The 55,318-nt window shown below is 69.7% G+C and carries 53 protein-coding genes (2 of these 53 cut by a window edge); 29 read left to right on the forward strand and 24 right to left on the reverse strand.

Annotated features, from left to right (window positions below):
- Positions 1-1,557, forward strand: the 3' portion of a protein-coding gene (locus GXW79_RS12385) for a malate synthase G (protein WP_211874705.1). Its footprint begins 588 nt before the window's first position; 1,557 of the gene's 2,145 nt are visible here — the last part of the coding sequence; the start codon falls outside the window, past its left edge; its stop codon occupies positions 1,555-1,557.
- Here GXW79_RS12385 and GXW79_RS12390 read toward each other — a convergent pair.
- Positions 1,554-1,946, reverse strand: a complete 393-nt coding sequence (locus GXW79_RS12390; protein WP_211874706.1) for a RidA family protein — start codon at positions 1,944-1,946, stop codon at positions 1,554-1,556. The two genes, GXW79_RS12385 and GXW79_RS12390, sit on opposite strands and share 4 nt — an antisense overlap.
- Before the next feature lie 222 nt (positions 1,947-2,168).
- Here GXW79_RS12390 and GXW79_RS12395 point away from each other — a divergent pair, with 222 nt between their 5' ends.
- Complete coding sequence (locus GXW79_RS12395) at positions 2,169-3,395, forward strand: MFS transporter (RefSeq protein ID WP_211874707.1); 1,227 nt, start codon at positions 2,169-2,171, stop codon at positions 3,393-3,395.
- 189 nt (positions 3,396-3,584) lie between these two features.
- Here GXW79_RS12395 and GXW79_RS12400 read toward each other — a convergent pair whose 3' ends face one another.
- The 9 genes from GXW79_RS12400 to GXW79_RS12440 form a co-directional block, all read right to left on the reverse strand.
- On the reverse strand, positions 3,585-4,925 hold the full coding sequence (locus tag GXW79_RS12400) for an LLM class flavin-dependent oxidoreductase (RefSeq protein ID WP_211874708.1): 1,341 nt from the start codon (positions 4,923-4,925) through the stop codon (positions 3,585-3,587).
- A complete protein-coding gene (locus GXW79_RS12405) occupies positions 4,922-6,499 on the reverse strand; it encodes an ABC transporter substrate-binding protein (RefSeq protein WP_211874709.1) in 1,578 nt (525 codons plus the stop codon). Before GXW79_RS12405 ends, GXW79_RS12400 begins: the two co-directional genes overlap by 4 nt.
- Before the next feature lie 11 nt (positions 6,500-6,510).
- Positions 6,511-7,857 carry an LLM class flavin-dependent oxidoreductase gene (locus GXW79_RS12410; protein WP_211874710.1) on the reverse strand — a complete coding sequence of 449 codons (1,347 nt, stop codon included), beginning with the start codon at positions 7,855-7,857 and terminating at the stop codon, positions 6,511-6,513.
- A 259-nt stretch (positions 7,858-8,116) separates the two neighbouring features.
- Positions 8,117-9,742 carry an ABC transporter ATP-binding protein gene (locus GXW79_RS12415; protein WP_211874711.1) on the reverse strand — a complete coding sequence of 542 codons (1,626 nt, stop codon included), beginning with the start codon at positions 9,740-9,742 and terminating at the stop codon, positions 8,117-8,119.
- Positions 9,739-10,566, reverse strand: coding sequence for an ABC transporter permease (locus tag GXW79_RS12420; RefSeq protein ID WP_211874712.1), 828 nt, complete (start codon positions 10,564-10,566; stop codon positions 9,739-9,741). Before GXW79_RS12420 ends, GXW79_RS12415 begins: the two co-directional genes overlap by 4 nt.
- The gene (locus GXW79_RS12425; RefSeq protein WP_211874713.1) at positions 10,566-11,537 is read right to left on the reverse strand and encodes an ABC transporter permease; all 972 of its coding nucleotides are present in this window, start codon (positions 11,535-11,537) and stop codon (positions 10,566-10,568) included. Before GXW79_RS12425 ends, GXW79_RS12420 begins: the two co-directional genes overlap by 1 nt.
- A gap of 3 nt (positions 11,538-11,540) precedes the next feature.
- Positions 11,541-13,157, reverse strand: a complete 1,617-nt coding sequence (locus tag GXW79_RS12430; RefSeq protein WP_211874714.1) for an ABC transporter substrate-binding protein — start codon at positions 13,155-13,157, stop codon at positions 11,541-11,543.
- A 204-nt stretch (positions 13,158-13,361) separates the two neighbouring features.
- Complete coding sequence (locus GXW79_RS12435) at positions 13,362-14,681, reverse strand: LLM class flavin-dependent oxidoreductase (RefSeq protein ID WP_211874715.1); 1,320 nt, start codon at positions 14,679-14,681, stop codon at positions 13,362-13,364.
- A gap of 263 nt (positions 14,682-14,944) precedes the next feature.
- Positions 14,945-16,372, reverse strand: coding sequence for a M20/M25/M40 family metallo-hydrolase (locus GXW79_RS12440; protein WP_211874716.1), 1,428 nt, complete (start codon positions 16,370-16,372; stop codon positions 14,945-14,947).
- A gap of 86 nt (positions 16,373-16,458) precedes the next feature.
- Here GXW79_RS12440 and GXW79_RS12445 point away from each other — a divergent pair, with 86 nt between their 5' ends.
- The 5 genes from GXW79_RS12445 to GXW79_RS12465 are packed head-to-tail and all read left to right on the forward strand — an operon-like array spanning position 16,459 to position 21,664.
- Positions 16,459-17,970 (forward strand): ABC transporter substrate-binding protein, encoded by a 1,512-nt coding sequence (locus tag GXW79_RS12445; RefSeq protein ID WP_211874717.1) that lies wholly within the window; start codon positions 16,459-16,461, stop codon positions 17,968-17,970.
- A complete protein-coding gene (locus GXW79_RS12450; RefSeq protein ID WP_211874718.1) occupies positions 17,970-18,887 on the forward strand; it encodes an ABC transporter permease in 918 nt (305 codons plus the stop codon). The genes GXW79_RS12445 and GXW79_RS12450 overlap by 1 nt, the downstream gene beginning before the upstream one ends.
- A 1-nt stretch (position 18,888) precedes the next feature.
- A complete protein-coding gene (locus GXW79_RS12455) occupies positions 18,889-19,755 on the forward strand; it encodes an ABC transporter permease (protein WP_211874719.1) in 867 nt (288 codons plus the stop codon).
- Positions 19,752-20,711, forward strand: a complete 960-nt coding sequence (locus GXW79_RS12460) for an ABC transporter ATP-binding protein (RefSeq protein ID WP_211874720.1) — start codon at positions 19,752-19,754, stop codon at positions 20,709-20,711. The genes GXW79_RS12455 and GXW79_RS12460 overlap by 4 nt, the downstream gene beginning before the upstream one ends.
- Positions 20,699-21,664, forward strand: coding sequence for an ABC transporter ATP-binding protein (locus GXW79_RS12465; RefSeq protein ID WP_367614898.1), 966 nt, complete (start codon positions 20,699-20,701; stop codon positions 21,662-21,664). The genes GXW79_RS12460 and GXW79_RS12465 overlap by 13 nt, the downstream gene beginning before the upstream one ends.
- Positions 21,665-21,763: 99 nt before the next feature.
- Here the strand turns inward: GXW79_RS12465 and GXW79_RS12470 are convergent, their stop codons facing one another.
- Together GXW79_RS12470 and GXW79_RS12475 are read right to left on the reverse strand one after the other, a co-directional pair.
- Positions 21,764-22,396, reverse strand: coding sequence for an arylsulfatase (locus GXW79_RS12470; protein WP_211874721.1), 633 nt, complete (start codon positions 22,394-22,396; stop codon positions 21,764-21,766).
- Positions 22,396-22,824: a hypothetical protein gene (locus GXW79_RS12475; protein ID WP_211874722.1), complete on the reverse strand. Its 429-nt coding sequence runs from the start codon at positions 22,822-22,824 to the stop codon at positions 22,396-22,398. Before GXW79_RS12475 ends, GXW79_RS12470 begins: the two co-directional genes overlap by 1 nt.
- A 146-nt stretch (positions 22,825-22,970) precedes the next feature.
- On the opposite strand from GXW79_RS12475, the gene GXW79_RS12480 reads away from it, so the two are divergent.
- Positions 22,971-23,282 (forward strand): hypothetical protein, encoded by a 312-nt coding sequence (locus tag GXW79_RS12480; protein WP_211874723.1) that lies wholly within the window; start codon positions 22,971-22,973, stop codon positions 23,280-23,282.
- Positions 23,283-23,307: 25 nt separating this feature from the next.
- Positions 23,308-23,820 carry an NUDIX hydrolase gene (locus GXW79_RS12485; RefSeq protein ID WP_211874724.1) on the forward strand — a complete coding sequence of 171 codons (513 nt, stop codon included), beginning with the start codon at positions 23,308-23,310 and terminating at the stop codon, positions 23,818-23,820.
- On the opposite strand, the gene GXW79_RS12490 is transcribed toward GXW79_RS12485, so the two are convergent.
- The 3 genes from GXW79_RS12490 to GXW79_RS12500 form a co-directional block, all read right to left on the reverse strand.
- On the reverse strand, positions 23,817-24,701 hold the full coding sequence (locus tag GXW79_RS12490) for an FkbM family methyltransferase (protein WP_211874725.1): 885 nt from the start codon (positions 24,699-24,701) through the stop codon (positions 23,817-23,819). The genes GXW79_RS12485 and GXW79_RS12490 overlap by 4 nt on opposite strands.
- Positions 24,702-24,802: 101 nt before the next feature.
- On the reverse strand, positions 24,803-26,017 hold the full coding sequence (locus tag GXW79_RS12495) for a tetratricopeptide repeat protein (RefSeq protein WP_211874726.1): 1,215 nt from the start codon (positions 26,015-26,017) through the stop codon (positions 24,803-24,805).
- On the reverse strand, positions 26,010-26,294 hold the full coding sequence (locus tag GXW79_RS12500; RefSeq protein WP_211874727.1) for a BolA family protein: 285 nt from the start codon (positions 26,292-26,294) through the stop codon (positions 26,010-26,012). Before GXW79_RS12500 ends, GXW79_RS12495 begins: the two co-directional genes overlap by 8 nt.
- On the opposite strand from GXW79_RS12500, the gene GXW79_RS12505 reads away from it, so the two are divergent.
- The 5 genes from GXW79_RS12505 (at position 26,293) to GXW79_RS12525 (ending at position 31,787) form a co-directional block, all read left to right on the forward strand.
- Positions 26,293-26,985 carry a J domain-containing protein gene (locus GXW79_RS12505; protein ID WP_367614895.1) on the forward strand — a complete coding sequence of 231 codons (693 nt, stop codon included), beginning with the start codon at positions 26,293-26,295 and terminating at the stop codon, positions 26,983-26,985. The genes GXW79_RS12500 and GXW79_RS12505 overlap by 2 nt on opposite strands.
- A gap of 58 nt (positions 26,986-27,043) precedes the next feature.
- Entirely contained in the window at positions 27,044-28,051 is a 1,008-nt protein-coding gene (gene cobS / locus GXW79_RS12510) for a cobaltochelatase subunit CobS (RefSeq protein ID WP_211874728.1), read from the forward strand.
- A 77-nt stretch (positions 28,052-28,128) separates the two neighbouring features.
- Positions 28,129-28,767: a glutathione S-transferase family protein gene (locus tag GXW79_RS12515; protein ID WP_211874729.1), complete on the forward strand. Its 639-nt coding sequence runs from the start codon at positions 28,129-28,131 to the stop codon at positions 28,765-28,767.
- Between the two features lie 13 nt (positions 28,768-28,780).
- Positions 28,781-30,652: a cobaltochelatase subunit CobT gene (gene cobT, locus GXW79_RS12520; protein WP_211874730.1), complete on the forward strand. Its 1,872-nt coding sequence runs from the start codon at positions 28,781-28,783 to the stop codon at positions 30,650-30,652.
- Between the two features lie 283 nt (positions 30,653-30,935).
- Positions 30,936-31,787: an esterase-like activity of phytase family protein gene (locus tag GXW79_RS12525; protein WP_211874731.1), complete on the forward strand. Its 852-nt coding sequence runs from the start codon at positions 30,936-30,938 to the stop codon at positions 31,785-31,787.
- Between the two features lie 89 nt (positions 31,788-31,876).
- On the opposite strand, the gene GXW79_RS12530 is transcribed toward GXW79_RS12525, so the two are convergent.
- Positions 31,877-32,956, reverse strand: coding sequence for a tartrate dehydrogenase (locus GXW79_RS12530; protein ID WP_211874732.1), 1,080 nt, complete (start codon positions 32,954-32,956; stop codon positions 31,877-31,879).
- A gap of 66 nt (positions 32,957-33,022) precedes the next feature.
- On the opposite strand from GXW79_RS12530, the gene GXW79_RS12535 reads away from it, so the two are divergent.
- Positions 33,023-33,532 carry a hypothetical protein gene (locus tag GXW79_RS12535; RefSeq protein ID WP_211874733.1) on the forward strand — a complete coding sequence of 170 codons (510 nt, stop codon included), beginning with the start codon at positions 33,023-33,025 and terminating at the stop codon, positions 33,530-33,532.
- On the opposite strand, the gene GXW79_RS12540 is transcribed toward GXW79_RS12535, so the two are convergent.
- Entirely contained in the window at positions 33,529-33,921 is a 393-nt protein-coding gene (locus tag GXW79_RS12540; protein WP_211874734.1) for a methylglyoxal synthase, read from the reverse strand. The genes GXW79_RS12535 and GXW79_RS12540 overlap by 4 nt on opposite strands.
- Before the next feature lie 252 nt (positions 33,922-34,173).
- Here GXW79_RS12540 and GXW79_RS12545 point away from each other — a divergent pair, with 252 nt between their 5' ends.
- From GXW79_RS12545 to GXW79_RS12555, 3 genes are all read left to right on the forward strand, one after another.
- Positions 34,174-35,124 (forward strand): allantoinase PuuE, encoded by a 951-nt coding sequence (locus tag GXW79_RS12545; protein ID WP_211874735.1) that lies wholly within the window; start codon positions 34,174-34,176, stop codon positions 35,122-35,124.
- Positions 35,121-35,594 carry an ureidoglycolate lyase gene (locus tag GXW79_RS12550; protein WP_211874736.1) on the forward strand — a complete coding sequence of 158 codons (474 nt, stop codon included), beginning with the start codon at positions 35,121-35,123 and terminating at the stop codon, positions 35,592-35,594. The genes GXW79_RS12545 and GXW79_RS12550 overlap by 4 nt, the downstream gene beginning before the upstream one ends.
- Positions 35,595-35,681: 87 nt before the next feature.
- The gene (locus GXW79_RS12555) at positions 35,682-36,695 is read left to right on the forward strand and encodes a zinc-binding alcohol dehydrogenase family protein (protein WP_211874737.1); all 1,014 of its coding nucleotides are present in this window, start codon (positions 35,682-35,684) and stop codon (positions 36,693-36,695) included.
- 3 nt (positions 36,696-36,698) lie between these two features.
- Here GXW79_RS12555 and hpxZ read toward each other — a convergent pair whose 3' ends face one another.
- The gene (gene hpxZ / locus GXW79_RS12560; RefSeq protein WP_211874738.1) at positions 36,699-37,094 is read right to left on the reverse strand and encodes an oxalurate catabolism protein HpxZ; all 396 of its coding nucleotides are present in this window, start codon (positions 37,092-37,094) and stop codon (positions 36,699-36,701) included.
- Positions 37,091-38,269 (reverse strand): amidase, encoded by a 1,179-nt coding sequence (locus GXW79_RS12565; protein ID WP_211874739.1) that lies wholly within the window; start codon positions 38,267-38,269, stop codon positions 37,091-37,093. Before GXW79_RS12565 ends, hpxZ begins: the two co-directional genes overlap by 4 nt.
- 137 nt (positions 38,270-38,406) lie before the next feature.
- On the opposite strand from GXW79_RS12565, the gene GXW79_RS12570 reads away from it, so the two are divergent.
- From GXW79_RS12570 to GXW79_RS12585, 4 genes are all read left to right on the forward strand, one after another.
- Entirely contained in the window at positions 38,407-39,081 is a 675-nt protein-coding gene (locus GXW79_RS12570) for a DUF1223 domain-containing protein (protein WP_211874740.1), read from the forward strand.
- 76 nt (positions 39,082-39,157) lie between these two features.
- Positions 39,158-39,745 carry a TetR/AcrR family transcriptional regulator gene (locus GXW79_RS12575; RefSeq protein ID WP_211874741.1) on the forward strand — a complete coding sequence of 196 codons (588 nt, stop codon included), beginning with the start codon at positions 39,158-39,160 and terminating at the stop codon, positions 39,743-39,745.
- Positions 39,742-43,203 carry an acyl-[ACP]--phospholipid O-acyltransferase gene (locus GXW79_RS12580; RefSeq protein ID WP_211874742.1) on the forward strand — a complete coding sequence of 1,154 codons (3,462 nt, stop codon included), beginning with the start codon at positions 39,742-39,744 and terminating at the stop codon, positions 43,201-43,203. The genes GXW79_RS12575 and GXW79_RS12580 overlap by 4 nt, the downstream gene beginning before the upstream one ends.
- Positions 43,200-44,372, forward strand: a complete 1,173-nt coding sequence (locus GXW79_RS12585; protein ID WP_211874743.1) for a CaiB/BaiF CoA transferase family protein — start codon at positions 43,200-43,202, stop codon at positions 44,370-44,372. The genes GXW79_RS12580 and GXW79_RS12585 overlap by 4 nt, the downstream gene beginning before the upstream one ends.
- A gap of 12 nt (positions 44,373-44,384) precedes the next feature.
- On the opposite strand, the gene GXW79_RS12590 is transcribed toward GXW79_RS12585, so the two are convergent.
- Positions 44,385-45,167 carry an SDR family oxidoreductase gene (locus tag GXW79_RS12590; RefSeq protein ID WP_211874744.1) on the reverse strand — a complete coding sequence of 261 codons (783 nt, stop codon included), beginning with the start codon at positions 45,165-45,167 and terminating at the stop codon, positions 44,385-44,387.
- A 66-nt stretch (positions 45,168-45,233) separates the two neighbouring features.
- On the reverse strand, positions 45,234-45,695 hold the full coding sequence (locus tag GXW79_RS12595; protein WP_211874745.1) for a DUF6481 family protein: 462 nt from the start codon (positions 45,693-45,695) through the stop codon (positions 45,234-45,236).
- Positions 45,696-45,795: 100 nt separating this feature from the next.
- Here GXW79_RS12595 and GXW79_RS12600 point away from each other — a divergent pair, with 100 nt between their 5' ends.
- Positions 45,796-47,169, forward strand: coding sequence for an NAD(P)-binding domain-containing protein (locus tag GXW79_RS12600; RefSeq protein ID WP_246503961.1), 1,374 nt, complete (start codon positions 45,796-45,798; stop codon positions 47,167-47,169).
- Here the strand turns inward: GXW79_RS12600 and GXW79_RS12605 are convergent.
- From GXW79_RS12605 to GXW79_RS12615, 3 genes are read right to left on the reverse strand one after another with little or no spacing between them, the layout of a single operon-like run.
- Positions 47,166-48,128 carry a Bug family tripartite tricarboxylate transporter substrate binding protein gene (locus GXW79_RS12605; RefSeq protein WP_211874747.1) on the reverse strand — a complete coding sequence of 321 codons (963 nt, stop codon included), beginning with the start codon at positions 48,126-48,128 and terminating at the stop codon, positions 47,166-47,168. The genes GXW79_RS12600 and GXW79_RS12605 overlap by 4 nt on opposite strands.
- Positions 48,125-48,532 (reverse strand): VOC family protein, encoded by a 408-nt coding sequence (locus tag GXW79_RS12610; protein ID WP_211874748.1) that lies wholly within the window; start codon positions 48,530-48,532, stop codon positions 48,125-48,127. Before GXW79_RS12610 ends, GXW79_RS12605 begins: the two co-directional genes overlap by 4 nt.
- A gap of 12 nt (positions 48,533-48,544) precedes the next feature.
- A complete protein-coding gene (locus GXW79_RS12615; RefSeq protein WP_211874749.1) occupies positions 48,545-49,750 on the reverse strand; it encodes an acyl-CoA dehydrogenase family protein in 1,206 nt (401 codons plus the stop codon).
- 203 nt (positions 49,751-49,953) lie between these two features.
- Here GXW79_RS12615 and GXW79_RS12620 point away from each other — a divergent pair, with 203 nt between their 5' ends.
- From GXW79_RS12620 to GXW79_RS12645, 6 genes are all read left to right on the forward strand, one after another.
- Entirely contained in the window at positions 49,954-51,132 is a 1,179-nt protein-coding gene (locus tag GXW79_RS12620; protein ID WP_211874750.1) for an ABC transporter substrate-binding protein, read from the forward strand.
- Positions 51,133-51,153: 21 nt separating this feature from the next.
- Entirely contained in the window at positions 51,154-52,011 is an 858-nt protein-coding gene (locus GXW79_RS12625; protein WP_211874751.1) for a branched-chain amino acid ABC transporter permease, read from the forward strand.
- A gap of 12 nt (positions 52,012-52,023) precedes the next feature.
- The gene (locus GXW79_RS12630; protein WP_211874752.1) at positions 52,024-53,766 is read left to right on the forward strand and encodes a branched-chain amino acid ABC transporter ATP-binding protein/permease; all 1,743 of its coding nucleotides are present in this window, start codon (positions 52,024-52,026) and stop codon (positions 53,764-53,766) included.
- Positions 53,747-54,472: an ABC transporter ATP-binding protein gene (locus GXW79_RS12635; RefSeq protein ID WP_211874753.1), complete on the forward strand. Its 726-nt coding sequence runs from the start codon at positions 53,747-53,749 to the stop codon at positions 54,470-54,472. Before GXW79_RS12630 ends, GXW79_RS12635 begins: the two co-directional genes overlap by 20 nt.
- Positions 54,469-55,194, forward strand: a complete 726-nt coding sequence (locus GXW79_RS12640) for a transporter substrate-binding domain-containing protein (RefSeq protein ID WP_211874754.1) — start codon at positions 54,469-54,471, stop codon at positions 55,192-55,194. The genes GXW79_RS12635 and GXW79_RS12640 overlap by 4 nt, the downstream gene beginning before the upstream one ends.
- A 102-nt stretch (positions 55,195-55,296) precedes the next feature.
- A protein-coding gene (locus GXW79_RS12645) for a DnaJ C-terminal domain-containing protein (RefSeq protein WP_211874755.1) crosses the window boundary here: on the forward strand, positions 55,297-55,318 show its 5' portion. 878 nt of this gene lie beyond the right edge of the window; only the first 22 of its 900 coding nucleotides appear in the window; it begins with the start codon at positions 55,297-55,299; its stop codon lies off the right edge, out of view.

A 55,318-nucleotide genomic window follows, 5' to 3' on the forward strand; every position in this document is an offset into this window, starting at 1 on the left:
ACGCTGAAGGACGGCACCGCCACCGGGCTCGCGCGCCCGGCGCAGCTCGCGGGCTACACGGGCGAGGCGAACGCGCCGTCGGCGCTGCTGTTCGTGAACAACGGGCTGCACCTGGAGCTGCGCTTCGACCGGACCCATCCGATCGGCAAGACCGACCCCGCCGGCATCGCCGACCTGGTGCTGGAATCCGCGATCAGCACCATCATGGATTGCGAGGATTCCGTCGCCGCCGTGGATGCCGAGGACAAGGTCGCGGTCTACCGCGCCTGGCTGGGGCTGATGAAGGGCGACCTTTCCGCCGACCTGGAAAAGGGTGGGAAGACCATCACGCGCCGCCTCAACCCGGACCGCGTCTATCAGCGCCCCGGTGGCGGCGAGCTGACGCTGCATGGCCGCTCGCTCATGCTCGTGCGCAATGTCGGCCACCACATGATGACGGACATCGTGACCCTCGACGGCGCCGAGGTCCCCGAGACCATTCTGGACGCTGTCTTCACCGCGCTCATCGCGCTGCACGATCTGCGCGGCAAGCGCCTGAACTCGCGCGCGGGCTCGGTCTACATCGTGAAGCCCAAGCTGCACGGGCCGGAGGAAGTGGCCTTCGCGGACACGCTGTTCGCGCGCGTGGAGCAGGCCCTGGGCCTCGATCCCGCCACGCTCAAGATGGGCATCATGGACGAGGAGCGCCGCACCACGGTGAATCTCCGCGCCTGCATCAAGGCCGCGGCCTCGCGCGTCGCCTTCATCAACACCGGCTTCCTCGACCGCACCGGCGACGAGATCCACACCTGCATGGAAGCGGGTGCGGTGATCCGCAAGAACGACATCAAGGGCTGCGCCTGGATCAAGGCCTATGAGGACAACAACGTCGATGCGGGCCTCTCCGCCGGCCTGCGCGGCCGCGCCCAGATCGGCAAGGGCATGTGGGCCGCGCCCGACGCGATGAAGGCGATGCTGGAGGCCAAGATCGGCCATCCCCGCGCCGGTGCGAACACCGCCTGGGTGCCCTCGCCCACCGCTGCGACGCTGCACGCGCTGCACTACCACCAGGTCTCCGTCTCCGACGTGCAGGACAAGCTGCAGGCCGGCGGGCCGCGCGCGAAGCTCGCCGACATCCTCACCATGCCACTCGCCGAGAACACCAATTGGGCGCCCGCCGATGTGCAGGCCGAGCTCGACAACAACGTCCAGGGCATCCTGGGCTACGTGGTCCGCTGGATCGACCAGGGCGTGGGCTGCTCCAAGGTGCCCGACATCCATGATGTGGGGCTGATGGAGGACCGCGCGACGCTGCGCATCTCCTCCCAGCACATCGCGAACTGGCTGCGCCACGGCATCTGCACGGAAGCGCAGGTGCAGGAAACACTCCGCCGCATGGCCGCCGTGGTGGACCGCCAGAACGAGGGCGACCCGCTCTACACGCCGATGGCGCCGGGCTTCGACGGCGTGGCCTTCCAGGCCGCCTCCGACCTGATCCTCAAGGGGCGCGAACAGCCCAACGGCTACACGGAATTCGTGCTGACTGCGCGCCGGCGCGAGGCGAAGGCGCGCGCCTAGCCCGGGATGCGCGCGATCACCTTGATCTCGAAGTCGAAGCCCGCCAGCCAGGTCACGCCCACCGCCGTCCAGTTCGGATAGGGCGCGGTGGGAAAGGCGCGCGACCGCACCGCAGCCACCGCCGCCATTTGCGCCGCCGGATCGGTGTGGAAGGTCGTGACATCGACGATGTCATCGAAGCCGCAGCCGGCCGCCTTCAGCACGGCGGCGAGATTGTCGAAAGCGCGCTGCACCTGCGCCTCGAAGTCGGGCTCGGGCGCGCCATCCTCGCTGCTGCCGACCTGGCCCGAGACGAACAGAAGATCGCCCGAGCGGATCGCCGCCGAATAGCGATGGATGTCGTAGAGAGCCTGCCGTGCGGGTGGGAAAATCGCGTCGCGTTGGGTCATGCTTCGATGTCCTGATCCTGGGTCACCGGGCGCGCGTCGCGCGGACGGCAAGGCTCGAGCGCCGCAGGTGGGTCGGCACGCGGGTCACGGCAAGCCACGATGCCGCGACGCCCGCCGCGCCACGCGCCAGACGCATGGCCCCAGCCCTGAGCCGCGCGTTCGTCGCCCTGGCAACTTGCCGCGCGCGATGACAGTTTGATGCCGTCACACCAGGACCGATCCATGAGCGGCAGCCCCACCCGCGGCGTTGCGATCTCCGCAACCCTCCTCATCACCTGCGCCGTGCTCTGCGCCGCATTCGCGATGGGCGTGCGACAAAGCTTCGGCCTTTTCCTCGCGCCGATGACCGAGGCGCGCGGCTGGTCCACCTCCGACTACGCCTTCGCGCTCGCTCTCCAGGTGCTCATCAACGGCATCGCGCAGCCCTTCTGCGGGCAGATCGCGGACCGCATCGGCGGCCGCGCCGTGGTGATGGGGGGCGCCGCCCTCTACGCGCTCGCGACCATCGGCATGGCCGTGACCGAGAACCTGGGCCTCTTCACGCTCTTCGCGGGCCTCGGGATGGGCATCGCGGTCTCGGCCGCCGGCATGCCCGTCATCATCGCCTCCCTCACCCGCCAGCTGCCGGACAATTTCCGCGGCCGCGCCGTCGGGCTCGGCACCGCGGGCTCCTCCTTCGGGCAGTTCTTCGTGGTGCCCATCGCAGCCCAGGCTATCGCCTTCATCGGCTGGCAAGGGGCGATGCTGTTCCTCGCCGCGCTCACGCTGGTGATGATCCCGCTCGCGCTGCCGCTCGCGAACTCGCCGCCCAAGCCCTCCCTCGCCGCCGGCGACAACGAAAGTGCGGGCGACGCCCTCAAGCGTGCCTTCCGCTCGACCACCTTCTGGTGCCTGTTCTTCGGCTTCTTCGTCTGCGGTGTGCACGTCAGCTTCCTCACCGTGCACCTGCCCGGCTTCGTCCACCTGTGCGGCCTGCCGCTCTACGTCGGCGCCGGAGCGATCAGCCTCATCGGCCTGTTCAACATCGCAGGCTCGCTCGCCGCCGGCGAACTCGCGCAACGCTGGCGCCGGCGCGACCTGCTCATCGCCATCTACACGCTGCGCGGCATCCTGATGACCGGCTTCCTCCTGGTCGAGAAAACCACCACCACGGTGCTGATCTTCTCCGCGCTCATGGGCATCCTGTGGCTCTCCACCGTCCCGCCCACCGTCGCCCTCGTCGCGCGCAACTTCGGCACACGATGGCTCGCCACACTGTTCGGCATCATCTTCCTCGGCCACCAATTGGGTGGCTTCACCGGCGCCTTCCTGGGCGGCATCGTCTTCGACCGCACCGGCAACTACGACCTGATGTGGACCTTCGGCATCGCCGCCTCCGCCTTCGCGGCACTCATCCACATCCCTGTCAACGACCCCAAGCCCGTCCCGGTCGCGGTGGCGGCGGAGTAGGAAGGGTAGCAAGGCGGGGGGCTCCGCCCCGTGGTTCTTCCCTTCACCGCCACTTCGGCGCGTTGGGATCGCCGTTGCGGCCTGATGCGATGGCCCAGGCTCGGAGCATTTGCGCCAGGCTTCTCTCGACGCTGAGATAAGTCGCGCAGCCGAGATCAACTCGGCTCGCCCAATGGGGGCCGCACCTCTTCACCGCAGTGCGAAGCGGTTCCCGGGCACCTTCAGCCCCAGATTCTGCCGCAGCGTCGCGCCCGCATACTCGGTGCGGAAGATGCCGCGACGCTGCAACTCCGGGATAACCAGGTCGCAGAAATCCTGTAGCGGGCGCGGGTAGTGATTGCAGATGATGCAGAACCCGTCCGCCGCCTCTGCCTTCAGCCACGCCTCCATCTCCGATGCGATGTGGTCGGCCGTGCCCACCACCACCCGGTGACCCTGCGCGGCACTCACCGCGCGCGCGGTCTGGATCAGGCTGAGATTGTCCTTGCGTGCCATCGCCATGATCAGCGCCTGGCGGCTCTTCGCGGAGTTCGCCTCCGGCAGATCCGGCATCGGTCCGTGCAGCGGGTGGCTGTAGATGTCGATGCCGCGCGTGAACCGATCGAGTGCGGCGAGTGCGACGTCATCGGGCAGCAGCGTCTGGAGCTCCTCGTACTTCTCGTGCGCCTCGGCCTCGGTGCGGCCGATGACGGGCGTGAGGCCGGGCATGATCTTGATGTCGTCGGGCGTGCGGCCGAAGCGCGCGGTGCGGCCCTTCACATCGGCGTAGAATTCGCGCGCTGCCTCGATCTCGGTCTGCGCGGTGAAGACCACGTCGGCGGTGCGCGCGGCGAGCTCGCGTCCGGGTTCGGAAGACCCCGCCTGCGCCACCACCGGCCACCCCTGCGGGCAGCGCGCCACGTTGAGCGGCCCGCGTACCTTGAAATGCTTCCCGGCATGGTCGAGGAAATGCATCTTGTCGCGGTCGAACCAGATGCCCGACGCCTTGTCGCGCGGGAAGGCGTCCTGCTCGAAGCTGTCCCACAGCCCGGTGACGACCTCGTAGAATTCCGCCGCGCGCTCATACCGTGTTGCGTGCTCGACATGCTGATCGAGCCCGAAATTGCCTGCCTCGTCCTCGGTCTGGGAGGTGACGAGGTTCCACCCCGCGCGGCCCTTGGAAATATGGTCGATCGTCGCGAAGCGGCGGGCGATGTTGTAGGGCTCGTTGTAGGTGGTCGTCGCGGTGGCGATCAGCCCGATATGCGTGGTCCCAACCGCAAGTGCGGCGAGCGTCGCCGTGGGTTCCAGCTTCACGATGCGCGACAGGCGCGTCCGCGTCAGGTCGCCGGCCTTCAGTGCGTCGCTGCCGGCGACGGCCACCGTGTCCTGGAAGAAGATGGTGTCGAACTTCGCGCGTTCCGCCATCTGCGCGAGGCGCATGTACCAGTCGAAATCCATGTCGGTTTCGGGCACCGCGTCGGGGTGCCGCCAGCCGGCCAGGTGGTTGCCCGGCACCGATAGAAAGGCACCGAGCTTGAGCTGCTTCATGGGACGGTGGCGGTCCTGATCGACGTCGCCATCGTATAGGCGTCGCCGCGCGGGGCAAGGCGGATGTTGGACCGGACGCCCCAGGCGGAGCGCACCCAGAAGACCGGGATCACGGGCAGTTCCTCCATCACCCGCCGCGTCGCCGCCCGCGTGAGCGCGGCCCGCTGCGTGTCGTCGAGCTCGCTCTCGATCCGCTCCAGCAGGCCATCGAGCACCGGGTCCGCGTTGCGCCCGCGGTTGGACGCGCCATGGCCGAGCGTCGCATTGGGCGTGCGAAGGATGGTGTTCATGCTCTCCGAGGCGAGGCCGCTGGTGGAGGCGAAGATCGACATCGACGCCGAGAATTCCGGCTCGTTCTGCGCATAGCCGGTGCCCGCGCGGCGGAAGAACACCGAGGTCGGCAGCGTCTCCACAATGGTGCGCAGGCCCACCGCGGTGAACATCTGCCCGATCGCCTGGCAGGTGCGCGCATCGCCGGCGAAGCGGTCGGCCGTGCATTGCAGGGTCAGGCCGAAGCCGCCGGGATAGCCGGCCTCGGCCAGCAGGCGCCTCGCGAGGCCAGGGTCATAGGCGGGCAGGCCGAGGTCCGGATCATGGCCGATGAAGTTGGGCGGGGTGACCTGCCCGGCGGGTTCGGCCCCGCCTTCCATCGCGCGCGTGGCCAGGGCCTGGCGGTTGATCGCGTGGCTGAGCGCGCGGCGGACGCGCACGTCGCGATAGGGGTTGCGGTTCAGCGGCTGGCCGTCCGTGGTGGTGACGAAGGGCGCGACGTCCCGATAGACGTCGAGGAAGATGTAGAAGTTGAAGCTGGTCGTGGCCACCACCAGCCGCGTCCGCGCATCCTCGCGCACGCGCGGCTGCAGCGCCGGGGGCACCGCGTCGATGACGTCCACATCATCGGCGAGAAGGGCGGCGACGCGCGCGCTGTCATTGGGGATGAAGCGGTAGGTGACGCGCCGCCAGGGCTCGAGCGGCGCCCAGTGCCGCTCCGCGCGCTCGATCACCACATCCGCACCCGGCGTGTAGCGCACCCAGCGAAACGGGCCGGTGCCGATCGCCGCGCGCCCGCCATTCCAATCCGCCTCGCTCGCCGCCTCGCCCACCGCGGCGGCCGAGACGATGCCGACGCTCGCCAGCAGCGAGGGCAGCATGGGTGCGGGACCGCCGGTGCGCAGGATGACGGTACGCGCGTCGGGCGCTTCCATCGTGGTGATGGCGCGGACGTTCTGGCTGTAGGTGCGGATGCCGCGCGCCTCGCGCGCGCGCTGGATGGAGAAGATCACGTCCGATGCGTGCAGCGGCGTGCCATTGTGGAAGGTGACGCCCTCGCGCAGCCGGAATTCCCAGGTGGTGGCATCGATCAGCCGCCAGGATTCCGCCAGGCCCGGGATTGGCCGCTGATACGCGTCCTGGAAGACCAGCGGCTCATAGACATGCAGCTGCACGTTGCGGTTTGGGCTGTAGCTCTGGTGCGGGTCGGAGCCGTCGATCGCGGCCTTCATGCCGATGCGCAGCTCCTGCGCGGCGGCGCCGCCGGCCAGCACCAGGAACAGGGCGATCGTGCGGGCAAGCATGGCGCGGCCTTTCATCGGGGAGCGAAGCGGTTGCGCGGCACCGGAATGCCGAGGTTCTCGCGCAGCGTGGTGCCCTCGTATTCGGTGCGGAACAGGCCGCGTCGCTGCAATTCGGGGATGACAAGTTCGACGAAATCCTCGAGCGGCTTGGTGTAGAAGGGGAACAGCAGCATGAAGCCGTCGCAGGCGCCGGACTCGAACCATGCCTGCATCACGTCGGCGACCTGGGTCGGCGATCCCACCACCATCTGGTGCCCAAGCGAGGTGCCGAGATAGCGCGCCATCTGGCGGATGGAGAGCCCTTCGCGCGCGGCCTTCTCGACCAGGTGCTGCTGCCGCGCCTTGGCGGCGTTGGAGGGGGGCAGCGGCGGCAGCGGCCCGTCGATCGGATGGTCGTAGATGTTGAGATCGCCGCAGAGCCGCGCGAGCAGCTTCATCGCGGTGGTGTCGTCGATCAGCGCCTGCAGTTCCTCATAGGTCTGGCGCGCGGCGGCCTCGGTGGGGCCGGTGATCGCCATGAAGCCGGGCATGATCTTCACGTCGTCGGCGGCGCGGCCATGCGCGACGGCGCGCGCGCGCACATCGGCGTAGAACTCCTGCCCCTCCGACAGGACGCTTTGCGCTGTGAAGATCATGTCGGCGCAGCGCGAGGCGAGGCGCTTGCCGACTTCGGAGGACCCCGCCTGCGCGATCACCGGCCGCCCCTGCGGGCAGCGCGGCAGGTTCAGCGGTCCGCGGACACGGAAATGCTTTCCCTCATGGTTGAGGATGTGTCCCTTCGAGGGGTCGAGGAACTGCCCGGTTTCCTTGTCGCGCGGGAAGGCGTCGTCCTCGAAACTGTCCCACAGGCCGGTGACGACGTCGAAGAATTCCTCCGCGCGTTCGTAGCGCAGCGCATGGTCCGGGTGGCGGTCATGGCCGAAATTGCCTGCCTCGTCCTCGATCTGGGAGGTAACCAGGTTCCACCCGGCGCGCCCGCCGCTGATGTGATCCACGGAGCCGAAGCGGCGTGCGAGCGTATAGGGCTCGCCATAGGTGGTGGTGGCCGTGGCAACGAGGCCGATGTGCTTCGTCATTGGCGCGAGCGCGGCGATCAGCGTCGCCGGTTCGGGATACACCTGCCGCCCCGTGCGCGGCCGCCACGGCCCGGTGCCGTCGAGGTCGCCGCTGCCGTTCAGCGCCGCGGTGTCCTGGAAGAAGATGCAGTCGAGCTTGCCGCGCTCGGCCACCTGCGCGGCGGCGATGTAGTGCGCGAAGGACATGTCGGTCTCGGGGATCGCGTCGCGGTGGCGCCAGCCGGCGGAATGGCTGCCGGGGGTGAGGAAGAAGGCACCGAGCTTCATCTGGCGGGCGGGCATCGGGAAACTCCGGGTGGCGCGGCGGGCCCGAGAGGTTGCGCGCCTTGCCCCGGGCTGAGCAACTCGCATGCCAGCGGCAGCCCGCGTGCCAGCGGTGTAAGCACCGAAGGCCCCGCCACGCTCCTGATCCAGGCGGCCCTGCCGGGCGGAACCGTGGCGGTCTGTACCTGGTGCGCGCGCCCTTGCCCCACGATCCTTCTCGCCGAAACAGGCCTGTCGGTTTCGGCCCGGCCAGCGATGTGGCGACCGAAAACGCAATCTATTCAGCAGCTGCGGGAATCGATTGGTTCCAGCTGGCCCCCGGCACCGCGGCGAACAAGGCCTTGGTGTAGGGATGCCGCGGCGCGGTGAAAATGGCCGTCGCCGTGCCGAGTTCGACAATTGCGCCATGCTGCATCACCGCGATGCGGTCGCAGATCTGGAGCGCCACGCGCAGGTCATGCGTGACGAACAGCATCGACAGCCCGAGCTTCGCCTTGATGTCGGCCAGCAGGTCCAGCACCTGCGCCTGGACGCTGACGTCAAGCGCGCTGACCGGCTCATCGGCCACCAGCACCTCGGGCTGCAGCGCGAGCGCGCGGGCGATGCCGATGCGCTGCCGCTGGCCGCCCGAGAACTCGTGCGGGAAGCGCTCCGCCGCCGAGGGGTCGAGCCCAACCAGCCGCAGCAGGTCGCGCGCCCGGAGGCGGGCCTCGGCGGGCACCGCGCCATGGATGATCGGGCCTTCGGCGATCACGTCGACGATGCGCTGGCGCGGGTCGAGCGAGGCATAGGGGTCCTGGAAGATCATCTGGATCTTCTGCCGATAGGGGCGCAGCGCCTTGGTCGTGAGCTGGGTGATGCTCTCGCCGTTGAGGATGATCTCGCCGGAATCGATCGCCAGCAGCCGGGTCATCGCCCGCGCAAGGGTGGATTTGCCCGATCCGGACTCGCCCACCAGCCCCAGCGTCTCGCCGCGATGCAGCTGCACGTCCACGCCATCCAGCGCACGCGTCGCCCGCCCGCGCGCGAACCAGCCCTTCGCGGCGTAGGATTTGCGCGCGCCGATGCTCTCCAGCACGACCAGGCCCTGCGCCTCCACCGGCCGCACCGGCACCGCGAGGCGCGGAACGGCGGCGAGCAGCGCCTTGGTGTAGGGGTGCTGCGGTGCGTTCAGCACCGCGTCGCGCGGGCCGGATTCCACCATCTCGCCCTGGCGCAGCACCGCCACCTGGTCCGCGATGTCGGCCACCACGCCGAAATCATGGGTGATGAACAGCACCGCGGTGCCGTGTTCGCGCTGCAGCTCATGGATCAGACGCAGGATCTGGGCCTGGGTGGTGACGTCGAGCGCGGTGGTCGGCTCGTCGGCGATCAGAAGTTTTGGGTCGAGCGCCAGCGCCATCGCGATCATCGCGCGCTGCCGCTGCCCGCCGGAGAGCTGGTGCGGGTAGGAGCGCGCGATCCGGCTCGGCTCGGGCAGGTGCACATCGGCGAGCAGCTTTTCGACCCGCGCGCGGCGTGCCGTGGCACCCATGGCGGTGTGGATGGCCAGCACCTCGCCGATCTGGCGGCCGATGCTGTGCAGCGGGTTCAGCGCCGTCATCGGCTCCTGGAAGATCATCCCGATGCGGTCGCCGCGAATGCGCGCGAGCTGCTTCTGCGTGAGCCGCGTGAGGTCCTGCCCATCGAACGCGATGGCACCACCCGTCACGGTCACACGCGGCGGCAGCAGCCCCAGGATGGCCCGCGCAGCAAGCGATTTGCCCGACCCGGATTCACCGATCAGGCAGGTGACCTCGCCAGCCCGGAGGGTGAGGTTCAGCCCGCTGACCGCGGCGGCGCGATCGGCGCCCTTCGGCAGGCCGATGGTGAGGTTGTCCAGCGTCAGCACCACGTCGCTCATCGCTCGCGCAGCCTCGGGTTGAGCGCCTCGTTCAGCCCGTCGCCGACCAGATTGATCGACAGCACCGTGAGCAGGATGGCGATGCCGGGGAAGGTGCAGACCCACCAGGCCGCGCGCAGAGAGACGCGCCCGGCGCTGATCTGCAGGCCCCAGCTCATCACGTTCGGATCGCCCAGGCCCAGGAAGGCGAGGCCGGTCTCGAGCAGGATCGCGGTCGCCACCAGCAGCGACCCCACCGCGATGATCGAGGAGAGGCAATTCGGCAGCAGGTGCACGAAGACGAGGCGCGGTCCGCTTGCGCCCAGCCCCGCGCTGGCCAGGATGAATTCGCGCCCACCGAGCGCGACGAATTCCCCGCGCACCAGCCGCGCGATGCCGGGCCAGGAGACGGCGGTGATGGCGATGATCACGCTCAGCACCGAGGGCGAGAGGATCACAACCAGCAGCATCGCGAGCAGGAAGGCCGGGATGGTCTGGAAGAATTCCGTGATGCGCATCAGCACAATGTCCACGGCACCGCGGCAATAGCCGGCGAGACCGCCGATCACCGCACCCAGCACCACCGCGCCCATCGCGGCCGACATGCCGATCAGCAGCGAGGTGCGCGCGCCCTCCGCGACGCCGGCCGCGACATCGCGCCCGAGCGCGTCCGTGCCGAGCCAAAAGCGCGCCGAGGGCGGTTGCAGGGCGGGGCCGACCAGGGCGAAGGCGCCGGCGGGGAACAGGAAGGGCGCCATGATGGTGAGTGCGACGACGATCAGGATCACGCAGGCGCCCAGCAGCGCCATGCGGTTGCGCGCGAAGCGCTTGAGCCCCGCGCCCATCAGGCCTGGATCCGCGGGTCGAGCGCGATGGTGAGCGCTTCCACGATCAGGTTGATCGCGACCACCAGGCAGGCGGAGATGAAGAAGATGCCCAACAGCAGATTGAGGTCGCGCGATTGCAGCGCGTTGAAGGCGAGCGTGCCGATGCCAGGCCAGCCAAACACCGTCTCCACCACCACCGATCCACCGATGAGGTTGCCCGCCTGCACGCCCGCCATGGTCAGCACCGGCAGGAAGGCGTTGCGCAGCATATGGCCGAGCATGATGCGACCCTCGCTCTGGCCCTTGGCGCGCGCGGTCACCACATAGTCCATCCCGGTCTGCTCCAGCATCGAGGCGCGCATCACCCGCGTGTAGAGGGCGAGGTAGAACAGGCCGAGGGCCGCGACCGGCATCACCATGTGCCGCGCGATGTCGACCCCGCGCTCCCAGCCCTCATAGCCCTGGCCGATATCCTCGAAACCGCTAGTCGGCAGCCAGGCTAGGTTGACCGAGAACACCACGATCAGCATCAGCCCCAGCCAGAACACGGGTGTGGCGTAGCAGATGAGCGTCGCCACCGAGATCACCGCGTCGCGCCAGGAATTGCGCGCGACCGCGGCCAGCACGCCGAGCAGGGTCCCGAAGGCAACCGCGAGGCTGAAGGCCGCGAGCATCAGCAGCAGAGTCGGGCCCAGCCGCGCCAGGATCAGCTCGGACACCGGCGCGTCATTGCGGAAGGAGAAACCGAGGTCGAAGCGGAGCGCGTTCGCGATGTAGAGGAAGAACTGCTCGATGACCGGTCGGTCGAGGCCGAATTTCTGGCGCAGCAATTCCGTGTATTCCGGCGATGCCGCGCCGCTCTCGCCCGCCAGCACCGATGCCGCGTCACCCGGTGCCAGGCGGATCAGAAAGAAATTCAGCACCAGGATGCCGAACACCACCGGCAGCGCGAACAGCAGCCGATATCCGAAATAGCGCCAGCGGCGCATCGCTCAGCGTTCCAGCCAGGCGCGGTCGAAGGCGCTGTAGGTGCCCAGAGGCCTGTTCGTGTGGTTCTGCAGCTTCTTGTTGAAGATGGTCACGTACTGCACCTCGCACAGCCAGGCGCCGGGGCTGTCCTCGACCATGATGCGCTGCGCCTCGTGGTAGAGTTCGGCGCGGCGGGCGGGGACGATCTCGCGCGTCGCTGCGTCCATGAGCCGGTCCACATCCGGGCTGCGGTAATCCTTGTTGTTGACGAAGGTCGTCCCGCGTCGGATCGCCGAGGAGACGTAGTGCCGGTGCACGCCCACCACCGGGTCGGCGCCGGCGGAGTAGAAGGGCTCGTTGATGTCGAAATCATAATCCGTGTAGCAGCGGCGCAGCCAGGTGGCCGTGTCCTCGCTGCGCAGCGTGAGGTTGATGCCGATCTGGCCCAGCGCCTGCTTGAGGTATTCGCCCTGGCGCAGCCATTGCTCGCCGAAGGAATTGATCTCAAGGAACAGCGACATGCGCACGCCGTTGGCACCGCGCGGGAAGCCTGCCTCATCCATCAGCCGGTTCGCGATCTCGAGGCGGTCGGGCACGTCGAAGCGGCGCACCTGGTCGGTGTAGAATCCCTGCGTGGTGAAGACGGAGCTCAGCGGGCCGGTGGCTGGCTTGCCGAAGCCATGGAGGATATTGTCCACGATGAATTGCCGGTCGATCGCGTAGCAGATCGCCTGGCGCACTTCCTTCTTCGCGAGGTTCGGCCGGCGCATGTTGAATTCCAGCACGCTGGTCGCGGCGGTGGTGCCATAGCCCTGGGTGGTGCTGCCCAGGATGGGGTTCGCCTGCATGCGCCGGATATCGGCGGCATTGACCGCGCTGTAGGCGGCGTAATGCGCCTCGCCGGTCTCAAGCGCCGCGGAGCGCGTCGCCGCATCGGGGATGAAGCGCGCGATGATGCGGTTGAGCAGCGGCAGGCCGGGCTTCCAGTAGCGCTCGTTGCGGTCGAGCCGGATGAACTGGCCGCGATTCCATTCGCCGAACTTGAACGGGCCGGTGCCGACCGGGCGGTTGGCACTCGGGTTCTGCAGCGGCTGCGTGCCCTCGAAGACGGATTTGCACACGATGGGGATGTTGTTTGCCGACAGCGACACCATCAGGTAGGGCGCGGGGTTGGCGAGGTTGAACACCGCGGTCATCGGATCGGGCGTATCGACCGATTGCAGCTCGGCCAGGATCACCGGGCCGTTCGGGTTCACCTTCTTCGCGATCTCCATGAAGGAGTACTGCACGTCGGCGCTGGTGAAGGGCTGGCCGTTGTGGAAGGTCACACCCTCCTGCAGCTGGAAGGTGATGGTCTTGCCGTCCTCGCTCACGGTCCAAGACTTGGCGAGCATCGGCTGCGGCCGGATCTCCCAGTCATAGGTGAGCAGGCCCTCGTAGATCTGCGTGGTGACGGGCGGGATGTTGCCGGCGGAGACGGCGTAGGTCGCGAGCGTCGAAGGCTCGGGGTTCACGATCATCACCATGGTGCCGCCGCGCACCGGGGCGCGCGCGGGGGCCTGGGCCTGGGCAGGGCCGACGGTCGCCAACACGGCGCTGCTCAGCAGCGCGCGTCTGCTCGGGCGCATGGATTCGGTCATCGCTCAGCTCCTGTCGTGGTCCGCGGATCGGCGGGGCGCGCGCTTGCGGACGCGATCCGACCTCATCCCTGGCAGGAACCAATTCAGGCAAGAACCATACCAGCCTGTGGTCTCAACGCGTTGGCTGGGTCCGGAACCGTGCACCTTCCTCCGGCAGCGGGCCTTGGCAAGCCGGGTCGGGAAAGTGCGGCAGCGCCGGTGGCCTCAGGCAGCATCGCCGAACATCACGCTGGCAGGGCGCGGCAAGCCCAGATGATCGCGCAGCGTGGTGCCGGTGTAGTCGCGCCGATAGAGCCCGCGTTCCTGCAGAATGGGGACGACGAGGTCGACGAACTCGTCGAAGCTTTGCGGGAAGTAGGGCGGCAGGATGTTGAAGCCATCCGCCGCATCGGCCTCGAACCATTCCTGCAGGATATCGGCGATGCGCTCCGGCGTGCCGCAGATCACCCAGTGGCCGCGCGCGGCACCGGTGAGATTGCTGAGGTCGCGCCAGGTCATCGCCTCGCGCCGCGCCTTGGACAGCATGGCGCGTGCGAAGCCGTGCGAGCTGTCCGGCAAGGGTAGGTCAGGCACCAGATCGTCCGGGTCGAAGCCCGAGACATCCATGCCGAGGCGGCCCGAAAGCATGATCAGCGCGCTGGTCGGCCCGAGGAATCCCTGCAGAGTGTTGAGTTTTTCCCGCGCCTCGGCGTCGGTGCGGCCGATGACCGGCATGACGCCCGGCAGCAGGGCGACGTCGGTGGCGCTGCGGCCGTATGTCGGCAGCCGGGATTTCAGCGCGCGATAGGCGAGCTTCGCCTCGGACAGATCCTGAACCACCGAGAAGACGATCTCCGCGGTGCGCGCGGCCAGTGCGAGGCCGGGCTCCGAGGAACCCGCCTGGATGATCACCGGCCGCCCTTGCGGGCAGCGAGCGGTCGTCATCGGCCCTTTGACCTGGAAGAAGCGGCCGACATGGTCGAGCGCCTTCACCTTGGACGCGTCGACATACTGGCCCGTCTGCCGATCGGCGATGACGGCGCCGTCATCCCAGCAATCCCACAGCCCGCGCACGACATCGACGAATTCCTCGGCCACCTCGTAGCGCGCGTCATGGCCTGGATGGACGCGGCCGAAATTCGCGCCGGCGCCGGCGCCCGAACTCGTCACCGCATTCCACGCCGAGCGGCCGCCGCTCAGGTGGTCGAGCGAGGCGAAGAGCCGGGCGATGTTGTAGGGCTCCGCATAGGTCGTCGATGCCGTGGCACCAAGGCCGAGATGCGTGGTCGATGCCGCGAGTGCGGCGAGCATCGTGATCGGCTCGAAGCGCACCAGGAATGAGGGATGGTCGCCCATCTTCGCGGCCAGGCCATCGCCCAGGAACAGCAGGTCGAATTTGCCGCGCTCGGCGGTGGCCGCGATCGTCTGGATGCCCTTGAGGCTGAGAAAGCTGTCGGCGGCACCGGGATAGCGCCAGCCGGCGATGTGGTTGCCGGTGCCGAGGACGAACACGCCCAGATGCATTTGCCGGTGGGAGGTGGACACGTGGCGAACGCCCTTTTCTGCACGCCGGCGCGTCGCGATGGAACGGTGCCGATCACGCCGAGGATGGCCGGAATTCGCCGCATCAGAAAGGGCAGGCCGAATGCCCCGATCGGTGGCAGCGATGCCTAAACCCGGCGCAGAATATGTCCAATGCCCCGGATGGACGAGATCCATCCTGCGCGATCCCGTCGCCCGGACCGCCACAGCGCTCGTCGCGTGGTCAGCCAGGTGGGGCAAGTGGCGCCGCACCAAGTCCGGATTATCTATCCGGCATCAGCGCGCTTGGGCGCGAGACCCTCCCCGATGTCCCACCAGATGCCCGCCATCAGCGCCAGGCCGTCGCGCAGCAGCGGCGCCAGTGCGTGTTCGTCCGGCCCGTGCTGGTTGCAGCCGGCGTAGCTGTTGGGGATCCACATCACCGGCACGCCCAGCTCCTCCTGGAAGATGTCGGAAGGATTGGAGCCGGAGGAATTCGGGATGATGTTCGGCTTCTGCCCGCTGGTGCGCTGCATCGAGGCGGCGACCATGCGCACCCAGGGATGCTCGGGGTCGGTGCGCGACGCGCTGAACATGTCGCGCTCCATCACCGGCACGATCTGCACCTCCGGAAATCCATGCGCGTCGAGGTGGCGGCGCAGCGCAGGCATGATGTCCTCGCCCTTCACGTCCACGGTGTGACGCACCTGAAGCCGGCAGCGCGCTTCGGGCTGGACGGCATTGGTCGGCTGGTCCGGGTGGCCGGTGATGGCGGCGAGCATGATGACGCTGGTCCAGGCGAAGATGCGCTCGGTGACGCTCATGCCGGGCTCGCCCCAGCCGGGATCGGGCACCGGCGTGCCGGGAACCTCTTCCAGCACCAGCTCGCGGCACGCCTGGCGCACGCTCTCCGGCACGTGCTTCGGCAGCCAGCCATCGACGAGGATGCGGCCCTGCCGCGTGACGATGGAGGCGAGCGCGTGGGAGAGGATGAAGCCGGGGTCGGCGAGCACGCCGCCCCAATGGCCGGAATGCGCGGCGTGTTCGCGCACGCGCACGACGAGGTCGAAGGCGACGCCGCCGCGGGCACCGAGTTTCAGGTCGGGCACGCTGCTCGCCTGCCTTGGGCCATCGAGGCCGATGAAGGCGTCGGCGGAGAGCAGCGCGGCGTCGCGCTTCATGAGGTCGCGCAGGCCGGGCGACCCCGCTTCTTCTCCTGTCTCAACGAACACCTTGGCGTTGAAGCCGAGATGGCCGCGCTCCGCGATCAGCGCGCGCAGCGCCTGGATGGCGATGAGGTGCTGGCCCTTGTTGTCCACGGTGCCGCGGCCGTACCAGAGGTCGCCCTCGACGGTAACCGCCCAGGGGTCGAGGCCTTCGCGCCACTTGCCGGGCAGGCCGCGCACCACGTCGCCATGGCCGTAGATGAGCACGGTCGGCAGCGCCGGATCCTCGATGCGGGTCGCGAGCATCACCGGGCCGCGGCCCGGGCGGGGGTTGTCGAGCACCGCGATCTCGAAGCCGAGCCCGTCGAACTCGGGGGGCAGCGTGGTCTCGCAGTAGCGGCGCAGCGCGGGCAGGCTGTCGGGCATCTGGCTTTCCGTCGGGTCGGCGACGAGGCGACGGAGCGAGGCGAGGTAGGTGCCGTCGTCAAATAAACCCTGGGCGCGTGCGATCGCACCTTCGCGCGTGCCGCGCTGATTGCTACCGGACATGCCTGGACCCCTGTGCTGACGGCCCGATGATTGCATCGCGGGCCGGGGCATGGAAGCGTGCCGCCATAGGTCCGGGGAGTTGTTGCATGGGTTGGTTCGCGAGGGTCCTCGTTCTGGTGCTGTCGGCGATCGCGCCCGCCTTCGCGGGGCCTGCCGACAACACGCTGCGCTGGGCCTCGGACAGCGAACCCGCGAACATCATCCCCTATCAGAACACCGTCCGCGAGGGCGTGGTGATGGGGTTCCTGATCTGGGACGCACCGACCTATCGCGACCCCACCAGCGGCGAATATCGGCTGCACCTGGCCGAGAGCGTGCGGCTGGTCGATGCCACCACCATCGAGATCCGCATGCGGCAGGGCATCGTCGCGCATGATGGCGAGGTGGTGGACGCGCAGGACCTCGTCGACACCGTCAACATCATGCTCGACCCCGCCAACCGCATCGTGAATTTCCAGCGCGTGAGCTGGCTGGCGCGAGCGGAGCTGGTGGACGCGCAGACGGCACGGCTGATCATGAAGGAGCCGTTCGGGCCCTGGCAGGAGTACCTCACCAACGTCGTGGTGATGCCGAGCGACTATCTGCGCCGGGTCGGCCTCGAGGGCATGGCGCGCGAGCCGATCGGCACCGGTCCCTATCGGGTGAGCGAGCTCGCACCCGGCCGGCAGACCGTGCTGGAGCGCTTCGACCGGTATTTCGGTGGTGCGAAGGGGCAGCCCTCGATCCAGCGGCTGATCTTCCGGCGCATCCCCGAAGCGAATACGCGCCTGGCGGAGCTGCTGACCGGGGGGCTCGACTGGGTCTGGCGCGTGCTGCCGGACCAGGCCCGCAACCTGCGCAGCCGCCGCAACCTGACGGTCGTGAGCGGGGAGACGGTGCGCATCGTCTATATCGGCATGGATGCCGGCGGCCGCACCGGGCGCGAGGGCAATCCCATGACTGATCTGCGCGTGCGGCGCGCGATCTCGCACGCCATCGACCGGCCCGGGATCATCCGCAACCTGGTGGGCGAAGGGGCGTCCGTGCTGCACACGCCCTGCCACCCCGAGCAGTTCGGCTGCACGCAGGAGGGCATCACGCGCTACGAATACGACCCGGCGCGGGCGCGTGCGCTGCTGGCCGAAGCCGGTTATCCGAACGGGTTCGAGGTTGCGCTGATGGCCTATCGCGAACGGCCCTGGGTGGAAGCGGTGATCGGCCAGCTGCGCGCCGTCGGCATCCGCGCGAACCTCAGCTGGGTGCAGGCGGATACCTCCTCGTCGGAGGTGCGCGACGGGCGGGTGCGGATGAACATGGGGGCGTGGGGGTCCACCTCGCTCTACGATGTCGCGGCCATCACCTCCTACTTCTTCGGCGACAATCCGAACGACATGGCGCGCGATGCCGAGGTGGCGGCGATGCTGCGCCGGGGCGATACCTCGACCGATCCGGCGGCCCGGATCGAGGCCTATGCGCCGGCGATAAGGCGGATCACCGAGCAGGCCTATTGGCTGCCGATGTGGACCTTTCCGCTGACCTACGCCTTCAACAGCCAGCTCGAGTTCCGGCCCTCCGCCGATGAGGTGCCGCGCTTCTTCGAGGCGCGCTGGCGCCGCTGATGCTGGGCTTCGCGCTTCGGCGAGCGGCGCTGGCCGTGGCGGTTGGGCTGGCGGTGTCCGCCATCGCCTTCCTGCTGCTCCGCGTCTCGGGCGACCTCGCCGCGACGCTGGCCGGCGAGGAGGCGAGTGCGGCGGAGATCGAGCGCATCCGCGGGCTCTATGGGCTCGACCGTCCTGTCATCGTGCAATATGGCGAATGGCTGCTGCGCTCGCTGCGCGGCGATCTCGGGCGCTCGCTCTTCTATCCGGAGAGCGTGGCGAAGCTGATCCTGGACCGGCTGCCGAATACGGCGACGCTCGCGACCCTCGGGCTCGCCGTGGCGCTGCTGCTGTCCATCCCGCTCGGCGTTGTGGCGGCGCTGTTCCGCAACACCTGGATCGACCGGCTGGCGCTCGCACTCGCGGTGCTGGGGCAGGCGATGCCTTCCTTCTGGTTCGCACTGCTGCTGATCTTCTTCTTCGGCATCACGCTCGGCTGGCTGCCGGTTTCGGGGACCGAAGGGCTAGCCAATTTCGTGCTGCCGGCGCTGGCGCTGGGGTGGTTCTCGACGCCGGTGCTGATGCGCCTTACGCGCGCGGGGATGGTGGAGGTGCTGGCCGCCGACTACATCCGCACGGCGCACGCCAAGGGGCTGCCAGTGCGCACCGTGCTGGTGAAGCATGCGCTGCGCAATGCGGTCGCACCCGTGGTGGCGCTCGCTTCCGTGCAGTTCGGCAACATGCTCTCGGGCTCGGTGGTGATCGAGACGGTCTTCGCCCTGCAGGGCATCGGCTACCTCGCCTGGGAATCGATTTCTCGGCGCGACTTTCCGGTGGTGCAGGGCATCCTGCTGGTGGTCGCACTGTTCTACGTGGTGCTGACGCTGGTCGCGGACCTGCTGAACGCCTGGCTCGATCCACGCATCCGGAGCGGTTGAGATGAGCGGTGCACAGGTGACGCGCCGGGCGCGGTGGCGTGGTAATTGGGGGCTGATCATCGCCGCCGTCGTGCTCGGGGCGATCGCGCTGATGGCGGTGGCGGCACCCTTGCTCGCGCCCTTCGATCCCTATGAGCAGATCCTCGACGACCGCATGCTGCCGCCGGCCTTCGTCGATGCGGAACGCGCGAGCCCGGACCATCTGCTTGGCACCGACAATCTCGGGCGCGACTACCTCTCGCGCCTGATCTATGGCGCGCGCATTTCGCTGCTGATCGGCTTCTTCACCATGGTGGTCTCGGGCGTCATCGGCACGGTGCTGGGCGTGGCCGCGGGTTTCTTCGGCGGGCGGACCGACATGGTGGTGTCCTTCCTGGTGACGACGCGGCTATCGCTGCCGGTGGTGATGGTGGCACTCGCCGTCGTCGCCGTGCTCGGCGGGTCGCTGCAGGTGGTCGTGCTGGTGCTGGGCCTGCTGCTGTGGGACCGGTTCGCGGTGGTGATGCGCAGTGCGACGATGCAGGTGCGCAGCCGCGACTACGTCACCGCGGCGCGCGCCATCGGATGTTCGGTGCCGCGCATCCTGTGGGGCGAGGTGCTGCCCAATGTCGTCTCCGGCCTGGTGGTGATCGCCAGCTACGAGATGGCGCAGGCGATCCTGCTCGAGGCCGCATTGTCCTTCCTCGGGCTTGGCGTGCAGCCGCCGCTGCCGAGCTGGGGGCTGATGGTCAGCGAGGCCAAGGAGTTCATGCTGTTCGAGCCCTGGATGATCATGCTGCCGGGTGCTGCCATCTGCGTGCTGGTGCTGGCGATCAACCTGCTGGGCGACGGCATCCGTGACCTCACCGCGCCCGAGGGTCGGCGATGAGCGAGATCGCGCTCGAACTGCGCAGGCTGACCGTCGATATCCCCACCGATGCCGGCATGCTGCACGCGGTGCGCGGCGTGTCGCTGACCGCGCGGCGCGGTGAGACCCTGTGCGTGGTGGGCGAGAGCGGGTGCGGGAAATCGCTGACCACCCTCGCGGTGATGGGCCTTCTGCCGGAAGGTGCGAAGCGCGGTGCCGAGCGCATGGAACTCGCCGGGGAAAACCTGCTCAAGGCCAGCCCGTCGCGGCTGCGGGCGCTGCGCGGCGACCGCATGGCGATGATCTTCCAGGACCCGATGACCTGCCTGAACCCCTCGCTCACCATCGGCGACCAGATGACGGAGACCTTCCTGCATCACGGCAAGGGGCGACGGCGCGCGGCGCTCGACCGCGCCGTGGCGCTGCTGGAGCGGGTCGGCATCGCCGGGGCGGCGGGGCGGATCGGGCAGTATCCGCACCAGCTCTCGGGCGGGCTGCGCCAGCGCGTGGTGATCGCCATGGCGCTCATGTGCGAACCCGATGTGCTGCTGGCCGATGAACCGACCACGGCGCTGGATGCGACGGTGCAGCTGGGCATCCTGCAACTGCTGGCGGCCTTGCAGCGCGAGATGCACATGGCGCTGGTGCTGGTGACGCATGACCTCGGCATTGTCGCGCGCATCGCCGACCGCGTGGCGGTCATGTATGCCGGCGAAGTGGTGGAGGAGGGGGCCGTCCGCGCCGTGTTCGACACGCCGCGCCACCCTTATACGCGGGGGCTGATGCAGTGCATTCCGCAGCCCGGCATCACCGCGCCGGGCACGCGGCTTGGCACCATCCCCGGCCTCGTCCCGTATCTGGTGGGCGAGGTCGCCGGGTGCGCCTTTCGCGGCCGCTGCCCGCACGCGATGCCCGCCTGCGCCCTGCCTGTCCCGGTGCGCGAGGATGCGGCGCATGCTTGGCGGTGCCTGCTGTGAGCGCGCCGCTGCTGGAGCTTCGCGACGTCGCGCGCACCTACCGCGTCGGCGCCGGCCTGTTCGCGAAGAAGCGCGTGCTGACCGCCGTCGCGGGCGTGTCCCTGCAGGTGGGACGTGGCGAAGTGCTGGGGCTGGTGGGCGAGAGTGGGTGCGGCAAAAGCACGCTCGCGCGCATCATCCTGGGGCTGGAGGCGCCGAGCGCGGGCGAAGTGTTTTTGGACGGCCGCCCGATCGGCAGCATCGGCCGTCTGGAGCGCGGCCGCCTGGTGCAGCCGATCTTCCAGGACCCGTACTCATCGCTCAACCCGCGCCGGCAGATCGCGTCCATCGTCGGGCTGCCGCTCGACGTGCATGGCATCGGCACTGCGGGCGAGCGGCGGGATGCGGTGGCGGAGATGCTGGCGCTGGTGGGGCTGGCACCGCACCACGCCACCAGCTTTCCCGCGCAGCTTTCGGGCAGGCAGCGGCAGCGCGTGGCGATCGCGCGCGCGCTGGTGCTGCGCCCGGCGCTGGTGGTGTGCGATGAGCCGACCAGCGCGCTGGATGTCTCGGTGCAGTCGCAGATCCTCAATTTGCTGATGGATCTGCGGGAGCGGCTCGGGCTGGCCTACCTGTTCATCAGCCACAACCTCGCCGTGGTGCATATGCTCGCGGCACGGGCGGCGGCGATGTACCTCGGCCGCGTGGTGGAGCAAGGCGAGGCGCAGCGCGTGCTGACCGCGCCGCGGCATCCCTACACGGCGGCCCTGCTCGCCTCGGTCCTGACGCCGGACGCGTCGCTGGGACTGCCGCAGATGCGTCTTGGGACGGTGTTTCCGAACCCGCTCGCGCTGCCTACAGGGTGCAGTTTCCACCCGCGCTGCCCGCTGGCATTAGAGCGCTGTTCCGTCGAGCGCCCGCCTCTGCGGCAGGTTGATGGTGATGGGCTTGTGGCGTGTCATCTTGCGCAGTGAGGGCAAGGGAGCTCTCGCAGCGTTAGCAAGCATGTTGGCTCAAGCTTGGGGACCTACGTCGCGGGTCCAGGGGCAGAGCCCCTGGCCTTGCCTCCCTCCCTACGCCCCCAGCCTCCGCCGCAGGGCGAGCACGGCGCTGTCGGGGGTGGTGAGCACGCGTTTGCCGGTGGCCGCGGCCACGGCGGTGGCGGCCCGGGCGAGGGAGAACTGGCCCAGGGCGATGGCGTCGCATTCTTTGAGGTCCAGGGCGGCTTTGGCGGCCAGGTAGTCGTGTTCGGTGGGGTTGCCGGCGTCGAGTGCGGCGAGTGCGCCTTCGGCCAGTTTCGTGGTGATGGTCATGCCCGGCGGGAATTCTGCGGGCATGGAGGCCAGCGTGCCGGCGAAGGTGGCGAGCAGGCCGATGTGGGTGCCGGCGGTCTTGGCTTCCTCGATCATGGCTTCGTTGGGCTTGAGGACGGGGATGTCGGGGTGGGCCGCGACCACGGCGTCGATGCAGGGTCCGAAGGCGGAGCAGGTGAACAGGATGGCGTTGGCGCCGGTGCTGACGGCGTAGTCGGCGAGCGTCAGGAACCGCGTGGTCATGGCGGGCGTGAGGGCGCCGTCGCGCGCGAGGTCGGCTGAGAGGCTGTCGTCGAGCAGGTTCATCAGCTTGGGTTCGGGCCAGAGGCGCGCGAAGGCCTCGGCGATGGCGGCGGGCGAGTGGCGCAGCGCGTGGATGAGGGCGATGCGCATCAGGGTGCGCCGCAGCGGCGCAGCGTGAGCGGGAAGTCGGTGCAGCCGGGGAAGGCGATCTCGTTGGGTCCGCGGCGTTCGACGTTCAGCGTGTCGGGGTTGCCGGTGCAGCCGAAGCCGATATCGGGCGGCAGGCGGGCGGCGAGCGCGCCGGTGGCGGCGACCGGGACGAAGCGGAACTGCACGCCGCCGGCGGCACCCGCGACCGTCTCGATGCCGCGCTGGCGGTAGCCGACGTCGATGACGCCGGTGCGCAGGACGACGTCGCGGGTGAAGATGACGCTGGGCTGGGCGTAGCAGGCGGAGGAGGTGGTGTCGGTCGCGGGGAACAGGCCGCCGGTCCAGCTGCCGTAGAGCCATTCATGCGGCGTGGCACCGGTCTGGGCCACGGCGCCGCCGGCCAGCAGTGGCAGGGCCAGGGCAGTCACACGCCAAAATCCTCGCATCGCGTCACGGTCTCCGTTGTTGCGGCTGCTTGTAAAGCATGGGCGTGACGAGGGGAAACAAGGGTCTCGCCTCGATTACACGCAAAGGTTGCTGGAAGGTTAACGGAGCCCGGCGGCAGGTTTCGGGCATGCGCATCCCTGCCATTCCGATCGCCCGCCCGCCGCGCCGGCTGCACCGCGACCAGAACGGGCGGTTGCGGTTCATCGATCCTTCATCGCTGGGCGCTACCATCCTGGGCATGATCAGCAGCAACAGCCTGGCCGCCTTCACCGCTGAAGTATCCCGCAATGCGGGCATCCAGGGCGGCGCGCAGGCGGTGCGCGGAGCGGCGCCGGAGGCGGGGCGGCAGGCGCCCGCAGTGGGGCGCACGCTGGGCGCCGTGCCGCCATCCCCTGGCCAGGTGCTGCCGCGCGGATCGCTGCTCGACCTGCGCGTCTAGACCGGCGTCATGATAGGTTGGTGCCATGAGCACCGGCCGCTTCGAAATCCGCATCCCCGAAGGCGATGAGCACGAGCGCAAGGTCTGCGCCGATTGCGGCTATGTGGCCTACGAGAATCCCAAGCCCGTCGTGGGCTCTGTCGTCGCCACGCCCGATGGGCGGGTGTTGCTGTGCAAGCGCGCCATCATGCCGCGGCGCGGCTTCTGGACGCTTCCCGCCGGCTACATGGAGATGGGCGAGACGGTCGAAGCCGGCGCGGCGCGCGAGGCCTGGGAAGAAGCCCAGGCCCGCATCAGCATCGAGGGCGTGCTCGCGGTCTATTCCATCCCGCATCTAGGCCAGGTGCAGGTGTTCTTCCGCGCGGGGTTCGCCGAGCCCGGCTTCGCGGCCGGGCCGGAGAGCGAGGCGGTGGCGCTGTTCGCCTGGGACGAGATCCCGTGGGAGGAGCTGGCCTTCCCCTCGGTGCGCTGGGCGCTGGAGGCGTGGCGCGCCTCGGCCGGCGCGCCGCTGCCGGCCGCCGCGCAGAACCCGGCCTAGAGCGGCGGAAGCTTCGACAGGTACAGGATGGTATCCTCCGCCTCTGCCAGGATCGCGGCGGCGTCGCAGGCGCTCACCTGGCCGTCGAGACCCAGGCGGCGAAGCGGAAACCGCTCCGCGATGGAGGCCAGGGTCGCCGCCGGCGCCGTGCAGCGGGCCGGATTGAATTCCAGCAGCATGCGGATGTTCGGGCTGCGCGTGATCAGCGCCTGCATGCCGCGCCAGACCAGCTCCTCGGCCCCTTCGACGTCGATCTTGAGGAAATCGACCGGTCCTTCGATCAGCGTGTCGAGCGGCGCGGCCGGCACCGTGTAGCTCTCGAACTGCTCGGGGTCGAAGGCACCCAGCCCGGCTTCCTGCCCCGGGCGGATGCAGCCATTCTTGGGGTCGCGGGTCTGCACCAGGAACGGGATCTCGGCGGCCGCGACTTCGGCCACGCCCACCGCGCGCGGCGTCACGCGGGACGGGTAGCCATTGACCGAGATGTTGCTCTCCAGCAGCCCGAAGAGGCGCCGGTTCGGCTCGAAGGCGTGCACCTTGCCGGTCGGGCCGACGAGGTCCGCCATGAGGATGGTGAAGTAGCCGATATGCGCGCCGACATCGGCCACCACCTGCCCGGCGGTGACGTTGCGCAGGATGAATTCGGTCTGCCACAGCTCCCAGTAGCCATCGAGCATGAGGTGCGCGGCGATGCCGATGTCGCGCGTATCGACGTAGAACTTGTACCGCCCGAGCGCGCGGCAGACGGCGGTGACGGGGTCAACGGGTGCGACGGCGCAGCGCGCGCGCGAGCGATCCTCGATCGCCATCCGGTCGGGCGATTGCAGGTCGCGCAGCGAGAGAAGATGGACGCCATCCGATTCCGGTTCCGCGCCGCGCATTGACCACCGTGCCATTCAAACCCTCGTGCCAGAAGCGGGCGCCATCAACCTAGGCGAGAATAGACCAACCGATCCTTAACGCCACTCGCGGGGGAAAGGCGTCAATCCATGACGCCGTAGAGCCGGAAGCGGATCACGCGCAGCAGCCCCGGCGTCGGGCCCAGCGCCGCGCCGGAGCGGAACTCGGCGACCGCGTCCTTGATGCGCTTCTGCCGGCGATAGACCTCGGCGAGGCCCAGATGCGCGTCGCCATGGCCGGGACGGCGCGCCATCACCTGGATGAAGCAGGCCTCGGCTTCGGCCAGCACGCCGTCATCGGCTTCGAGGATCAGCAGCCCCAGCGTCCAAGGCGCAGCGTAGGAATGCGGGAACAGCGCCGCGGCTTCCTGCAGCACCTGGTAGGCGTCGCCGGCGCGGTCCTGCCGCTTCAGCGCCTCCGCAAGGCCGATGAACAGGTGCTCGGGCGCGCCGGGAAAGGCGATGGCGGCGCGGAAGGCGGCCTCGGCGCGCACCGCGTCGCCGCCCATCGCGACGAGCAGGTGGCCGAGCCGCTCATGCGGGAAGCCCATCTCCGGGAACGCCTCGATCGTGGCCTCGAGCGCCGCGATCGCCTCGGCGTCGCGCCCGAGCCGCCACAGCGCGTCGCCCAGCCCTGCCATGGCGCCGATGGAGGCACCCCCGGCCTCGACCAGCGCGCGCAGCTCGCGCTCGGCGAGGGCGACGTCGCCGCCGCAGGCGATCTGGAACTCGGCGTGGCGCTGGCGGATGCCGGCATCCTCGGGCGCTTCCTCATGCGCGCGCATCGCCTCGGCCAGCGCCTCGGCGCGGCGGTCCTGGCGGAGCAGCGCCTCGGCCAGCGTCAGGTGCGGGTGTGCGCCGCCCTCCCCGAAGGAAAAGGCGGCGCGGAGTGCGGCCTCGGCCTCCACCGGGTCGCCGCCACCGGCGATCAGGAACTGGCCCAGGCGCAGCGCGGGGCGCCCCTCGCCGGGCGAGAGCGCGACGGCGCGCCGCGCCGCCTCGACCGCGGTGTCCACCGAGCCGGCGAGGAACGCCACCTCCGCCGCCCCGCTCCAGGCGCCGGCGAGGGTGGCGTCGAGCGCGAGGGCGGCGCGGAACCCCTCCCCCGCCCGCACCAGGTCGCCGATGTTGAGGTCGAAATGCGCCAGCGTCAGGACCAGCTCGGCATTGTCGGGCGAGGACGCCACCGCCTCGGCCGCCGCCTCGCGCGCGCCGGGGCGATCCCCCGCGGCCCAGCGTGCATGGGCCAGGTGCAGCCAGCCGCGCGCATCGGTCGCGACGGCCTCGGCCTCAGCCATCGCGCGCCGCTTCCGCGGGCGTGCGCAGCGTCAGCGCCAGGGCGTGCAGCCCGGCCGAGAATTCCTCGCCCAGCAGCGCATGCACGGCACGCGAGCGGGCGAGCCGCCCCTGGCCGGCGAAGGCCTCGGCCACGATCGTCACGCTGTAATGGGTCTGCCCGCCCGGCGCGGCGCCGGCATGGCCGGCATGGCTGGCGCTGTCATCGGCCACGCTGACCACCGCGCCGGGGAAGGCCAGGTTCAGCGCGCGTTCGATTCGATCCTTGCGATTGCTCATGGCCGCCATCTTGGCCGCATCGCGCGCGCTGTCCACCACGCCCGCTTGTCTTGCGGAGGCCCCCTGCCACGCCCATAACGGCAGGATGGCCAAACGCGGACCCCGCTCGCGCAGCTTCATGGCCGAGCCCGAGGCCCCGCCGCGTCCCTGTGACCAGCCCGGGTGTCCGGAGCCCGGCGAATATCGCGCGCCCGCCGACCGGCGGCGGCTGAACGACTACAAGTGGTTCTGCCTCAACCACGTGCGCGCCTACAACGCGGCCTGGGACTTCTACAAGGGTCTGGGCCCGGCCGAGATCGAGCACGAGATCCGCTCGGACACCGGCTGGCAACGCCCGACCTGGCCGCTGGGAAGGCTCGGCAGTGGCCGCATCGACCCTGCCCTGTTGCGCGATCCGCTGGGCCTGTTCACCTATGCGACGAGCGCGGACATGCACCGACCGTCGCGTCAGGAAACGCCGCCCGAGCTTCGCGCCGCGCTCGACGTGATGGGCCTCACCTGGCCCACCGACCAGCCGGTGCTCAAGGCGCGCTACAAGGACCTGGCGAAGCAGTTCCACCCGGATGCGAATGGCGGCAACCGCGACGCCGAGGAGAAGTTAAAGGACATCAACCGCGCCTATTCGCTGCTCCGCAAGCGCTTGCAGGAGCGGTCCGCGGCGCCGGAGGCGGCCACTGCCGCGGCCGGGTAGCGGCCTACGCCCGAACACCCTACACTCGTCACAATTCAGCCCAGAGCAACGGACACAGATGAACAAGGTCGCGACCCTTCCCGACATCCGCCCCACCGCGGCCATCGACGCGCCGGACATCATGCTCAAGGCGCGCGACGTCTTCGGCGTGGATACCGACATCGAGGTTCCGGCCTTCTCGCTCCGCACCGAGCACGTGCCCGAAATCGACACCTCCTATCGGTTCGACAAGGAGACCACGCTCGCGATCCTGGCGGGGTTCACCTACAACCGCCGCGTGATGGTGCAGGGCTACCATGGCACCGGGAAGTCCACCCACATCGAGCAGGTCGCCGCCCGCCTCAACTGGCCCTGCATCCGCGTGAACCTCGACAGCCACATCAGCCGCATCGACCTGATCGGCAAGGATGCCATCGTGCTGAAGGATGGCAAGCAGATCACTGAATTCCGCGAGGGCATCCTGCCCTGGGCGCTGCAGCACCCCTGCGCGCTGGTGTTCGACGAATACGATGCCGGCCGCCCGGATGTGATGTTCGTGATCCAGCGCGTGCTGGAGGTGGAGGGCAAGCTCACTTTGCTCGACCAGAACCGCGTGATCCGGCCGCACCCGTGCTTCCGGCTGTTCTCCACGGCCAACACGGTCGGGCTGGGCGATACGACGGGCCTGTATCACGGCACGCAGCAGATCAACCAGGGCCAGATGGACCGCTGGAACATCGTGGCCACGCTGAACTACCTGCCGCACGCGCAGGAGACGGCGATCGTGCTTGCGAAGATGGGCGTCGAGAACGACCCCAAGATGAAGAAGCAGGTCGAGGCGATGGTGGCATTGGCCGACCTGACGCGGGCGGGCTTCATCGCGGGCGACATCTCGACGGTCATGTCGCCGCGCACGGTGATCACCTGGGCCGAGAACGCGAAGATCTTCGGCGATATCGGCTTCGCGTTCCGGCTGTCGTTCCTGAACAAGTGCGACGAGGCGGAGCGCCAGACGGTGAGCGAGTACTACCAGCGCTGCTTCAATGAGGAGCTGATGGCGGGCAGCCTGCTGAAGAAGATGGGCTGAAACCCGGCAGCGCCGGCCTCATAAAGATCCGGCGTCGCGGCCCGTTGTCGGCGCCGGCTTGCTGAAGGGAGACTGACATGGCGCGCTTCCTCCTCCACCACGCAGCAAAAACCCGCTCCTTCCGCATCCTGTGGCTGTTGGAGGAGCTCGGCGCCGAATACGAGATCATCCCGCACGAGCTGCAGCAGGGCACCCACAAGAGCCCCGACTTCCTCGCCATCAACCCCGGCGGCAAGTTGCCGGTGCTGGAGGATCGCGGCCCCGACGGCCACTGGACCGGCATCGCCATCTGCGAGAGTGCGGCCATCTGCGCCTATCTCGGCGACGCGGTTCCGAGCGCGCTTACGCCGGCCATCGGCACCCCCGAACGCGCCGCCTACGCCACCTTCATCGCCTATGCCGCCGCCGCGATGGAGCCTGCGCTGATGGACATGGCCTTTCCGCGCGCCGAGCCGCCCCGGCCGGGCATGGCCGGCTGGCCGGATTTCGCCACCACCGTCGCCCGCGTCGAGGCACAGGTCGCGGCCTCCGGCGGCCCCTTCCTGTTGGGGTCTGCCTTCACCATTCCCGACCTGATGGTCGGCGGTCTGCTGCAATGGGTGGTTGGATGGGGCATGCTGAAGCCCTCGCCCGCCACCATCGCCTACCTCGCCGCGCTCGATGCGCGCCCTGCCCTCGCCCGCGCCCGCGCCATCGACGCGCCCGCTTCAGCCTGACGGATATGACCCCATGAGCGGCAAACAGGACCTCTCCCGCCAGGAGGAATTCAAGCGCGCCACCGCCGGCGTCCTCCGCGCCATCGCGCACGCAGCACCCGACGTGCAGGTCACCTACCAGCCCGGCCCCGGCGGCGTGACCGGCAAGCGCGTGCGCCTGCCGCTGCCCACTCGCTCCCTGCCTCCCGCCGAGATGGCCAAGCTGCGCGGGGCCGCCGACGCCGCCGCCCTTCGCCTGCGCCATCACGACGAATCCGTCCACGCCAACCGCTCCCCCGCCCGGCGCGAGGCGCGCGAGATCTTCGACGCGCTGGAGCAGGTGCGCGTCGAATCCGTCGGCTCCCAGCACATGTCGGGCGTGGCGTCCAACCTGCGCGCCCGCCTTGCCGATGAGTGCGAGGCCGAGGGCTATGACCGCATGACGCGGAAGGACCAGCTGCCGCTGCCCGCCGCCCTCGCCCTGCTCGCGCGCGAAAAAATGTCGGGCCTGCCGGCACCCGCCGCGGCGCAGCGCATCCTCGACCTCTGGCGTGGCAGCCTGGTCGACGGCGCCGAGGGTGCCATGGCCGAGATGGCCGAGGCCCAGGGCGACCAGGCCGCCTTCGCCCGCGCCGCTCGAAAACTGCTCGCCGCCATGGACCTGGCCGAAGCCGAGGTCGAAGCGGAATCCGAGGACCAGGAAGAAGGCGACGAGGGCGAGCAATCCTCCCCTGTCCAGGACCAGTCCGCCGAGGGCGAAAGCCAGCAGAAGGAATCCGACCAATCCCTCGGCGCCCAGCCGGAATCGATGCAGGGCGAGGCCGCCGAGGAAGACGCCGAGGAAACCGAGGAAGACGGCGCCGCCGCCGAAGGCGACGACAAGCCAGGCGGCCCGCAGCAGCGCCGCGAGGTCGTCGAGACCGATGATTCCTCCCGCTACCGCCCCTTCACCGCCGCCTTCGACGAGGTGGTGGAAGCCGACGATCTCTGCGATCCCGAGGAACTCGCCCGCCTGCGCCAGCAACTGGACCAGCAGCTCTCCCACCTGCAGGGCGTGGTCGCGAAACTGGCCAACCGCCTGCAACGCCGCCTGCTCGCGCAGCAGCAGCGGGCCTGGGATTTCGACCTGGAGGAAGGCACGCTCGACGTCGCGCGCCTGGCCCGCGTCATCGCTAACCCGACCGTCGCACTCACCTACAAGCGCGAACGCGAGGCGGATTTCCGCGACACCGTTGTCTCCCTGCTCATCGACAATTCCGGCTCCATGCGCGGCCGCCCCATCACCGTCGCGGCCATGTGCTGCGACATCCTCGCGCGCACGCTCGAACGCTGCTCGGTGAAGGTGGAGATCCTCGGCTTCACAACCCGCGCCTGGAAAGGCGGGCAGTCTCGCGAACGCTGGGTGCAGGAAGGCAAGCCGCGCAACCCCGGCCGCCTGAACGACCTCCGCCACGTCGTCTACAAGCCCGCCGACGCGCCCTGGCGCCGCGCGCGCAAGAACCTCGGCCTCATGCTGCGCGAAGGGCTGCTGAAGGAGAACATCGACGGCGAGGCGCTGGAATGGGCCTACAAGCGCATCCTCACCCGCACCGAACACCGCCGCATCCTGATGGTGATCTCCGACGGCGCGCCGGTCGATGACTCCACGCTTTCGGTCAACCCCGGCAACTACCTCGAACGCCACCTGCGCAAGGTGATCGCGGATATCGAAGGCCGCCACGCGGTCGAACTCATCGCCATCGGCATCGGGCACGACGTGACGCGCTACTACCGACGCGCCGTGACCATCGTGGACGCCGAGGAACTCGGCGGCACCATGATGAAAAAACTGACGGAACTCTTCGACGAAGACGCCGAAGACGCGTGGCAACGCGTGGCGGCGGAACGCGCACCGGCGATTGCGTGAAGCAGGGCGGGGGGCTCCGCCCCCTCGACCCCCGGCAGGAGCCTGTGGCCCCTGGACCCCCCTTTGTTGGTTCTTGGGATTGGGAGGGTTGAGCCTCGGCGGAGGCGTGCCGGGTTGGGGAGGGGGCGCATGGAACGCCCTTTGCCAAAGCGTACTCGCGCGACGCGCCCCCTCCCCAACCCGGCCCATTCAGCAAGCACTGCCCGCCCCAATTCCAAAACCAGCAAATGGAGGTCGAGGATCGACACGATCCTCGCGGGGTCCAGGGGCAGAGCCCCTGGCCTTGCCTTCACGCCGCGCGCTGTTGTTCTCCGTCCTCCCCGTCCTCGAGCTCGACCGGGGCGCGATCGGGTTTGGCGGCCTGTCCGGCCTGCATCTCGCTCAGGATCTGACGCTTACGGCGGTCAGTGATCTCGGCCGTTGGCTGACGGCGCGCCTGGTGGTGGAGGGTCTGGTGCCGCGCGCGCTAGTGGATGTGCGCACGGGCTATCTGCGCGACGGCGCCGGCTTGCCTCTGCAGGGGCGGGAGGGCGATGCGGAGTGTCTCGCGCGGCTTCCGGACGGAACCTGGCTGGTGGGGTTCGAGCGTTGGCATCGCATTCGCGCCTATCGCAGCCTCAATGGCGCGGGCGATTACGTGGAGGCGCCGCCGGGGCTGGAGGCGGCGCCGCCCAATGGCGGGTTGGAGAGCCTGGCGGTGTTGGCCGATGGCCGCTGGCTGGCGATCGCGGAGTATCTTGAGGGTCCGGTGCGCGGCACGGCGATGGCGTGGCTGGGCGGCCCGCGGCGGTGGGTGTCGATGGCCTATCGCCCGGCGCAGGATTTCGCGGCGACCGATGCGTGTGCCTTGCCCGATGGCGGTGCGCTGGTGCTGGAGCGCCACTTCTCGATCTTCGGTGGGTTTTCGGCGCGGCTGATGCATCTGCCGGCGGCGATGATCCGCGCCGCGCGGCCCGGCACGGTTCTGGAGGGGCGGCAGATCCTCTCGACGCGGGACGCCCTGCCGCCGGAGAATTGGGAGGGCGTCTCGGTCACCCGTATGCAGGGCGGCCTGGTGGCCGCGCTCGTCTCCGACGACAATGAGCGCAGTTTCCAGCGCGGGCTTGTGGCGTTGTTTCCGCTGGACCTCGGCTAGGTCACGCGTGCCGGATCATCGGCCCGCACCGCGGGCCGCGAGCCCGAGTGGGCGCCCGCCGCTTGAGGGCACACGACAACGGTCATTCTTCATGACCGCTGGTTCTTGCCCTCGATCGCGGCGATCACGGCGGCGGTGACCGTCGCGGTGTCCGCGGTGCCGCCGACATCGGCGGTCATCACGCCATCGGCGCAGACCTGTTCGACCGCGGTCATCAGCGCGGCGGCGGCGGCGGTCTCACCCAGATGATCGAGCATCATCGCCGCGGTCCAGAATGTGGCGACGGGATTGGCCACGCCCTTGCCCGCGATGTCGAAGGCCGAGCCGTGGATGGGTTCGAACATGGAGGGGTGGCGGCGCTCGGGATCGAGGTTCGCGGTCGGTGCCACGCCCAACGAGCCGGCGACGGCGCCGGCAAGGTCGGAGAGAATATCAGCGTGGAGGTTGGTCGCAACGACGGTGTCGATGCTGGCGGGGGTGCGCACCATGCGCGCGGCCATGGCGTCCACCAGCTCCTTCTCCCAGGTCACGTCGGGGAATTCGCGCGCGACCTCGGCGGCCATTTCGTCCCAGAACACCATGCCATGCCGCTGCGCGTTGGATTTGGTGACGACGGTGAGCAGCTTGCGCGGCCGGCGCTGGGCGATGCGGAAGGCGGTGCGCATGATGCGCGTCACACCCACGCGGGTGAAGATGGAGGTCTCGGTCGCGATCTCCTCGGGGTGGCCGCGATGGGCGCGGCCACCATGGCCGGCATATTCGCCCTCGGAGTTCTCGCGAACGATTACCCAGTCGATATCACCGGGGCTCACCGAACGCAGCGGGCTGGTGAGGCCGGGCAGCACGCGGGTGGGGCGGATGTTCGCGTACTGGTCGAAGCCCTGGCAGATCTTCAGCCGAAGGCCCCACAGCGTGACGTCGTCGGGCAGGTCCTTGTCGCCGACGGCGCCGAAGAAGATCGCGTCGAAGGGCTTGAGCGTGTCGAGGCCATCCTCGGGCATCATACGGCCATTCGCGCGGTAGTAGTCACTGCCCCAGGGGAATTCCGTGACGTGCAGCGCGAAATCGCCCTGCCGCGCGGCGAGGGCTTCAAGCACGGCGAGGCCCGCGGGGATCACTTCCTTGCCGATGCCGTCGGCGGGGATGGCGGCGATGGTGTGCAGACGCATGGGCTGGCCTTTTCGTGACGGCGCCGGGTGTTCTTGCTTCCCGACCTGATGGGTTATGGTGAGGCCATGGAACGTCGTCGTCTACTCATCGCGGGTCTTGCCTGCGCAAGCCTGCCTGGCGTGGCCCGGGCGCAGAATGCCGCGGCGCTCGCCCGCGAGTACCAGGGCCTGCATCCGGCCACCTATTACGTCGCGGCGGATCGGCTGATGCAGGCCGGGCAGCGCGACGACGCCGTGTTCATCTTCTATCTGGGCCAGCTGCGCTTCCGCACGCATCTCGCGGCACGCCCAGAGCTTCCACGCGACCGCGACGCGGCCGTCTTCGCGTCGCTGTCGGAGCGCGTGGGACGGCCGGTCAACGAGTACGCCTTCGGCGACATGCCCGCACTTCTGCGCACGCTCGACGCGGTGATGGTCTATGACCGGGAGAATCCGGACCCGTTCACGCCGGCGGCGACCTACCCCGACGCCACGCGCAGCGCGTGCGAGGGCATGGCGCAGTTCCGCACCAACCTCGCCGGCCGCTTCGACGAGATCCGGCGCCTGCGCGCGGCCAACGGGCTGGAGAACCGCTAGGCGCGGAGCAGCGCCCCGCCGGCGACGAGCAGGTCCGCACTGCGGGCGGAAAACGCGCAGGCCACGTCATGCACCAGCGCCACGCGCAGCAGCGCCTTCACGTCGACATCGTGCGGCATGGGCGTCATCGGGTCGACGAAGAAGAATAGCGCGTCGATGCGGCCCTCGGCGATCAGCGCGCCGATCTGCTGGTCGCCGCCGAGCGGGCCACTGAGGACGCGCGTGAGCGAGATGTCGGGGCATTCGCGCAGCACCATCGCGCCGGTGGTGGCGGTGGAGACGATCTCGCAGCGGGTGAGCGCGTCGCGGTGCCGCGCGACCCAGAGCGCCATGTCGGGCTTCAGCCGGTCATGGGCGACGAGTGCGATACGCGCGCCGTGTTCGGCCATGTGTGAAATTTCCCGTGCTTGCGCCGACTATAAGGCGCAGCTCCGACGACAGCATGGGGGAATGAATTCCCCCAAACCCCCATCTTTTATTTTTATCTGTTGGCTACCGTTGCGCAGTGAGCGCCGCCTCCGGCGTGAGGGTGCGGCCTGCGCACGGGAGAGACGTGGGGTTCGGGCGATTTTTTTCTTCCCATGCTTCTCGGCGCCCGGACGGCGCGTAAGGTATCGCTGCAAAGCTCTCGGAGACCGCGCATGCCCCCCGACACCTCGCCCCTCAACCGCGACCTGATCGGCTACGGCGCCAACCCGCCGCACCCGCAATGGCCGGGCAATGCCCGCATCGCGGTGAACTTCGTCCTCAACTACGAGGAGGGGTCGGAAGCCTCCTTCCTCGATGGCGATGGCCGCTCGGAGGCGGCGCATACCGAGGCCATGGGCTCCCCGGTGCCGGCGGGCGAGCGCGACCTCGCCGCGGAGGGCATGTTCGAATACGGCGTGCGCGTGGGCTTCTGGCGCATCCTGCGCCTGTTCGCGCAGCGCAACCTGCCGCTGACGGTGTTCGCCTGCGCGCTGGCGATCGAGCGCCACCCGCCCGCCGCCGCGGCGATCAAGGAAGCCGGCCACGACATCTGCTGCCATGGCTGGCGCTGGGAGGAACACTACCGCCTCGACCGCGAGACCGAGCGCGAGCACATCCGCATGGCGATCGAGAGCCTGACGCGCACCATGGGATCCCGCCCGCTCGGCTGGTACTGCCGCTATGGACCCAGCGTGAACACGCGCGCGCTGCTGACGGAGGAGGGCGGCTTCCTCTACGACAGCGACTGCTACAATGACGAACTCCCCTACTGGGTGCTGCAGGACGGCAAGCCTCAGCTGATCGTGCCCTATTCGCTGGTGAGCAACGACAGCAAGTACGGGCGCGGCGTGTTCGGCACGGCCGATGACTACTTCACCTTCCTCAAGGACCAGTTCGACATGCTCTACGCCGAGGGCGAGAGCGCGCCGAAGATGATGTCCTGCGGGCTGCACATGCGCGTCATCGGACACCCGGCGCGCGCCGCCGGCCTCGCGCGGTTCATGGACTACATCCAGGGCCATGACCGGGTGTGGGTCGCGAAGCGCATCGAGATCGCGGAGCATTGGCGCAGGACCTTCCCCTACGCGCCCGGGATGGAGCAGATCGCGAAGGTGGGATCGTGAGGACGCTGACGCTGGAGCCACTGACCGCCGAAGCCTTCGCGCCCTGGGGCGACGTGGTGGACGCGCCGGCACCCGGCGAGCGCCCGCAGCTGGAGGCGAGCCTCGCCGCCATCGACGGTGCGACGGCGCCGGTGCTGGCGTTCAACAACGTCGCACCCCACGCGCTGCCGTTCGAGGCGACGCAGATGGAGCGGCACAACCGCTCCTCGCAGTGCTTCATCCCGCTCGACGTGTCGCGCTACGTGCTGATGGTGGCACTCGATGTTGGCGGCAAGCCTGACATGACGCGCCTGCGCGCCTTCGTCGCGCGTGGCGACCAGGCGGTGAACTATCACCTCGGCGCCTGGCACCACCCGATGCGCGTGCTGGACCGGCCGGGGCGCTTCGCGGTGCTGATGTGGACCACCGGGCGCAAGCCCGATGACGAGGAATGGGCGGATCTGACGGAGACCGTGTTGCTGGTCGGCTGAGCGCGCCTGCCTTGCGGCCAGGGGGGGCGGGGCGCAGATGGAGGCCTGCAGACACGCCGCGCGCCGCATCCGACACGGGAGCCCCTGATGAAAGCCGTCGCCTATACCGAAAGCCTTCCCATCGAAAACGACCGGTCGCTGTTCGACACCGAGCTGCCGAACCCGGAGCCCGGCCCGCGCGACCTGCTGGTCCGCATCAAGGCCATCTCGGTCAATCCGGTCGACACCAAGGTGCGGATGCGCCGGCAGGGCAGCGCCGAGGCACCCGTGGTCCTGGGCTGGGACGCCGCCGGCATCGTCGAGGCCGTGGGCGCCGAGGTGACGCTGTTCCGCGCCGGCGACGCGGTCTACTACGCCGGCGATATCGGACGGCCCGGATCCAACGCCGAATATGGCCTGGTCGATGAGCGCATCGCGGGTGCGAAGCCCACCAGCCTGTCCTTCGCCGAGGCGGCGGCGCTGCCGCTGACCGCGATCACCGCCTGGGAATCGCTGTTCGAACGGCTGCGCCTGCCGGTCGGCAAGGCCCGCTCCGACGACGCCATCCTCATCATCGGCGCGGCGGGCGGCGTGGGCTCCATCGCCGTGCAGCTCGCCCGGCGCCTGACCGGGCTGACGGTCATTGGCACCGCCTCGCGCCCGGACTCCGTCCGCTGGGTGGAACAGGCCGGCGCCCATGCGGTGATCGACCACACCAGGCCGCTGTCGGAGGAGCTGGCGCGGATCGGCCATCCCACGGTGCGCAACATACTGTCGCTGACCGCGACGGCGACGCACTGGGATGAGATCACCAAGGCCCTCGCGCCGCAGGGCCAGGTCTGCCTCATCGACGATCCGGGCGCGCTCGACATCGGCAAGCTGAAGCAGAAATCCGGCGCGCTGCATTGGGAGTTCATGTTCACGCGGTCGATGTTCGCCACGCCCGACATGATCCAGCAGCACCACCTGCTGAACGAGGTCGCCGCGCTGGTCGATGCCGGGCTGATCCGCACGACGCTGGGGCAGAATTTCGGGGCGATCAACGCGGCTAACCTGCGCCGGGCCCATGCGGCGCTCGAGAGTGGGCGCAGCATCGGCAAGGCGGTGCTCGAAGCCGGGTGAGGCTCAGCCTTCGGCCAGCATGGAGACGTGGGCGGCGACCACCTTCCAGCCTTCGGGGAAGCGCACCCAGGACTGGCTCTGCCGTCCGCGTTTTCCCGTGCTGAGGATCACGTATTCCGTGTTCGCGACGGCGAAGTCGCGCCCGAAGGTGACGATCTTCGTGTTCTCCAGCCGCCGCGCGCGGGCAGCGTGCTGCGCCGGCGTGCGCGAGGCGCGGAACGCCGCGATCATCGCATGCCCATGCAGGTTCTCGCCCACGCCGTAACGCAGCGTGTGCTCGCTGTCCCAGAAGCTGTCGTCGAGGATCGCGACGTCGTTCTCGTCCAGGCCGCGGTCATAGCGTTCGAAGGCGGCGCGGACTTCGGCTATCACCTCGGGGATGTTCAGTTCGTGGGTCATCGGGCGTTCTCCAGGGCAAGGGCGATGGCTGCGAGCCGCGCATCCGCGCCGCGCCAGCAGATGATCGACAATCCGCAGGGTTTGCCGCCCGCGGTGCCCAGCGGCAGGCTCAGCTGCGGCAGGCTCGCCATGCCGGCGATGGAACACAGCAGCCCGATGCGCCCCGATTGACGGTCCAGCTCGGACAGCGAAAGCCCCAGCGGCGGCGCGGTGAAGGGCGTGGTCGGGATGCACAGGATCGCACCGCCCTCGAGCAGCGCGCGCATGCGCTCCACCACGCGCGCGCGGACGGAATTCGCGACGGCAAATTGTTCCGGCGTGATGGTCGCGGCGAAGGCGAGGTTGCGCGCCGCCGAGAACCCGAAGCGCGGATTGCAGCGATCGATCCAGGGCGAGAAGTTCCGCCACGCCTCGGCGCGCTGGCAGATGTTGCGCTGGTTGCCCCAGACCTCCAGCTCGCCCGGTTCGGCCAAGGCGATGGGCGTCACGCCACCGAACATCCCGCCGATGCGGGCGAGCGCCGGTGCCAGCGCCTCGCGCACCTCGGCATCGGCGATGGCGAAGGCATCCTCGGCCACCAGCACGCCGGCGGCGCTGGGCTCGGGCAGCGCCTCGTTCAGCAGGGCCGAGGCCGCGCGCGCGAAGGTCGCGGCGTCGCGCGCGAACCAGCCCGCCGTATCGAACGTCTCCGCCTGACGGAGGACGCCCTCGACCGAAACCGCGCCCAGCGTCGGGCGCATGCCGTAGAGGCCGCACAGGCTCGCCGGCACCCGCACCGAGCCGCCGGAATCCGTGCCCAGCGCGATGTCGCACGCCCCTGCCGCGACGGCCGATGCCGAGCCCGACGAGGATCCGCCCGGCAGGCAGCCCGGCGCGGCCGGGTTGGGCGGCGTGCCTTCATGCGGGTTGAAGCCCAGGATGCCGAGCGAGATCTCGCAGGTGACGGTCTTGCCCACCAGCTCGGCGCCGGCGTCGAGCAGCCGCCGCACCGCCCAGGCGTGACGGGCGGGGGTGGGGTGGCTCGCCGCCCAGTCCGGATTGCCGCCGCCGGTCGGGTGCCCGGCCACGTCGAACAGGTCCTTGGCCGCGAAGGTCAGCCCCGCGAGCGGCCCGCCCGGCGTGCCGGGCAGCGTGACGCGTGGCCCGGGCAGGAAGGCTTCGGCGGGGAATTCCATGCGGCGGCTCCGTGCGGGTGGTGTAGCCAGCCTATCGGGCTCCGGCGCGGCTTGGCAAAGCGGCGCGGTAACCTCGCATCGGCATCGGCCGAACACCCATGGCAAGGCGCCCGCCCGGCGCCCGTGGAGACCTCGCGATGAAACGCCGTTCGCTGCTTCTCGCCGCCCCTGCCCTCGCTGGCTTCCCCGCCCGCGCCCAGGGCGCCGGCCCCGTGGTGGTGGAGCTGTTCACCTCGCAATCCTGCTCCTCCTGCCCGGCCGCGGATGCGCTACTGGTCGAGCTCGCGCAGCGCGCCGAGGTGCTGGCGCTATCCTTCCACGTCACCTACTGGGACCGGCTCGGCTGGCGTGACCGCTTCTCGCTGCGCGAAGCCACGGACCGGCAGCGCGCCTACGCCACCACCATGGGGCGCAACCAGGTCTATACGCCGCAGGCGGTGGTTCAGGGCCGCGCCGATGCGGTGGGCTCGGACCGCGCCGCGCTGCTCGGCGCGATCGGCGCGGCGCGCGCGGCGACGGTGCCGCTGCGCCTCGTGGCCGGATCCGACCAGGTGAGCCTCGGCATCGGCGCGGGCATCGGTGCCGGCGGGCTTTGGCTCGTCGGCTATGACCGGCGGCACGTCACCGCCATCGGCGCCGGCGAGAATGGCGGGCGCACCCTGACCCACGCGAATGTCGTGCGCAGCCTGGCGCGGATCGGCGATTGGCATGGCGGGGCGCACCAGCAATCCGTCGCGCGGCCGGCCGGCGAGCGGGTCGCCGCGCTGCTGCAGGCGCCCGATGGCGGCATCCTGGGCGCCGCGACCGCCTGAGGGTTTTTGTTGCACGCGGCGCTTGACAGGCTAGGCGCGCGCAAGGCAATTTACGAACGTTCGTTCGAAGTTGCCCATGCTCTCCACCAAGGATCGTATCCGCCTGGAAGCCGTGCGCCTGTTCGCCGAGCGCGGCATCGACGCCGTCTCCCAGCGCGACATCGCGGCCGCCGCGGGCGTCCAGGTCAGCACGCTCTACGGGCACTGGACCGGCGGCCGCGACCAGCTGATCGGCGAGACCTTCGTCGCCGGTTATGCTGGCTACGCCCAGGCGCTGGCCGCCGCCGCTGACCCGCATGCCGGGTTCGCCGCGGCACTCGACGCCATGGTGCGCGCCATCTGCCGCCTGCACGGCGAGGATCGCGCGATGTTCGCCTTCCTGCTGCTCAGCCAGCATCGCGGCCTCGACCGCGTGGGCGGCGGCGAAGCCGGCAACCCGGTCGATGTGCTGCAACGGCGCGTCGAAGCCGCGATGGAAAGCCGCGAGATCCCACCCGGCGAGCCAGCGCTGGTCACCGCCGCCATCGTCGGCGTGCTGGTCCAGGCCGCGACCTTCCGCCTCTATGGTCGCTTGGCCCAGGACCTGCCGGCGATGGCCGACGACCTCTCCGCCCTCTGTGCCCGCACCGCCGGGCTGCCAACCCAAGCGAGGACTCCGCGATGAGCGACATCACCACCGCGCTGCTGCGCACGCGGCGCTTCCTGCCACTGTTCGTGACCCAGACCTGCGGCGCGCTGAACGACAACCTGGTCAAGAACGCCATCGCCATCCTGGCGCTGATGCGCATGGCCGAGGCGGGGCCGGCCTTCGTGGCCATGCTCGGCGGCGTCTTCATCGCGCCCTACGTGCTGTTCTCCGGCCTCGCCGGCGAGATCGCCGACAGCCACGACAAGGCGCGCATGATCCGCTGGACCAAGGCGCTGGAACTGGCGCTGATGACCGGCGCGGCGATCGGCTTTGCCTCGGGCAGCTTCACCGTGCTGGTCGTGGTGCTGTTCGGCCTGGGCGTGCAGGCCACGCTGTTCTCGCCGCTGAAATACGGGCTGTTGCCGCAGCATCTGCGCGAGCCTGAACTGGTCGCGGGCAATGGCCTGATCGAGGCCGGCACCTTCTCAGGCATCCTGGTCGGCACCATCGCCGGCGGCGCGCTGATCGGGCTTTCGGCCGGGCCGCTGATCGTCGCCGGGCTGGGCATCGCCCTCGCGGGCCTCGGCATGGTGCTGGCGATGCAGATCCCGCCCGCCCCGCCCGAGGCGGTGGGGCTGCGGGTCGATTGGAACATCTGGCGCAGCACCCGCGCGCTGGTGGTCCTGGCGCGGGGCAACCGGCCCGTCTGGCTCTCCATCCTCGGGCTGTCCTGGTTCTGGACCGTCGGGGCCACGGTGCTGGCCGCCCTGCCGGTAATCGCGCAGACCACGATCCGCGCGGACAGCACCGTCGCCACGCTGCTGCTGACCATCTTCGCCATCGGCGTCGGCGGCGGGTCGGTGCTGTGCGCCAAGCTGCTCAAGGGCGAGGTGAGCGCGCGCTACGTGCCGTTTGCCGCCATCGCGCTCTCCATCGGCGGCGCCGACCTCGCCTTCACCTGCTTCGCGATCGAGGCGGGCCCGCCGATCGCCAACTGGACGGCGGTGCTGGCGGCACCCCTGGGCTGGCGGCTGCTGGCCGACCTGATGCTGCTCTCGATCGCGGGCGGCCTGTATTCGGTGCCGCTCTACGCCATCATCCAGGAGCGGTCGGGTGAGGGCGCGACGTCGCGCATGATCGCGGCCAACAACGTGGTCAACGCCGTCGTCATGGTCGCAGCCGCCGTGCTCTGCGGCGTGCTGGTGGGTGCGGGGATCAGCTTCGAGATCATCATCCTCGCCGCCTCCGCGCTCAATGTCGTGGCCGCCTTCATCATCGCCGCCCTGCTGCCGCAGGAGGTGCTGAAGACCATCTTCCGCGGCTACTTCCGCCTGCTCCACCGCGTCGAGGTGGTCGGCCTCGAGAACTACCCCGCGGAGGGCATCCCCGCGATCGTGACGCCCAACCATCTGAGCCTTGCCGATGGCGCGCTGGTCGCCGCCTTCCTGCCCGGCTACCCGACTTTCGCGGTCGATGTGGGGATGACGCGGAAATGGTGGGCGAAGCCCTTCCTCGCCCCCGTCGACGTCTTCCCCGTGGAGCCCGCCAACCCCTATTCCATCAAGTCGATGATGCGGGCGGTGCGCGATGACAACAAGCGCCTGGTGATCTTCCCCGAAGGCCGCCTCACGCGCACCGGCGCGCTGATGAAGGTCTATGACGGCACCGGCGTCATCGCCGACAAGGCCGGGGCGGTGGTGGTGCCGGTGCGCCTCGAGGGCCTGCAGTACAGCCACTTCTCCTACCTCGGCGGCGTGGTGCGCCGGCGCTGGTTCCCCCGCTACCGCCTGACCATCCTGCCGCCTGTGACGCTGGAGGCGGAGGCGGGCCTGTCCGGGCGCGCGCGGCGCAAGGCGTTGGGCGACGCGATGGACCGGGTGATGAGCACCGCCGCCGTGCAGGCCGCCGATACCGCGCGGTCCCTGTTCGGCGCGCTCCTCCACGCCCGCGACATCCATGGCGGCAAGCGCCCCATGATCGAGGATATCGAGCGCAAGCCCATCGGCCTGTCGCGCGTGCTGCTGGGCGCGACGGTGCTGGGCCGGCGCCTGGCGCGCGAGGCGGCGGTGGGCGAGCGCGTCGGCATCATGCTGCCCAATGCCGCTGGTTCGGTCGTGACCTTCTTCGCGCTGCAGGCCTTCGGCCGCGTCCCCGCCATGCTCAACTTCACCGCCGGTGCGAAGGCCATGCTCGCGGCCTGCAACGCCGCCGAGGTGCGCGTGGTGCTCGCCTCGCGCCGCTTCGTCGAGCGCGGCAAGCTCGGCGCGGTTGTGGACGCCATGGCGCCGCACCTGCGCTTCATCTGGCTCGAGGATATCCGCGCCGAGCTCGGGCTGTTCGCCAAGCTGCGGGGCATGGTGGATGCGCGCCTCGCCCGCCGCCTGCCGGGCGCCACATCGGCACCCGACAGCCCCGCGGTGGTGCTGTTCACCTCGGGCTCCGAGGGCGCGCCGAAGGGCGTGGTGCTGAGCCACCGCAACCTGCTCGCCAATTGCGCGCAGGTGAGCGCGGTCCTGGACATCTCCGCGCGCGACCGCGTGCTGAATGCCATGCCGATGTTCCACAGCTTCGGGCTCACCGCCGGCACGCTGCTGCCGGTCTTTTCCGGCGTGGGCATCTTCTTCTACCCCTCGCCGCTGCATTTCCGGATCATCCCCGAGGTCGCCTACGACACCGAATGCACGATCGTGTTCGGTACCGACACCTTCCTCAACGGCTGGGCGCGCTTCGCCAATGCCTATGATTTCCGCTGGCTGCGCTTCGCGGTCGCGGGTGCGGAGAAGCTGCGCGACGAAACCCGGCGCGTCTTCGCCGACCGCTTCGGCGTGCGCGTCTTCGAGGGCTATGGCGCGACGGAGACCGCGCCGGTGCTGGCCGTCAACACGCCCCGCCAGCCGCAGGCCGGCACGGTGGGCCGGCTGCTGCCGCTGATCGAGCATCGGCTGGAACCGGTGGCCGGCATTCCCACCGGCGGCAGGCTCATCGTGCGCGGGCCCAACGTTATGCTCGGGTACCTGCGCGCCGAGAACCCGGGCGTGATCGAAGCCCCCGTCGATGGCTGGTACGACACCGGCGACATCGTCTCCTTCGACGCGCAGGGTTTTTTGCGGATCGAGGGCCGCGTGAAGCGCTTCGCGAAGATCGCGGGCGAGATGGTGTCCATGCCGGCGGCGGAAGCGCTCGCCACCTCCGTGTGGCCCGATGCGAGCCACGCGGTGGCGGCGGAATCCGATCCGCGCAAGGGCGAGCGCCTGGTGCTGGTGACCACGCGATCCGACGCCGAACCGCGCGCGCTGCTGGCCGAGGCGCGCGCCCGTGGCGTGCCGGAATTCATGGTGCCGCGCGAGATCCTGGTGGTGGGCAAGCTGCCGCTGCTCGGCACCGGCAAGATCGACTATCCGGGCGTGGCGGCGATGCTCGCCGCGCACCGGGTTGAGCGGGCGACGGAATCCGGCAGTATCGCGCACGAACCCGTCCAGGAGACTGCGCCATGATGCCGCTCGCCCGCTTCACCATCCTCGATCTCACCCGCGTGCGCTCCGGCCCCACCTGCGTGCGCCAGCTCGCGGATTGGGGGGCGAACGTCATCAAGATCGAGGCGACGGACGAGGTGGACACGGGGAAAGGGTTGGGCGGCGAGCGCGCGGGGCCGGATTTCCAGAACACGCACCGCAACAAGCGCGCGATCACCATGAACCTCAAGAGCCCCGAGGGCATCGCGACCTTCCGCCGCATGGTCGAGAAGGCCGATGTGGTGGTGGAGAATTACCGCCCCGACGTGAAGGACCGGCTGGGGATCAACTTCGAGGCGTTGTCCGCGATCAATCCGCGCATCGTGCTGGGGTCCATCTCCGGCTTCGGGCAGACCGGCCCCTATGCGAAGCGGCCGGGGTTCGACCAGATCGCGCAGGGCATGGGCGGGCTGATGAGCGTCACCGGCCTGCCCGGCCAGGGGCCGGTGCGGGCGGGCATTCCCGTGGCCGACCTCACCGCGGGGCTCTACACCGCAATTGGCATTCTCGTGGCCCTGCTGGAGCGCGAGACCACCGGCAAGGGACGCTGGGTGCACACCTCGCTGCTCGAAGCCATGGTCGCGATGATGGATTTCCAGGCGACACGCTGGACCATGGCTGGCGACGTGGCCCAGCAGGCGGGGAATGACCACCCGACCACGACCCCCACCGGCCTGTTCCGTACCTCCGACGGCGTCATCAACCTGGCCGGCGGCGGCCAGCAGATGTGGGACCGGATCGTCGCGACCCTGGGGCTGGAGGAGGAAGCGAAGGACCCGGCCTTCGCCACCGACAAGTCCCGCCATTCCAACCGCGCGAAGACCAACGGGTTGCTGCAATCGAAGCTGGAGACGAAGACGAGTGAGGAATGGGTCGCCGCCCTGAACAAGGCCGGCGTGCCGAGCGGGCCGGTCTATTCGATGGACCAGGTTTTTGCAGACGTGCAGGTGCAGCACCTGGGGCTCGCCATGCCGGTCGCGCATCCGGAGCTCGGCGAGATCAAGCTGGTGCGCGCGCCGATGCAGATCGAGGGCGTGTCCTGCGGCAACAAGCCCACGCCGGATCGCGGCGCGGACACGGATGCGGTGCTGGCGGAGTTCGGGTTCTCCGCGGAGGAGATCGCTGTGCTGCGGGAGAAGAAGGCGATCTGAGGGGCGCCGCGCTCAGATGATGCTGCCGCGGGACGCGATGCCGCCATCGATGGTCACGATGGTGCCGGTGATGTAGCCGGCGCGGGGGCTGGCGAGGAAGACGATGAGGTCCGCCACTTCCTCCGCCGTCGCGGGGCGCTTGCCGGGGTATTTGTCGAACAGCTCCTCCCAGCGGCCCTCGTCGCCGAACAGGTCGGTGGCGCGGCGCTTCATCAGCTTCACCATCCGCTCGGTCGCGACGGGGCCCGGGTTCACGCCCACCACCCGCACGCCGTGATCGAGCGAGGCGCCGCCGAGGGCGCGGGTGAAGGCCATCAGCGCCGCATTGCCGGAGGAGCCGGCGATGTAGCGCGCGTCGAAATTCTCGCCGGAATTGCCGATGTCGTTGACGATCACGCCGTGGCCGCGCGCGACCATGCGCGCGTGATAGGCGCGCGTGAGGCTGATGTAGCCGAACACCTTCAAGTCCCACCCGCGCCGCCAGGCCGCGTCATCGACGGCGTCGAGCGGGCCCGCGGGGATGTCGCCGGCGTTGTTGACCAGGATGTCCACATCGCCCACGGCATCGGCGAGCGCGCGCATCGCGGAATCGTCGGAGAGGTCGGCGGCATGGACCGTGATGCGCGCGCCGTGGCGTGCTTCGAGGTCCGCCTTGGCGGCCTCCATCGCCGGCGCGGAGCGTGCGGCGAGGTGCAGGTCGCAGCCCTCGGCCGCGAAAGACTCCGCACAGGCGAGGCCAATGCCCTTGGAGGCGCCGGTGATGAGCACGCTCTGCCCGCGCAGCTTCAGATCCATCCCGCCGCTCCGCCTGTGTGCGGCGCAGAGTGCCGGGCTTCGTTCGCCCGCGCTACGTCCCGCGGTCTACTTCTTCCCGCCGCGCGCCTTGCGCGCGGCGTAGCGCGCGTCGCGCGCCGCCTTCTGCTCGGCGGCGAGGGCCAGGGTACGCGCCTTCTTCTCGGCATCGAGCGCGGTCGCTCGCTGCGCCTGGTCCATCGCGGCGGCGACCGCGCGCTGGGCTTCCTCGGCGTCGCGCCGCGCCTGTTCGGCGGCGAGGCGGGATTCCTCGGCGAGGCGCTGGCGCTCGGCTTCGCGCCTGGCTTCTTCCTCGGCCGCGCGCACGGCGGCCTCTGCGGCACGCAGCGCCTCGCGCTCGGCGGCCCGGGCGGCGCGGGCCTCGGCCTGCGCGACCTGGGCGGCCATGCGGGCCTGCACCACGGGGTCATCGGGGCCCGGCATCGCGCGGAAACGCTCGATCAGGGTCTGCTTGGCTTCCGCCGCCTTTTTCTGCCGATCGGAAAAGCTGTCGAATTTTTGGGCTCTCATGCGGCGCCTTTTACGGGGATTCGCGGGCCAAATCTACCCTGTCGCATCGCCTGCCCAGCACTTCTCTGCCAGCATGGCCGGACGCCGTCCGGAGCCGCCCTTGTCCCTTCCCGAACTCGAAGACCGCCTGCGCCAGGACCTGGCCGCGCTGAACCTGCCGCCGGCCAATTGGGTGCCACCGCGGGACGGGGCGCTGGATGTGCTGGTGATTGGCGGCGGCATGCTGGGTCTGGCCGCGAGCTTTTCCCTCACGCGCCTGGGCATCCTGAACCACCGCGTGCTGGACAGCGCACCGGCCGGGCGCGAAGGCCCCTGGGTGACCTATGCGCGGATGCAGACGCTGCGCTCGCCCAAGCATCTGACCGGGCCGGGCGGGGACATCGCCGCACTCACCTTCCGCGCCTGGCACACGGCCCAGCACGGCGAGGATGGCTGGGCGGCGCTGGGGAAAATCCCGCGCGCGATGTGGCAGGAATACCTCGGCTGGTTCCGCGCGGTGCTCGGGCTGCCGGTCACCAATGGCGTGGCCTTCACCGGCCTCGTGCCCGATGCGGATGGGCTGATCACGGTCGCGACCAGCGAAGGGCCGATCCGCACGCGCCACCTGGTCCTGGCGACGGGGCGCGACGGTCTCGGCGGCCCGCGCATCCCCGACTGGGTGCGGCTGCCGCGTGGCCCGCGCATCCGCCACAGCAGCGAGGCGGTGGATTTCGCCGCACTCGCGGGGAAGCGCATCGCCGTGGTGGGTGCCAGTGCCTCGGCGGTGGACAATGCCGCCACGGCGCTTGAGCACGGCGCCGCTGAGGCGCACCTGCTGGTGCGGCGCGCGGCGATCCCCACGCTGAACCGCTTCAAATCGATGGTGCATCCCGGCTTTACCCACGGCATGCCGGCGCTCGACGATGCGACGCGCCTCGCCTTCCTGAAAGCCGCCAACGAGGGCGCGGTGGCGCCACCGCGCGAATCGCTGATGCGCCTGGCGCGCCAGCCGGGATTCCGTCTGCATCTCGCGGCCCCGGTGGAGGCGGCGGAGGAGGGTCCGGAGGGCGTCACGCTCGCGCTGCCTACCGGCCCGCTGCGGGTGGACTGCGTCATCCTCGGCACCGGCTTCGTCACGGACCTGTCGCTGCGCCCGGAACTCGCATCCGTCGCGCCGGCGATCCGCCTGTGGCGCGACGTCGTGCCCGATCCCGACGATTTCGCCGCGCACCCGCATCTGGGCGCGGGCTTCGCCTTCCAGCCCCGCGAGCCCGGCACCGCGCCTTGGCTCGCCCGGATCCACGCCTTCAACATCGCCGCCATCGCGAGCCTGGGGCTGATCAGCGGCGACATCCCCGGCGTTTCGGATGGGGCACGGCGCCTGGCCGAACACATCGCGGCCGCGCTGTTCCGCGCGGACGCGGCCGCGCACCTGGCAAAGCTGCGCGCCTATGCCGACCCCGAACTGCTGGGCGACGAAATCCCCCGCCGCTAGACCGCCTCGATATTGCCCGCCCGCGCAATGCCGCCCCACAGCGCCCGCTCGGACCGCATGAAGGCCAGTTGCGCCTCCGGCGTCATCGCCGCCGGCGCCGAGCCCATGGTGCGCAGCCGCTCGCCGATCTCGGCACCCATCGCCACCTGGTTCAGGCTCGCATTCATCCGTGCGAGGATCTCGGGTGGCGTGGTTTTCGGCGCCATGTAGGCGTACCAGGCGACGTATTCGCGGTCCTCCAGACCCAGCTCGATCGCGGTCGCGAGCTCGGGGATGCGCGGAGAGCGTTCGCGCGATGTCAGCGCCAGCGCCCGCATCCGCCCGCTGCTGATATGGCCCCAGCCCGCGCCCAGGCTGTCCACCATCAACGGCACCTGGCCGGAGACGACATCAAGCTGCGCCGGCGCGGTGCCGCGATAGGGCACCGCGGGCATGTCGAGGTTGTGCTTTTGCTTGAAGGCCTCGACGATCAGGTGGTTGATCGTGCCCGAGCTCGGCAGCGCGTAGTTCAGCTGGCCCGGCCGCGCGCGCGCCTCGGTGATGATGTCGGCGAGCGCATGGATTCGCGACTGCGGATTGGCCACCCAGATCATCGGCGAGGTGACGGAAAGGGCCACCGGGGCCAGATCCTCGATCGGGTCGAGCGGCATGGCGCGGAAGACGGAAATGTTGATCGACAGCGACCCCACGGCGGCAAACAGCAGCGTGTGTCCATCCGTCGCGCGCTGGACCTCCGACATGCCGATATTGCCGTTCGCACCGGGCCGGTTGTCCACCACCACGGGCTGCCGCCACATCTCGGACAGCTGCTGGGCCATCATGCGCGCATAGATGTCGAAGCCGCCGGTGACCGAGGGCACGATGATGCGCACCGGCCGCGTGGGCCAGGCCTGCTGGGCGCGCAGCGCGGGTGCGGCGAGCATCGCGCCCGCCGCACCCATCAAAACGCGGCGCTTCATGCGGGCGTGGTTTCGCTCGGCGGGTAGTTCAGCTCCACCGCGATCCCATCCGGGTCGTAGAGGAAGAGCTGGGTCTGGTTGTCGCGCGGGATCACACGGGTCTCGAACTCGATGCCGCGTGCGGCGAGGTTCGCGCGCATCTCGGCCAGGCCCGTGCAGGAGAAGGCGATGTGGTCGAGCTGGCCGGTGGGCTGCACCCGGCGCTCCCCGAATTTCGCGTCGCGTTCGCCGCGGTCGCCGATCAGGTGCACCGTCGGCACGTCGCCGACGTAGAGCCAGTGGCCGGGAAAGCCGAGCGGCGGGCGGTAGCCCTCCGGCAGGCCGAGCACGTCGGAGTAGAAGGCGCGCGTCTTCTCCAGATCCACCGGGCGGATCGTGTAGTGGTTCAGGGCCTCAAGCGGCATGGGTCTCTCCCGTCACAGAAAGCGCGGATTGGGCTCGAGGCCGAACAAATGCTGGCCGACGGTCTCGAAGTGGTTCTTGCGCGCCTGCACCTGCTGCGTCACCGCGTGGATGTCGCGGAAGCGGCGCTCGAAGGGGCCGCCTTCGAAGATCGCGGTGGCGCCGGATTCGAGATAGGCGAAATCGGCCACCGCCTTCGCCTGATGGATGGCGTAGGTGGAGGCGAGGCGGATGGTGACCTTCTGGTCGGTGGTGAGGTCGCGGCCCTCCTCCGCATCTTCCCAGCATTCGCGCAGCGTCATCAGCAGGCCCGCGCGCGCGGCGCGCCACTGGCCCTCGGCCTGGGCGAGGCCGGATTGCAGGGCCGGACTGTCGGCGAGGCGCCGCGCCGTCGCCTGCGGCGTCTTCCTGGTGGCGAGTGCCACGAAGGCATCGAGCAGCCCGCGCGCGATGCCGAGCGCCACGCCCGCGAAGCCCGCCGCGTAGAGATGGGTGGTGGTGAAACGATAGAGTGGCCCGCGGCCATGCGGGCGGCGCTCATCCTCGCGGTCGCGGCGCACGGTGAGCGTGGTGGGGACGAAGAGATCCTTCACCGTGTAGGTGTCGCTGCCGGTGCCGCGCAGGCCCATCACGTTCCAGTCCTCGCGCATGGTCATCGCGCTGCGCGGAAACATCATGGTGCGGTCGGTGGGCGTGCCGTCCGGGTCCAGGCGCGGGGTGCCGTCGGCCTCCATCACCTTGCAATGCCCGCCGAGCCAGGTGGCGTGCCGGCCGCCGCTGGCGAAGGACCAGGTGCCGTTGACGACGAAGCCGCCCTCGGTCACCCGCGCCGTCTGGTTGGGCAGGATCACGCCCCAGGCGAAGGAGGCCTCGCGCGGCGACCAGATGGTGCGCGCCGCGTCGAGATCCATGTAGGCGGCCGACATCGAGCAGCCCGACGCCTGGCCGATGCACCACGCCGCCGAGGCATCCGCGGCCGCCAGGATCGACATCATGCGCACATAGGTCTCGGGGCTGGCCTCGTCGCCGCCGACCGCCTTGGGCAGCAGCGTGCGGATGATGCGGTTTTCGTACAGCGCCTCAAGCAGTTCGGGCGGCAGGGCCCGGTCCTTCTCGATGCGCGACGCGGCGGCTTCGATCAGGGGTGCGACGCGCCGCGCACGCGAGACCGGATCCTCCCCGATCTGGGCCGACACGACCACCCCACGGGCTGCGCTCATGCGTTCTCTGATCCCTGCACCAAGGCCGGGATGGTCGGCCCGCGCGCGCGGGCGTGTCAAGGCAGCCGGCCCGCGCAGAGCGTGGCTTGAGCTTCTCGTGAAGTGCCGTAGTCTGCGCGCAGGAACGTTCAACCAAAGCAAGACACCAGGCTCGCGCGGCATGGCGCAGGCCCGGGCATAACAAGATTGCAGGGGAGACCACCATGACCATCACCCGCCGCGACCTCGCACTCGGCACCGCCGCCATATGCCTCGCCGCCCCGGCGCTGGCGCAGACCGCCGAGCCGATCCGCTTCGGCTGGCTCGCCGCCATGACCGGACCCAGCTCCGCCCCCGCGGTCGGCTTCGACCGCGGCGTGCGCTTTGCCGCCGAGGCGATCAACGCCGCCGGCGGTGTGCGCGGGCGCAGGCTCGAGGTGCTGACGCGCGACACCCAGGGCGACCCGACCAAGGCGGTGAACGCGACGCAGGAGATGATCAGCCAGCTGCGCGTCCACGCCATATGGGGCCCGACCAATTCCGGCGAGAGCCTGGCGACCACGGCCATCATGGCGCGGGCCAACATGCCCAACATCCACCCCTGCGTGGTCGACAGCCTGATCGATGCGCGCCGCTACCCGAACGCCTTCCGCATCGCCCCCTCCAACACGCAGTGGGACGATGCGGTGCGCAACTACTGCCTGCAGCGCGTGAATGCGCGGAAGGTCGCGATCATCGGCGACACGACGGGCTATGGCGTGAGCGCGGTGAATGCCTGCGTGGCGAGCTTCCAGCGCGAAGGTGCGGAGGTGGCCTACAAGGCCAATATCGACGCGACGCAGCCCGACATGACGCCCGACATGCTGCGCGCACGGACCGCGGGTGCGGAGGCCATCGTCATCTGGTCGGTCTCGACGGGCATGATCGCGCGCATGCTCAACACCCGCGCGAGCATGGGCTGGGACGTGCCCTTCGTGGGCCACCCCGCGCTGTCCTCGGGCGAGATCGGCACGCTCGTCGAGCGCCCCGCGAATTGGGAGAAGGTCTACGCGATCGGCTATCGCAGCTGCGCCTACAATGATGCGGGGCAGTTGCCGGAGCGCATGGCGGGGCTGGTGTCGCGCATGCGCGGCAAGGTGAACCTGGCCGACACGCTGCTGTGGTGGGTCTCCTGCGGCGTCGATGCGGTGGAGCTGGTGGCCAAGGCCGTCGAGGCGACGAACTCGACCGCGAAGGAAGCGATCATCGCGCACTGGAACACGCTCGCACCCTATCGCGGCTACTACGGCGACTTCACCTTCACCGCGACCGAGCACAATGGCTACCCGGTCGCCGACATCGTGATGGTGCGCGCCAACACCGCGCGCGACGGCGCCTTCAACCTGGCCCCTGGGTATACCTGAGCGCCCCAGAGACACAGAGCGATGATCGCTTCGATCCTGGCGTCCGGCCTCGCGGTCGGCGCCGTCTATGCGCTGATCGGCATCACCTACAACACCATGTTCGCGACCTCGCGGGTGATGAGTTTCACCGCGGGGCAGCTGGGCATGCTGGGTGGCGTCCTGGGGTCGATGTTCATCCTCAAGCTCGGTCTGCCGCTGGTGGTGGGGCTGGTGCTCACGCTGGTGGTCTGCGCGCTGATCGGCGTGCTCACCGAGATCGTCGCGGTGCGGCCGGTGCTCAAGAGCCTGGACCAGCATCTGTACGTGCTGACGACGCTGGCGGTCGCGCTGCTGATCCAGCAGTTCACGGCCATCCAGTGGGGCACGGAGCCGCAGCCCTTCCCGCGCCTGCTCGAGGCGGGCAGCGGGCTGCTGGATGAGAAATACTGGCTGCCGGTGGTGACCTGCGCGGTCACCATCATCGGCCTCGAATACCTCTATCGGCGCACGCTGGTGGGCCACGCCTTCATCGCCATCGCGGAGGATAATTTTGCCGCCCGCGCGCTCGGCCTGCCGGAGCGCAATCTGCGCATCGCGAGCTACGCGCTGGCCGGGGTGATCGGCGGGCTCGCCGGATTCTCCGGCGGGCAGCTGCTGCTGGCCTTCTTCGCCAATGGGCCGCTGCTGAACTTCTACGGGTTCATCCCGGTGGCATTGGGCGGGCTGGGCAACAATCGCGGCGCGGTCATCGGCGGCGTCGCGCTGGGGCTGTTCCAGCAGGCGGCGAATTTCTACGCCGGCGGGATCTTCGCCTCCGTCGCGGTGTTCTCGCTGTTCATCATCGTGCTGCTCGCCGCGCCGCAGGGCCTGTTCGGCGCCACCGCCTCGCGGAGAGTGTGAGTGCGCTCTCTCATGCTGCGTGCGCTTCCGTTCCTCGCGATCCTGGGCGTCGGCCTCGCGACGCCGCTCAGCGACAATGAATACTGGGCGCTGATCGTCACCCGCATCGCCATCTACTGGGTGCTGATCTCCGGGCTGAACCTCATCGTGGGGTATGCCGGGCAGCTCGCCATCGGCTACGTCGCGCTGTTTGCGCTGGGCGCCTACACCGCGAGCGTGCTGGCCGCCGGCAACGCCACGCCGGAGGTTCCGGCCTTCGCCGCCCTCGGCATCGCGGGGCTCGCGGGGGCGGTGTTCGGCGTGGTGGTGGGGCTGCCGGCGCTGCGGCTGCGCACCTTCTACTTCGCCATCTCGACGCTGGGTTTCGCCACCATCGTGACGCAGATCGCGCTCGCCTGGCAGCCGGTGACCGGCGGCGGCATCGGCGTGCCCGGCCCTGCCCTGCCCGCGCCCTTCGATACGCCCTGGGGGCTGCTGTATTTCTGCCTCGGCTTCGCGGCGCTCTGCACCTGGATCACCGCGAACATCGCGAACAGCCGCTTCGGCCGCGCGCTCGTCGCCGTGCGCGACGCCGATGTGGCGGCGGAAGCGACCGGCATCGACAAGGCGCGCCTGCTGATCCTCGTCTTCATCCTCGCGGGCGCTCTCGCCGCCATCGCCGGCGGGCTGTTCGCGAGCCTGCAGACCTACATCACCCCCGACGCCTTCACCTTCGAGCTGTCGCTGCTGTTCTTCATCTCGGTGCTGATCGGCGGGCGCGGGTCCATCCTCGGCCCGCTCCTCGGCACCATCGTGCTGACGCTGCTGCCGGAGGTCGCCGCACCGCTCGCCGCCTGGTCGACCTTCCTCTACGCCGCACTTCTGCTGGTCATCGTGCTCGCGGTGCCGGGGGGGATCGCGGCGCTGATCGATTTCCGCAATCGTAAGCCTCTGCCGGCAGGGCGCGTCATCGCGTCCCGCCCCGAAGCCATCCAGCAACTCATCGCCCACACCGCGACGCCGGACACGCTGTCGCTACGCGGCATCACGCTCGCATTCGGCGGCGTGAAGGCGATCGACGGGCTGGACCTCGATGTGAAGCCTGGCCAGATCCACGGCCTCATCGGGCCCAATGGGAGCGGTAAGACGACGACGCTCAACGTCATCTCCGGCTACTACCGCGCCGGCGCGGGGACCATGACGCTCGGCGGCCGCACGCTGGCCCCCGGGCGCTCGACCGATCGCGCCAGCCACGGCATCGCGCGCACCTTCCAGACACCGCGGCTGATCGGCGAGGCCTCGGTGCTGGAGAACGTCATGATCGGCGCGACCATCGAGGGCCGCGCGAGTTTCCTCGAAGCCATGCTGCGACTGCCCCGCCACCGCCGCGACGAGGCGGTGTTCCGCGAGCGTGCGCTTCTCGCGCTGCACGCCGTGGGCCTCGACGGCGTCGCTGAGGTGCGCGCCGACCGCCTGCAGCACTCGGAGCTGCGCTTCATGGAAATCGCCCGCGCGCTGATGCTTCGCCCCGCCTTCCTGCTTCTCGACGAGCCGGCCGCGGGCCTGTCGCACGACGAGATCGACCGCCTCGCATCGCTGATCCGCGCGGTGAGCGACGCGGGGACCGCCGTCCTGCTGGTCGAGCACCACGCCGACCTCATCTTCGCCATCTGCGACCATGTGACGGTGCTGAACCTCGGCCGCATCCTGGCCGCCGGCAGCCCCGCAGAAATCCGCAGCCACAAGGAGGTGGTCAGTGCCTATCTCGGCGCCTGAACCCCTCCTCCAGGTCACCGCGCTGGAAGCCGGCTACGGCAAGATCGGCGTGCTGCACGGCGTGACTATGGAGATCGCGGCCGGCGAAGTCGTGGCCCTGCTCGGACCCAACGGCGCGGGCAAGACCACGCTGCTGCGGGCGCTTTCCGGCCTGCTGCCCACCACCGGCGGCACGCTGCGCTTCGCTGGCCGCGACATGCTCGGTGCCGACCCGCGCGTCTGCGCCCGTGCCGGGCTCGTGCATGTGGTCGAGGGCCACCGCGTCTTCACCCAGCTCTCCGTCTTCGACAACCTGCTGCTCGCCGCCTACGACCTCTCGCGCAGCGAGCGCAATGCGCGCGTCGAGGAAGCGCTCGCCTACTTCCCCGAGATCGCGGCCAAGCGGGGCGACCGCGGCGGTGCCCTCAGCGGTGGCCAGCAGCAGATGCTCGCGGTTGCACAAGGATTGGTTCGCCGCCCGCGCTTGCTGATGCTGGACGAGCCCTCCGCGGGCCTCTCCCCGGTGCTCGTGGACCGCGTGCTGGACGTGGTGCGGCGCCTGCGCGAAGGCGGCACCGCCGTGCTGCTGGTCGAGCAGCTGGTGGAGAAGGCGCTGGCCGTCTCCGACCGCGCCTATGCCCTCGCCCAGGGCCGCATCATCCTCGCCGCCGATGCACGCGAGCCCGGGTTGCATGAGCGCCTCGAACGCGCATACTTCGGCGCATGAACGAAGACATCCGCCAGGAACTCGCCCCCACCGGCACGCTGCGCGCCGGGATCAACATGAGCAATTTCCTGCTCGTCTCGTCCCGCGGCCCGAATGACGAGCCGCGCGGCGTCTCGCCCGACATGGCGGCGCATATCGCGGGGTTGCTGGGCGTGCCGGTCGCACTCGTGCCCTTCCCCCGCCCCGGCGCGCTGGCCGATGCGGTGGACGACAATGTCTGGGATATCGGCCTGATCGGCGCCGAACCGCAGCGTGCGGAAAAAATCGCCTTCTCCGCCGCCTATGCCGAGATCGAGGCGACCTACCTGGTGCCTGCCGGCTCTCCCATCACGTCCATGGAACAGGTCGACCAGCCCGGCAACCGCATCGCGGTGACCGCGCGCGCTGCCTACGACCTTTGGCTCGAACGCAACATCACCAAGGCAAAACTGTTCCGCACAGAGACGCTCGACGCCGCCTTCGCGCAGTTCCAGGCGGAGAAGTTCGAGGTCCTCGCCGGCCTGCGCCCGCGCCTGATCACCGATGTGGCGGCGATGCCCGGCGCGCGCATCCTGGATGGCAATTTCACCACCGTGCAGCAGGCGATCGGCACCGCGCGGCGCAACACGGCCGGCGCCGCCTTCATCGCGAAGGCGGTCGAGGAGGCCAAGGCCTCGGGCCTGGTCGCATCGCTGATCGCGAAGCACGGGGTGCGGGGGCTGTCGGTCGCGCCGCCGGCGTGAGGCTCATGCCTCAGCCTTGAATGCCGCTTTCGCGCCGGCGGGTGTATAGAGCGCGCATGACCGACCGCATTGAAGACGCCACCGCATTGGAGCGCCGCTGACATGGCGGCCGACCCCTATGTGA

The organism is Plastoroseomonas arctica (genome assembly GCF_018128965.1).
Lineage (GTDB): Bacteria > Pseudomonadota > Alphaproteobacteria > Acetobacterales > Acetobacteraceae > Plastoroseomonas > Plastoroseomonas arctica.

What these genes read in the sequence shown, in the direction of transcription:
- GXW79_RS12570 (WP_211874740.1), top strand. Translation starts at nt 38,407, where the DNA reads ATGAAACGCCGTTCGCTGCTTCTCGCCGCCCCTGCCCTCGCTGGCTTC.
- GXW79_RS12620 (WP_211874750.1), top strand. Translation starts at nt 49,954, where the DNA reads ATGACCATCACCCGCCGCGACCTCGCACTCGGCACCGCCGCCATATGC.
- hpxZ (WP_211874738.1), bottom strand. Translation starts at nt 37,094, where the DNA reads ATGACCCACGAACTGAACATCCCCGAGGTGATAGCCGAAGTCCGCGCC.
- GXW79_RS12555 (WP_211874737.1), top strand. Translation starts at nt 35,682, where the DNA reads ATGAAAGCCGTCGCCTATACCGAAAGCCTTCCCATCGAAAACGACCGG.
- GXW79_RS12490 (WP_211874725.1), bottom strand. Translation starts at nt 24,701, where the DNA reads ATGCGCGGCGCGGAACCGGAATCGGATGGCGTCCATCTTCTCTCGCTG.
- GXW79_RS12515 (WP_211874729.1), top strand. Translation starts at nt 28,129, where the DNA reads ATGGCGCGCTTCCTCCTCCACCACGCAGCAAAAACCCGCTCCTTCCGC.
- GXW79_RS12485 (WP_211874724.1), top strand. Translation starts at nt 23,308, where the DNA reads ATGAGCACCGGCCGCTTCGAAATCCGCATCCCCGAAGGCGATGAGCAC.
- GXW79_RS12460 (WP_211874720.1), top strand. Translation starts at nt 19,752, where the DNA reads ATGAGCGAGATCGCGCTCGAACTGCGCAGGCTGACCGTCGATATCCCC.
- cobS (WP_211874728.1), top strand. Translation starts at nt 27,044, where the DNA reads ATGAACAAGGTCGCGACCCTTCCCGACATCCGCCCCACCGCGGCCATC.
- GXW79_RS12530 (WP_211874732.1), bottom strand. Translation starts at nt 32,956, where the DNA reads ATGCGTCTGCACACCATCGCCGCCATCCCCGCCGACGGCATCGGCAAG.
- GXW79_RS12390 (WP_211874706.1), bottom strand. Translation starts at nt 1,946, where the DNA reads ATGACCCAACGCGACGCGATTTTCCCACCCGCACGGCAGGCTCTCTAC.
- GXW79_RS12455 (WP_211874719.1), top strand. Translation starts at nt 18,889, where the DNA reads ATGAGCGGTGCACAGGTGACGCGCCGGGCGCGGTGGCGTGGTAATTGG.
- GXW79_RS12610 (WP_211874748.1), bottom strand. Translation starts at nt 48,532, where the DNA reads ATGCCGCTTGAGGCCCTGAACCACTACACGATCCGCCCGGTGGATCTG.
- GXW79_RS12590 (WP_211874744.1), bottom strand. Translation starts at nt 45,167, where the DNA reads ATGGATCTGAAGCTGCGCGGGCAGAGCGTGCTCATCACCGGCGCCTCC.
- GXW79_RS12595 (WP_211874745.1), bottom strand. Translation starts at nt 45,695, where the DNA reads ATGAGAGCCCAAAAATTCGACAGCTTTTCCGATCGGCAGAAAAAGGCG.
- cobT (WP_211874730.1), top strand. Translation starts at nt 28,781, where the DNA reads ATGAGCGGCAAACAGGACCTCTCCCGCCAGGAGGAATTCAAGCGCGCC.
- GXW79_RS12540 (WP_211874734.1), bottom strand. Translation starts at nt 33,921, where the DNA reads ATGGCCGAACACGGCGCGCGTATCGCACTCGTCGCCCATGACCGGCTG.
- GXW79_RS12585 (WP_211874743.1), top strand. Translation starts at nt 43,200, where the DNA reads ATGATGCCGCTCGCCCGCTTCACCATCCTCGATCTCACCCGCGTGCGC.
- GXW79_RS12500 (WP_211874727.1), bottom strand. Translation starts at nt 26,294, where the DNA reads ATGAGCAATCGCAAGGATCGAATCGAACGCGCGCTGAACCTGGCCTTC.
- GXW79_RS12430 (WP_211874714.1), bottom strand. Translation starts at nt 13,157, where the DNA reads ATGACCGAATCCATGCGCCCGAGCAGACGCGCGCTGCTGAGCAGCGCC.
- GXW79_RS12470 (WP_211874721.1), bottom strand. Translation starts at nt 22,396, where the DNA reads ATGCGCATCGCCCTCATCCACGCGCTGCGCCACTCGCCCGCCGCCATC.
- GXW79_RS12640 (WP_211874754.1), top strand. Translation starts at nt 54,469, where the DNA reads ATGAACGAAGACATCCGCCAGGAACTCGCCCCCACCGGCACGCTGCGC.
- GXW79_RS12425 (WP_211874713.1), bottom strand. Translation starts at nt 11,537, where the DNA reads ATGCGCCGCTGGCGCTATTTCGGATATCGGCTGCTGTTCGCGCTGCCG.
- GXW79_RS12495 (WP_211874726.1), bottom strand. Translation starts at nt 26,017, where the DNA reads ATGGCTGAGGCCGAGGCCGTCGCGACCGATGCGCGCGGCTGGCTGCAC.
- GXW79_RS12565 (WP_211874739.1), bottom strand. Translation starts at nt 38,269, where the DNA reads ATGGAATTCCCCGCCGAAGCCTTCCTGCCCGGGCCACGCGTCACGCTG.
- GXW79_RS12450 (WP_211874718.1), top strand. Translation starts at nt 17,970, where the DNA reads ATGCTGGGCTTCGCGCTTCGGCGAGCGGCGCTGGCCGTGGCGGTTGGG.
- GXW79_RS12580 (WP_211874742.1), top strand. Translation starts at nt 39,742, where the DNA reads ATGAGCGACATCACCACCGCGCTGCTGCGCACGCGGCGCTTCCTGCCA.
- GXW79_RS12625 (WP_211874751.1), top strand. Translation starts at nt 51,154, where the DNA reads ATGATCGCTTCGATCCTGGCGTCCGGCCTCGCGGTCGGCGCCGTCTAT.
- GXW79_RS12400 (WP_211874708.1), bottom strand. Translation starts at nt 4,925, where the DNA reads ATGAAGCAGCTCAAGCTCGGTGCCTTTCTATCGGTGCCGGGCAACCAC.
- GXW79_RS12440 (WP_211874716.1), bottom strand. Translation starts at nt 16,372, where the DNA reads ATGTCCGGTAGCAATCAGCGCGGCACGCGCGAAGGTGCGATCGCACGC.
- GXW79_RS12630 (WP_211874752.1), top strand. Translation starts at nt 52,024, where the DNA reads ATGCTGCGTGCGCTTCCGTTCCTCGCGATCCTGGGCGTCGGCCTCGCG.
- GXW79_RS12480 (WP_211874723.1), top strand. Translation starts at nt 22,971, where the DNA reads ATGCGCATCCCTGCCATTCCGATCGCCCGCCCGCCGCGCCGGCTGCAC.
- GXW79_RS12420 (WP_211874712.1), bottom strand. Translation starts at nt 10,566, where the DNA reads ATGGGCGCGGGGCTCAAGCGCTTCGCGCGCAACCGCATGGCGCTGCTG.
- GXW79_RS12575 (WP_211874741.1), top strand. Translation starts at nt 39,158, where the DNA reads ATGCTCTCCACCAAGGATCGTATCCGCCTGGAAGCCGTGCGCCTGTTC.
- GXW79_RS12615 (WP_211874749.1), bottom strand. Translation starts at nt 49,750, where the DNA reads ATGAGCGCAGCCCGTGGGGTGGTCGTGTCGGCCCAGATCGGGGAGGAT.
- GXW79_RS12445 (WP_211874717.1), top strand. Translation starts at nt 16,459, where the DNA reads ATGGGTTGGTTCGCGAGGGTCCTCGTTCTGGTGCTGTCGGCGATCGCG.
- GXW79_RS12535 (WP_211874733.1), top strand. Translation starts at nt 33,023, where the DNA reads ATGGAACGTCGTCGTCTACTCATCGCGGGTCTTGCCTGCGCAAGCCTG.
- GXW79_RS12415 (WP_211874711.1), bottom strand. Translation starts at nt 9,742, where the DNA reads ATGAGCGACGTGGTGCTGACGCTGGACAACCTCACCATCGGCCTGCCG.
- GXW79_RS12545 (WP_211874735.1), top strand. Translation starts at nt 34,174, where the DNA reads ATGCCCCCCGACACCTCGCCCCTCAACCGCGACCTGATCGGCTACGGC.
- GXW79_RS12405 (WP_211874709.1), bottom strand. Translation starts at nt 6,499, where the DNA reads ATGCTTGCCCGCACGATCGCCCTGTTCCTGGTGCTGGCCGGCGGCGCC.
- GXW79_RS12605 (WP_211874747.1), bottom strand. Translation starts at nt 48,128, where the DNA reads ATGAAGCGCCGCGTTTTGATGGGTGCGGCGGGCGCGATGCTCGCCGCA.
- GXW79_RS12505 (WP_367614895.1), top strand. Translation starts at nt 26,293, where the DNA reads ATGGCCGCCATCTTGGCCGCATCGCGCGCGCTGTCCACCACGCCCGCT.
- GXW79_RS12395 (WP_211874707.1), top strand. Translation starts at nt 2,169, where the DNA reads ATGAGCGGCAGCCCCACCCGCGGCGTTGCGATCTCCGCAACCCTCCTC.
- GXW79_RS12410 (WP_211874710.1), bottom strand. Translation starts at nt 7,857, where the DNA reads ATGCCCGCCCGCCAGATGAAGCTCGGTGCCTTCTTCCTCACCCCCGGC.